We start from the raw sequence: 57,199 nt of genomic DNA on the forward strand, positions 1-57,199 counted from the left end.
GGGAAAAATCCGATCGATCCTGCCACTTTGACGAATACGAACAGCTCCAACACCGGGAACAGCAGAAAGAGCAACAAAAAAGGGCGCATCAAAGTTTCCTCAACGCAAGAAATGCCTTGCAGTAAGCCTTAGATGACGTCGCCCTTTCGTGAATTCAAGCGTCGGCCACCGCATTTTTTGGCCAGACCTCGGCGTGAGCCAGAGAAACCAAGGCCTCGCGCACTTGTATCGGCGTATGACAAGGCGCTTGAAACGGCAGCCAGTACAGCGCCTGACCGATGCGCAGGTGCATGCCTTCGGTGTCGATCCCGGCCAGTTGCGCCGGTACGGTTTTCGGCAGACCGGCGAGGTCGACGTAATGGGCGATGGCCTTGGCGTGGTCACTGTTCATGTGCTCGACCATGCTGATTTCGGCCTTGCCGGCGAACGGGTTGGCCAGGGTCAGGTGATCGACCCAGTGGATCGCGCCAAAACCGCCGATGTAGCGATGGCGCACCGGATTGAGCACCCAGAAATCGAAATCGTGGGCCTTGTGGTAATTCTGCGAATCGGGGAAATAGCGGTAGTAACGCTCGGCGGCGGCTTCGATTGCGGCAGCGTCTTCGAGTTTTTCCGCCTCGGCCAGATAGGTCAGGCGACCAACGGCTTGCACATTGTCAGCCTCGCGCTCGCCCACCAGCAGCGAACATTTCGGATCTTTCTGCAGATTGTGAGTGTGCTGGGCGATGCGGCTGATCAGGATCAGCGGCCGGCCCTGGTCGTCCAGGCAGTAGGGAACCACAGAGCCGAATGGAAAACCGGGCATTGATTTGGAGTGGGTCGACAGCACGCCACGGTATTCCTTGAGAAGCAATTCTCGGGCATTCTTAGCCGCTTCAACGCTCAATTTATGACTCCTTAAATAGAATCCGTCGACAAAACGGACAGGCGCATGGGTTTTGTCCCACTCGCCATCGGGCAGTTCTCATGTGCAACAGGCTGCTGGCCGGTGCAGATCGAGAGGCTACCTGTAAGGACCACTCTGACCTGCTCTCGGGGGCATGCGAATGCAACTCAACGACAAAGTAATCATTATCACTGGCGGTTGCCAAGGCTTGGGCCGCTCGATGGCCGAGTATTTCGCAGGCAAGGGCGCGAAGCTGGCGCTGGTCGACCTGAACCAGGAAAAACTCGATGACGCCGTCGCGGCCTGCAAGGCCAAGGGTGTCGAAGCACGCAGCTACCTGTGCAACGTCGCCAACGAAGAGCAGGTCACGCACATGGTTGCCCAGGTCGCCGAAGATTTCGGCGCGATCCACGGCCTGATCAACAACGCCGGGATCCTGCGCGACGGCCTGCTGCTCAAGGTCAAGGACGGCGAGATGACCAAGATGAGCCTGGCCCAGTGGCAGGCGGTGATCGACGTCAACCTGACCGGCGTGTTCCTCTGCACCCGTGAAGTGGCGGCGAAAATGGTCGAGCTGAAGAACAGCGGCGCGATCATCAACATCTCGTCGATCTCCCGCGCGGGCAACGTCGGCCAGACCAACTACTCCGCCGCCAAGGCCGGTGTGGCGGCAGCGACCGTGACCTGGGCCAAGGAACTGGCGCGCTACGGCATTCGCGTGGCGGGCATTGCACCGGGCTTCATCGAAACCGAGATGACCCTGGGCATGAAACCCGAAGCGCTGGAGAAAATGACCTCGGGCATTCCGCTCAAGCGCATGGGCAAGCCGGAAGAAATCGCCCATTCGGCGGCGTACATCTTCGAGAACGACTACTACACCGGCCGGATTCTGGAGATGGATGGCGGGTTGCGCATCTGACCTCTGTCGCGTAATGAAAAACGCCCCGGTGCACAGGCACCGGGGCGTTTTTGTTTAAACCACAGCCATCAATCGTCGCTGATGGTGATGTTCGGCATCGCCGGCGAAGCCGCTTCCTGCAACACGATCCGCGCGCCGACGTGGCGGGCCAGCTCCTGGTAAACCATGGCGATCTGGCTGTCCGGCTCGGAAATCACCGTTGGCTTGCCGCCATCGGCCTGTTCGCGGATCAGCATCGACAGCGGCAACGAAGCCAGCAGCTCGACGCCGAACTGGGTCGCCAGCTTCTCGCCACCGCCCTCACCGAACAGATGCTCGGCGTGTCCGCAGTTCGAGCAGATGTGCACGGCCATGTTTTCCACCACGCCCAGCACCGGAATGTTGACCTTGCGGAACATCTCCACGCCTTTACGCGCGTCCAGCAGCGCCAGATCCTGCGGTGTCGTGACAATCACAGCACCGGCCACCGGGACTTTCTGCGCCAGGGTCAGCTGGATGTCGCCGGTGCCTGGCGGCATGTCGATCACCAGATAATCCAGGTCGCCCCAAGCGGTTTGCGTCACCAGTTGCAGCAGCGCGCCGGAGACCATCGGCCCGCGCCAGACCATCGGCGTGTTGTCGTCGGTCAGGAACGCCATCGACATCACTTCCACGCCATGGGCCTGCAACGGCACGAACCACTTCTGATCCTTGATCTGCGGTCGGGTGCCCTCGGGAATGCCGAACATGATGCCCTGACTCGGGCCGTAGATATCGGCGTCGAGAATCCCGACCTTCGCACCTTCGCGAGCCAGCGCCAGCGCCAGGTTGGCGGCGGTGGTGGATTTGCCCACACCGCCCTTGCCCGATGCCACGGCGACCACGTTCTTGACGTTGGCCAGCCCTGGGATCTGGGCCTGGGCCTTGTGCGCGGCGATCACGCTGTTGACTTCAACCTTGGCCGACACCACGCCGTCGAGGTTTTCGATGGCCAGTTGCAGCAATTGCGCCCAGCCGCTCTTGAACAGACCGGCGGCATAACCGATTTCCAGTTGCACGCTGACGCGATCGCTGGTGATTTCGATGTTGCGCACGCAACCGGCGCTGACCGGATCCTGGTTCAGGTAAGGGTCGGTGTATTGGCTGAGGACGGCTTCCACCGCTGCGCGAGTGACGGCACTCATGGGCAACTCCGATAACAAGACTGGGAAAAGATGGCGGGTATCCTACCCCTTCTGTCCTCCGGACGGCATGCCCGGCAACGATTTGCAGAGGTGAAATATCTTTCCCGGCGCTTTATAGTGGCCGACCTCCGTTTCATCAAGTAGCGAAGCCCCACATGTCCGAACCACGCAAGATTCTCGTCACCAGCGCCCTGCCCTACGCCAACGGTTCGATCCACCTTGGCCATATGCTGGAATACATCCAGACCGATATGTGGGTGCGCTTCCAGAAGCATCGCGGCAATCAGTGCATTTATGTCTGCGCCGACGACGCCCACGGTTCGGCGATCATGCTGCGCGCGGAAAAGGAAGGCATCACCCCGGAACAACTGATCGCCAACGTCCAGGCCGAACACAGCGCCGACTTTGCCGAGTTCCTGGTGGACTTCGACAACTTCCACTCCACTCACGCCGAAGAAAACCGTGAGCTGTCGAGCCAGATCTACCTGAAGCTGCGTGACGCCGGACACATCGCCCAACGTTCGATCACCCAGTATTTCGACCCGGAAAAGAAAATGTTCCTGGCCGACCGCTTCATCAAGGGCACCTGTCCGAAATGCGGCACCGAAGACCAGTACGGCGACAACTGCGAAAAATGCGGTGCAACCTACGCGCCGACCGACCTGAAGGATCCGAAGTCGGCAATCTCCGGCGCCACCCCGGTGCTCAAGGATTCCCAGCACTTCTTCTTCAAGCTGCCGGACTTCCAGGAAATGCTGCAGGCCTGGACCCGCAGCGGCACCCTGCAAGACGCCGTGGCCAACAAGATCGCCGAATGGCTGGACGCCGGCCTGCAACAGTGGGACATCTCCCGCGATGCACCGTACTTCGGCTTCGAGATCCCGGGCGAGCCAGGCAAGTACTTCTATGTGTGGCTGGACGCGCCGATCGGCTACATGGCCAGCTTCAAGAACCTCTGCAACCGCACGCCGGAGCTGGACTTCGACGCGTTCTGGGGCAAGGATTCCACCGCCGAGCTGTATCACTTCATCGGCAAGGACATCGTCAACTTCCACGCCCTGTTCTGGCCGGCGATGCTCGAAGGCGCGGGTTTCCGCAAGCCGACCGGGATCAACGTGCACGGCTACCTGACCGTCAACGGTCAGAAGATGTCCAAGTCTCGCGGCACCTTCATCAAGGCCCGTACCTACCTGGATCACCTGTCGCCGGAATACCTGCGCTACTACTACGCGGCCAAACTGGGCCGTGGCGTGGACGACCTCGACCTGAACCTCGAAGACTTCGTGCAGAAGGTCAACTCCGACCTGGTCGGCAAAGTGGTCAACATCGCCAGCCGTTGCGCCGGTTTCATCCAGAAGGGCAACGCCGGTCTGCTGGTGGACACCAACGCCGCGCCGGAACTGACCGAAGCGTTCCTGGCTGCTGCGCCGAGCATCGCCGACGCCTATGAGGCCCGCGACTTCGCCCGTGCCATGCGCGAAACCATGGCGTTGGCCGACCGCGCCAATGCCTGGATCGCCGACAAGGCGCCATGGTCGCTGAACAAGCAGGAAGGCAAGCAGGATGAAGTCCAGGCGGTCTGCGCCACGGCGATCAACCTGTTCCGCCAGCTGGTGATCTTCCTCAAACCGGTGTTGCCAGTGCTGGCCGCCGATGCCGAGGCGTTCCTCAACGTCGCCCCGCTGACCTGGAACGACCACACCACCCTGCTGGCCAACCACCAGTTGAACGAATTCAAACCGTTGATGACCCGCATCGACCCGGTAAAAGTGCAAGCCATGACCGACGCCTCGAAAGAAGACCTGACCGCCAGCCAGACCGACACCGGCGCCGCCGCGCCTGTCGGCAACGGCGAACTGGACAAGGATCCGCTGTCGCCGGAAATCGACTTCGACACCTTTGCCGCCGTCGACCTGCGTGTGGCGCTGATCGTCAAGGCCGAACACGTCGAAGGCGCGGACAAGCTGCTGCGTCTGACCCTCGACATCGGTGACGAGCAACGCAACGTGTTCTCCGGGATCAAGAGCGCTTATCCGGATCCGTCCAAGCTCGACGGTCGCCTGACCATGATGATCGCCAACCTCAAGCCACGGAAAATGAAGTTCGGCATCTCCGAAGGCATGGTGATGGCGGCTGGCCCTGGCGGTGAAGAAATCTACCTGCTGAGCCCGGATAGCGGCGCCAAGCCGGGTCAGCGCATCAAGTAAGGTTCTGCCCTGACAGATCCCACAGGCGTGCTCCGTGCGCCTGTGGGATTTTTCATATCTGGCCCGCCCTCCACGGCTGCCGGATAATGCCTAACCTTAAGTGACCCCCCCCGTTGCCACCGGCAGAACCATGACCGAACTCGTGCTTACGCTCTTCAGTGCTGCGCTGATCAACAACTTTGTGTTGCACTGGCCGCTGGGCGTCGATCCGCTGCTGGCCGGCGAACGCCGTCAGGTACATGCGCTGGGGCTGGCAACGTTGTGCCTGATGCTGATTGTCGGCGTGGCGGGTTATGCGATCTGGCATTGGCTACTGGTGCCGTTGCAACTGGAATTCCTGCGGCTGTTTGTATTCCTGCCGCTGAGCGTCCTGCTGATCACGCCGTTGCTGAAGTTGCTGACGCGTTGGCGACCCGATATGCCGTTCGACGGTTTGTGGCCGCTGCTGCTGGGCAATGCCGGTGTGCTGGGGCTGACGCTGATCAACGCGCAAGCGGACAAAGGCCTGTTTCATGCGACAGCGCTGAGCCTTGGCGCCGGTCTGGGTTTCTGGCTGGTGTTGAGCCTGTTCAGCGATTTGCGTGAGCGCACGGCCGACAACGATATTCCCCTGCCCTTTCGTGGCCTGCCGATCCTGTTGATCGGCGCCGGACTGATGGCCGTGGCTTTTCTCGGATTCAGTGGACTGATCAAAACATGAGTCTGATTCAACGCATCGATGCCCTGCTGCCGCAGACCCAATGCGGCAAGTGCGGCCATCCCGGATGCAAACCCTACGCTGAAGGCATTGCCGAAGGCGAGCCGATCAACAAGTGCCCGCCGGGTGGCGACGAAACCATCGCGGCGCTGGCCGAACTGTTGAAAATCCCGGTGCTGGAGCTGGACATCAGTCGCGGTTCGGCGCCGCCGCAAGTGGCCTACATCCGCGAAGCCGAATGCATCGGCTGCACCAAGTGCATTCAGGCCTGCCCGATCGACGCCATAGTCGGCGCAGCGAAGCTGATGCACACCGTCATCATCGACGAATGCACCGGTTGCGATCTGTGCGTGGCGCCCTGCCCGGTCGATTGCATCGAGATGCACCCGCTGCCTTTGGGCACACTGCCGGTGGTAGGCGGTCTGGCCGCCAGCCTTGAAGAACAACAGGCCCGCGCGGCCAAACGCGATCACGCCCGACAACGCTTTGAACGGCGCAATGCTCGCCTGCAACGCGAAGAACAGCAGAAGCAGGCCGAGCGCGAGGCCCGGGCACAGCGCGCGGCACAGGTCGAAGTCGCCGCCACCACGCTCGATCCGGTGCAGGCGGCGCTGGAGCGGGTGCGCGCGCAAAAGGCCGCGACCGCCGATGCTGCGCTGAAAAAAGCCAAGATCGACGTGGCCATGAGCCGGGCGCAATTGAACAAGTCGCTCAAGGCGTTCGGTCATCCGCCGACCTTCGATCAGCAATCGCAATTGATCCTCCTGCAACAGCAGTTCGAGGCGGCCGAACAGGCACTGGCGAAGCTGGAAAACAGCGCGGCACCTGCGCCGGTCGTGGCCGCCCCGGCAAAGGACGCCGATCTGAAGCGGGCGAAAATCCAGTTGGCGATGCGCCGCGCCGAGCTGAAAAAGGCGCAAACCGCAGTAGCCCCGCCAGCCGAGATCGCCTTACTGGAGCAAGCGCTGCGTGACGCCGAACAGGCGTTGCACAACGCCGAAGCGGCCAGCGATCAACCGGCGCCCGAGCTTGTGCGTGTCGAGAAACGTCCGATCGACGACCACCTTCGTAAACTGAAAACCGAACTGGCCTACGCTCGCGCCGATCTGAACAAACTGCAACGGCGCGACGGCACGCCCGCCGATATCCTCGAAAAGGCCCGCGCCCGCCTGCAAGAAGCAGAGCAGCAGGTAAAAGCCCATGTCATCCATTGAAACCGGAGACGAGCGCCTGCAACAGGCAATGAAGCTGGTTTTACTGGCGACATTGCCGGGATGGCTGGCGTTGTTCTGGTTTTACGGTTGGGGCGTGCTGATCAACCTGATCCTGTCCGTTGTCACGGCCTTGGGCGTTGAAGCTGCCGTGACTCATCTGCGTCGGCAACCTCTGCAGGCCACCTTGACCGATGGCAGCGCAGTGGTCAGCGCCACGCTGCTGGCGATCGCGCTGCCGCCCTATTGCCCGTGGTGGCTGACGGTCACGGCGATCGCCTCGGGCCTGCTGCTGGGCAAGCATCTCTACGGTGGCGTGGGCCGAAACCCGTTCAATCCGGCCATGCTCGGCTTCGCGCTGGCCATGGTGATGTTTCCTCAGCCGATGACCCACTGGCCGGGCCATGGCATGGATCTGGCGGCGGCTTTTGGCCAGCTGTTCAATCTGGGCGCGCAACCGGATGCCTGGGTTCAGGCCACCGCGCTGGACAGTCTGCGCATCAATAAAAGCCTGACCATGGACGAACTGTTTGCCGGCAATCCGGCATTCGGGCGCTTTGGCGGGCACGGCGTTGAATGGGTGAACCTGGCGTTCCTCGCCGGTGGACTGTTTTTGTTGCAGCGTCGAGTGTTTGGCTGGCACGCGCCGGTCGGCATGCTCGCCAGCCTGTTCGTGATCAGCCTGCTGTGCTGGAACGGTTCGGGATCCGACTCCCACGGCTCGCCACTGTTTCACCTGCTGAGTGGCGCGACGATGCTGGGGGCATTTTTCATCGTCACTGAACCGGTATCGGGGGCAAAAAGTCCGCTCGCCCGCCTGCTGTTCGGCGTCGGCGTCGGCTTGCTGACTTACGTGATTCGCACCTGGGGCGGTTACCCTGACGGCGTGGCGTTTGCGGTGCTGTTGATGAACCTGTGCGTGCCGGCGCTGGAGCGCTTCGCGATGGCCCGTCAGACGCAGGTGGCGCCATGAACCGCACGAGCAGTCTGATCACACTGGCGTTGATTACTGCGTTGGGCATCGGCGTGACGTGGCTGGTGCAACGAAGCAACGCACCTCAGATCGCCGCCGAAAAGCGTCTGCTTGAAAGTCGCAAGCTGCTGGACGTGCTGCCGCTCGACGCTTACGACAATCTGCCGCTTGAACAACCTCTGACGCTGACCGACGTCAACCTGAGCCACAGTCTGTTGCTGGGCGGTTATCGGGCGAGCAAAAGCGGCCAACCCGTGGCGATCCTGCTGCGCAGTCAGACCCAAGGTTATGCTGGCAATATCGAGTTGCTGATTGCCATCGACGCCAACGGCCGATTGCTCGGTGTCAAAACCCTCGAGCAAAACGAAACGCCTTCGCTGGGTGGGCATATCGGCGACTGGCCAAATGGCTGGCTTCAGACCTTTCGCGGAAAATCGAGCAACCAACCGGCGGATGCCGGGTGGGCCTTGAAGAAGGATCAGGGAAAATTCGATCAGATCGCTGGCGCAACCATTACATCTCGCGCGGCGATCAATGCCATCCACGATGCCCTGCGCTATTTCGATGAGCACCGGACGACCCTGCTCGGGAGCGCGCCATGAATACGTCAGCGACTCTGTCGAACTCGATGATGCTGGTGTTGTTGATCGGTGCCACCGACTCTGTGGCGGGCGCGCTGGCGACTCTGTTGATATTTGCGGTTGTCGTGGGCATTTACGGTTTGTGCATGGCACCGCTGCGCTCGCGCCTGAGCAACGAGAGCCTGTTGCCGGTCAGCCTGGTACTGGCCGCGACCCTGGCCGGCAGCGCCGATATTGTTCTGCAACGCGGTGCGCTGCAGTGGCATCAACTGATCAGTCTTTATGCCGGGCTGATTGGCTTGCAGTGCGTCGTGCTGGAGCACAATGGATTTTTTCGCCGGTCGGTCCGTAATCGACTGAAACTGTACGGCCTGTTTGCCGCACTGATGATTGTGCTCGCGGTGTTGCGTGAACTGATCGGTCAGGGCAGCATCGGCCATCATTTGTCGGAACACTGGCAAGGTTTGATTCTGTTCGGCGACGGCCTGCATTTCGCGACGCTAGCGCCCGGCGCCTTCATATTGCTTGGACTGTTACTGGCCGCCCGTCAGGCCTGGGCTCGCCCCTCCGACCTACCCGAGGAAACGCATCACCCATGAATGCCGCAAAACGTCTGGAGATCTTCCGCAGGCTTCACGAGGACAACCCCGAACCCAAGACCGAACTGGCCTACTCGTCGCCTTTCGAACTGTTGATCGCGGTGATTCTGTCCGCGCAATCGACGGACGTCGGGGTAAACAAGGCGACGGCCAAGCTGTTCCCGGTGGCGAACACGCCGGCGGCCATTCACGCCTTGGGTGTCGAAGGGTTGTCCGAGTACATCAAGACTATCGGCCTCTATAACAGCAAGGCCAAAAACGTGATCGAGACCTGCCGCCTGCTGGTCGAGTTGCACAATGGCGAAGTCCCGCAGACGCGTGAAGAACTGGAAGCCTTGCCCGGCGTTGGCCGCAAGACCGCCAACGTCGTGCTCAACACCGCATTCCGCCAGTTGACCATGGCCGTGGACACCCACATCTTCCGGGTCAGCAACCGCACCGGGATTGCACCGGGTAAAAATGTGGTCGAGGTGGAAAAGAAGCTGATGAAGTTTGTGCCAAAAGAATACCTGCTCGACTCGCACCACTGGCTCATTCTTCACGGGCGTTACGTGTGTCTGGCACGCAAACCCCGTTGTGGCAGCTGTCGGATCGAAGATCTGTGCGACTACAAGCACAAAACTTCTGATGATTGAGCGGCTATTGGTTTTATTGATTTATCGATTGAAAAAATCTTTTTTACCATCTGCTGGAATATCGATATAAGGAGCGCCAAAGGCAGTCTTAGCCTGGAGTTGACCTTATGAGCACCAGCAAAGAGCAATTGGAAGCGGATGACGACTTTATCGCCACGGAGGCCGATGATGCCGAACCTGTGGTTGAAGTCGCCAAGACCAACTTGAGTAAACGCCGAACCATCGACAACCTGCTTGAGGAGCGCCGACTGCAGAAGCAGTTGGCCGATTACGATTTTGATCTCTGACATTTGAAAGCCTCCCGAAACGGAGGCTTTTCTCTTTCTGCACACGCTGATTCCGATCCGCCCATGATCCGTCAGCCACTGAAACCCTCAGACAAGGCCGTTTCGTTGCGCCAGTTCAATCAGATCCACCAACGAGCGCGCATTGAGTTTCAATAACAACCGAGTCTTGTAGGTACTCACGGTCTTGTTGCTGAGGAACATTCCGTCGGCAATCTCCTTGTTGGTCTTGCCGCGCGCCAATTGCTGCAACACCATCATCTCGCGCCCGGACAGGCGATCAACCATGTCCGCCTCGCTGGCATTCCCCAGGCTGGTTCGCACGGTGTGCAACGCCTGGTTCGGAAAATAGCTGTATCCAGACAGTACCGCCTTGATTGCACTCAGCAACTCCGTCAGATCCTGTTGCTTGCAAACATATCCCGCCGCCCCCGACTGCATGCATCGCATGGAGAAGTGTCCCGGTGACTGGGACGTCAGCACGAGCACTTTCAACGGCATTGCACTTGTTGTAAGGCGCGCGATGACTTCCAGTCCATCCAGTTTCGGTATGCCGATATCCAGAATGACGATATCCGGCATCTGGTCACGAGCCAGTTGTAACGCATCTACGCCATTATCGGTTTCTGCAATGACTTCGTAGCCATGACGTTCCATCAGCATACGTACCGCAAGACGAATGACGGGGTGATCATCCACGATCAGCACTTTATTCATGGGCAAGTCCAGTTTCGCTGTTCGAATTTTTAGAACCGGCACAATAACGTAGTCATTTCCTACATGGCATAGAGAAGTTCCTCTACACGGGTAGCGAGAGACGCCTCCTACAGCCAATAAAGACTATTCCTACAGAAATGACTCACCCACACAAAAACATAAACTTTTTTCAGGACGACGAACGCCTGCCACCCTGCTTAAGAGAGCGCCCGCAAATCCAAAAAGGAAAAAAAACACGAGTTATTATCGAGCACAAAAAAACAGCAGATACAACTTATCGGTATCGCAAACACGAGAATTAATATAAACACAAAAAACACACCTCAGACTGACCCAGTCATTTCACACCCACCCAACCCAAGACAACGAGAAAGACTAAAACCATGAGTAAATAACATGCTAAAACTCAACAAGAAGATACCCAACCCGATCAGCGTTATCGCCATCTTTGCATTTATATCAGAGACTTCCGCTGCCGCTTCCCTGCCATTCCTCAATAACAATGAACGGGAAATCTACGTCTGGTTTCTGATCACCTTTCCTTTCTACCTGCTGCTTCTATTTTTCATCACACTCAACTTTAACTATCGCGCACTATATGCACCTTCGGATTTTGATAATGACAAGAATTTCCTGAAGGCTTTCGAGGAAACAACTACCCACCCACCAGAAGTACCCTGCGAACACGTCAATAGCGGGTCATACCCAATAAAACTACCGAAACCGTTGAGCGAGGTGTACATCATTGATGCTCGACAGAAAAACACGACTCTGAAAATAGAGGAGCTACTGGAAAAAATCCCACACCCAAACAAGCATTCGCCCCGATTATTCCTTTTTTTAACTGACGCAGTGTCGGACATTTTACTCAATGAACATGTCGCCAGATCAGCAAAACAGGCGAAAACGCCACAAGGAACAACGTACTTTAGTATTTACAACACCCAGTCATCTAACATTTCCGTATTGGGAAATTTTTAAAAAATAGAACGCGGAGCGCGACATCCATGCAATGCAAGATCTACAGCCGATGAAGACGGGAACGCTGACCGATATCAATCAGGTCGAAAAAGAAACACCAAAAAAAACGGCCTTGTCATTAAGACAAGGCCGTTTTTTCACATCAAGTCCCGATGGACTCAGAACAGCTTGCGGCCCTTGTTGGCAGCAATGCGCATGCGTAGCGCGTTGAGCTTGATGAAGCCCGCCGCGTCGGCCTGGTTGTAGGCGCCGCCGTCTTCTTCGAAGGTCGCGATGTTGGCGTCGAACAGCGAATCGTCGGACTTGCGGCCGGTCACGATCACGTTGCCCTTGTACAGCTTCAGGCGCACTACGCCGTTCACGTTGACCTGGGAGGCGTCGATCATCTGTTGCAGCATCAGACGCTCAGGGCTCCACCAGTAACCGGTGTAGATCAGGCTGGCGTACTTCGGCATCAGCTCGTCTTTGAGGTGAGCGACTTCGCGGTCCAGGGTGATCGATTCGATGGCGCGGTGAGCGCGCAGCATGATGGTGCCGCCCGGGGTTTCGTAGCAGCCACGTGACTTCATGCCGACGTAACGGTTCTCGACGATGTCCAGACGGCCGATGCCGTGCTCGCCACCGATCTTGTTCAGCGTCGCCAGCACGGTGGCCGGGGTCATTTCAACGCCGTCCAGCGCAACGATGTCGCCGTTGCGGTAGGTCAGTTCCAGATATTGCGGGGTGTCGGGAGCCTTCTCCGGAGAGACGGTCCAGCGCCACATGTCTTCTTCGTGCTCGGTCCAGGTGTCTTCCAGCACGCCGCCTTCATAGGAGATGTGCAGCAGGTTGGCGTCCATCGAGTACGGGGATTTCTTCTTGCCATGACGCTCGATCGGGATCGCGTGCTTCTCGGCGTAGTCCATCAGCTTCTCGCGGGACAGCAGGTCCCACTCGCGCCAAGGGGCGATCACTTTCACGCCTGGCTTGAGTGCGTAGGCACCCAGTTCGAAACGGACCTGGTCGTTGCCCTTGCCGGTCGCGCCGTGGGAAATGGCGTCGGCGCCGGTTTCGTTGGCGATTTCGATCAGACGCTTGGCGATCAGCGGACGCGCGATGGAAGTACCCAGCAGGTACTCGCCTTCGTAAACGGTGTTGGCACGGAACATCGGGAACACGAAGTCACGCACGAATTCTTCGCGCAGGTCGTCGATGTAGATTTCTTTGACGCCCATGGCCTGCGCCTTGGCGCGAGCCGGCTCGACTTCTTCGCCCTGACCCAGGTCAGCGGTGAAGGTCACGACTTCACAGTTATAAGTATCCTGCAGCCACTTGAGGATCACCGAAGTGTCCAGGCCGCCGGAATACGCCAGAACGACCTTGTTTACGTCCGCCATGCCATCACTCCACGGGGTTCTACGGAAAGCCGAGGAGTCTACCGCTCAAACGCGATAATTTACAGAGGCGCGACAGCTTAAGACGACAAAGCGACAGAATCTGTCGAGAGGGCGACGATGACCGGCAGGTCAGGAAGTCGCCGCAGTGTTGGCAGGCGTGCTGGCCTGAGGTGCCGGAGCAGTCGTCGGTGCCACCCGCGCCAGGTGTACGTTGACCCGACGGTTCTTGGCCCGGTTGGCGGCATTGGTGTTCGGCACCAGAGGATAACGCTCACCATGGAAACGCACGGTGATCTGCGATTCCTGGATGCCATTGGCCTTGAAGAAGTCGACCACCGCCAGCGCGCGGCGACGCGACAGTTCGCGATTGGTCAGGCGATTGCCGCTGTTGTCCGAGTGGCCGTCGAGTTCGATGTGATTGACCGTCGGATCAGCCTTCATGTACTCGAGCATCACTTGCAGCTTGGCCTTGGCGGCGGCGTCCAGTTCGATGCCTTCGCCGGGGAAGCCGATCTGCGATTGTTTGACCTGATCGAAATTCTGCGGGAGCAGTTTCGCCACGCAGGTCTGATAGTCATTGAACGCCTTGCTGAACTTGACCGGCAACAGGCGCACTTCCGACACCCGACCATCGCCCGATGCCCGGCGTACCACCGGGCTGCGACCGTCCATCAGCCCGCTGATCAGTTGCCCGGCCTGGGACTGAGAACTGTTGAACAGCACGTTGCCGCTGCCCAGTCGAACCGTGCCCAGATTGATGTCGCCACGTCCCGGCTGCCACGGCGCAGCCGCTGCCAGCAGGGTCGCCGAACCGCCGCCGAGCATGGCGTTGTAGGCGTTCAGGCGGAAGGTCGCCTGCTCGCCGGCCTTGCGCACGAATTGCCCCGAGCCGAAGTCGGTGATCGGCTGCGTCAGGCGGCACTCGAACTTGTCGCCCTCGACCGTCCACTCAATGTTCTCCAGACGGGTCTGGTAGGTCAGTGCCATCGCGGGAAGGCTGGCAAACACACTGAGCAAGGCTAAATATCGCTGGCGCACGGGAGGCTCCATTGGCTTCTACAACAAAAAAGACCGAGACATACATCTTTACGGCATACCTATGGGATATCGGACGCTCGTCGCAAAACTTGATAGCGAGTGCCTGCAAGAGTCTTTTCCGGTAGCATTCGCCTCAGTTTGACCCGCCTGGAATCCCCTCATGTCCGACCGCCTGACCCTGCTGCGTCCCGACGACTGGCACATTCATCTTCGCGATGGTGCCGTGTTGACCAATACCGTTGCGGATGTCGCGCGCACCTTTGGTCGCGCCATCATCATGCCCAACCTGGTACCTCCGGTGCGCAACGCCGCTGAAGCCGACGGCTATCGCCAGCGGATTCTCGCTGCCCGCCCGGCCGGCAGTCGTTTCGAGCCGCTGATGGTGCTGTACCTCACCGACCGCACCCAGCCCGAAGAAATCCGTGAGGCCAAGGCCAGCGGTTTCGTGCACGCCGCCAAGCTGTACCCGGCCGGCGCCACCACCAACTCCGATTCCGGGGTCACCAGCATCGACAAGATTTTCCCGGCGCTGGAAGCCATGGCCGAAGTCGGCATGCCGCTGTTGATCCACGGTGAAGTCACCCGTGGCGACGTCGATGTGTTCGACCGCGAAAAAATCTTCATCGACGAGCACATGCGTCGCGTGGTCGAGCGTTTCCCGACGCTGAAAGTGGTGTTCGAACACATCACCACCGGCGACGCCGTGCAGTTCGTCAACGAGGCTTCGGCCAACGTCGGCGCGACCATCACCGCGCATCACCTGCTCTACAACCGCAACCACATGCTGGTGGGCGGGATCCGGCCGCACTTCTACTGCCTGCCGATCCTCAAGCGTAATACCCATCAGGAAGCTCTGCTCGACGCGGCCACCAGTGGCAGCGCGAAGTTCTTCCTGGGTACCGACTCGGCGCCGCACGCCCAGCACGCCAAGGAAGCCGCCTGCGGCTGCGCCGGCTGCTACACCGCGTACGCCGCCATCGAGCTGTATGCCGAAGCCTTCGAACAGCGCAATGCGCTGGACAAGCTCGAAGCCTTCGCCAGCCTCAACGGCCCGCGTTTCTACGGCCTACCGGCGAACACCGATCGCATCACCCTGGTTCGTGACGAATGGACCGCCCCGACCAGCCTGCCTTTCGGCGAGCTGACCGTTATCCCGCTGCGCGCCGGTGAAAAACTGCGCTGGCGCCTGCTGGAGGAACACGCGTGAGTGAAGACCATTTCGACGACGAACTGGACGGTCAAGGTGGCGGCGGTTCGCGCCATCCAATGGCAGCACGTTTTCGCGGCTACCTGCCGGTTGTCGTCGACGTAGAAACCGGTGGTTTCAACTCGGCCACCGACGCTCTGCTGGAGATTGCCGCGACCACCATCGCCATGGATGAAAAGGGTTTCGTCTACCCGGATCACACCTACTTCTTTCGCGTCGAGCCGTTCGAAGGCGCCAACGTTGAAGCGGCGGCGCTGGAGTTCACCGGGATCAAGCTCGATCATCCGTTGCGCATGGCCGTCAGCGAAGAAACAGCGCTGACCGACATCTTCCGTGGCGTGCGCAAGGCCTTGAAGGCCAACGGCTGCAAGCGGGCGATTCTGGTTGGCCACAACAGCAGCTTCGACCTGGGCTTCCTCAACGCCGCCGTCGCGCGGCTGGACATGAAGCGCAACCCGTTCCACCCATTCTCCAGCTTCGACACTGCGACCCTCGCCGGTCTGGCTTACGGTCAAACCGTATTGGCCAAGGCCTGTCAGGCAGCCGACATCGACTTCGATGGCCGTGAAGCGCACTCCGCGCGCTACGACACCGAGAAGACGGCCGAGCTGTTCTGCGGCATCGTCAACCGGTGGAAACAGATGGGCGGTTGGGAAGACTTCGACGACTGATACTCGTCGGGTTTCTTCCATTCATGAAAAAACCGGCCACATGGGCCGGTTTTTTTGTACCTCGACGTTGCGCCTTACAGGGCAGCAGCGTTCTCGGTCAGGTAAGCCGCAACGCCTTCTGGCGAAGCGTTCATGCCTTTGTCGCCTTTTTTCCAGTTGGCAGGGCAGACTTCGCCGTGCTCTTCGTGGAATTGCAGAGCGTCGACCAGACGGATCAGCTCTTCCATGTTACGGCCCAGCGGCAGGTCGTTGACGATCTGCGAGCGGACAACGCCTTTGTCGTCGATCAGGAACGCGCCACGGAAAGCCACGCCGCCTTCGGATTCAACGTCGTAGGCCTTGGCGATGTCGTGCTTCATGTCGGCAGCCATGGTGTATTTCACCTGGCCGATGCCGCCATTGTTGACCGGGGTGTTGCGCCAGGCGTTGTGGGTGAAGTGCGAGTCGATCGACACGGCGATCACTTCTACGTTGCGTGCCTTGAAGTCGGCCATGCGGTTGTCCAGAGCGATCAGCTCGGACGGGCAGACGAAGGTGAAGTCCAGCGGGTAGAAGAACACCAGGCCGTATTTGCCTTTGATGGCCGAGGACAGGGTGAAGCTGTCAACGATCTCGCCATTGCCGAGTACGGCCGGGACGGTGAAGTCAGGGGCTTGTTTGCCTACGAGTACGCTCATTGATATCTCCTGGTGTAGAAACTTGAAGTTCAGGGTTCGGGCCAGCCTGCCACCCTCAGGCGACAGCCCTGTGACACGAACCCCCTTCGCAAGGGCCGACCATCATACACTGCGTTTTTCGACTGTCCTCAAAGGTTTTTCGCGAAATCCCGGCTGGCATCCGGCCATGTACCACCGTTCGTCAGTCACAGGCGTTGGCGATGAAAACCACTGGGAAAGCACTTTGACAATCATTCTCGTTAACATTAAGATCCATCGCAATTGAGTCACAACCAGCGACGGTTCTCACTTATGTATGTTTGCCTCTGCACTGGCGTCACCGACGGACAGATCCGCGAAGCGATCTATGAAGGTTGCTGCAGCTATAAAGAAGTCCGCCAGGCCACCGGCGTAGCCAGCCAATGCGGCAAATGTGCGTGCCTGGCGAAGGAAGTGGTTCGCGAAACCCTGACCAAGCTGCAAACCGCCCAGGCTGCGATCCCCTACCCGGCAGAATTTACCGCCGCATAATTACCCCGATTTCGAAGAACCGGACTTAAGTCCGGTTTTTTTATGCCTGAAAATCAACTGCTTAGCGCCCAGACGCGGAACACAAACATTCTTATTCCGATTAATTTTCATTTATTATTCAATAACTTAGGTTTGACACTTATAAATACCAAGCTCAAACTCTGCCTTATATACCGTTACTTAGGGCAGGACTCCCATCATGAAAGGCGACGTAACAGTCATCCAGCATCTCAACAAGATCCTTGCCAATGAGCTGGTCGCGATCAATCAGTACTTCCTGCATGCACGCATGTATGAAGATTGGGGCCTGAACAAGCTCGGCAAACACGAGTACCACGAATCCATCGACGAGATGAAGCACGCGGACAAGCTGATCAAGCGCATCCTGTTCCTCGAAGGCCTGCCGAACGTGCAGGATCTGGGCAAGCTGCACATCGGCGAGCACACCAAGGAAATGCTGGAGTGCGACCTGCGTATCGAGAAGACCGGCCACGCCGATCTGAAGGCCGCCATCGCCCACTGCGAATCCGTCGGTGACTTCGGCAGCCGCGAACTGCTCGAAGACATCCTCGAATCCGAGGAAGAACACATCGACTGGCTGGAAACCCAACTGGGCCTGATCGATAAAGTCGGTCTTGAGAACTATCTGCAATCGCAGATGGGCGAAGACGAGTAATTAGCCAGCGCTAAACTCGAGACACTAAAAAGCCCCGCCCTCTTTCAAGAGGCGGGGCTTTTTATTGCCCGGATTTCAGACTGGCTGAAACCCGGGCAGAAGCCAATCAGGCTTCGGACTTGGCCGCAGCAGCCTTGGCGGATGCTTCCTTGACCAGAGTCTGCAGCTCACCGTTGGCGAACATTTCAGCCATGATGTCGCTGCCGCCGACCAGTTCACCGCCGACCCACAGTTGCGGGAAAGTCGGCCAGTTGGCGTACTTTGGCAGGTTGGCACGGATTTCCGGGTTCTGCAGGATGTCGACGTAGGCGAACTTCTCGCCACAGCCCATCACAGCCTGCGCAGCTTTCGCGGAGAAGCCACACTGCGGGGCATTCGGCGAGCCTTTCATGTAAAGCAGAATGGTGTTGTTGGCAATCTGCTCTTTAATCGTTTCGATGATATCCATGGAGCACCTCGGCTGAACTTTCCGACTCATGGGTCGGCACGGTGGCGCATTGTAACGGAATCCCGAGCGCGCTGCTCGGTCTCCCCGACAGACATGCTCAAGCCGCCGCCACCGTCACCGGCACGCCATTGAGCGCCGCGTTGCCTGACAGCTCGTCGAGCTGGCATTCATCGGTCAGGTCATTGGCACTGGAGCCCGGCTGACCGCTGGCAATCGCCATCTGCACGCCCGGCCGGGCATGGCCCCATCCATGCGGCAGGCTGACCACGCCCTTCATCATGTCCGCACTGCCCAGCACTTCGACCTCGATCTGCCCGACCCGTGAACTCACGCGCACAAGCTGACCATCACTGAGCCCGCGACTGGCGAGATCGTCCGGGTTCATCAACAGCTGATGACGCGGCTTGCCCTTCACCAGTCGATGGTAATTGTGCATCCACGAATTGTTGCTGCGCACATGACGGCGGCCGATCATCAACAGCTCATCGGCGGCCGGTGCCTGCAAAGCGGCGAAACGCGCGAGGTCAGCGAGGATTTCCGGCGGCGCGGCCTGAACTCGTTGATTGGCGCTCTTCAATCGCGGTGCCAGGTTGGGTTTCAGCGCTCCCAGATCAACGCCGTGAGGATGATCGAACAGCGTCGCCAGCGACAATTTGTGCTCGGATGCATCGCCATACAAACCCATGCGCAACCCCATGTCGATCATCTTCGCCGGCGGCATCGTTGGCTTCAGCTCCTTGCCGGTCATCGCGGCAAAGGCCTTGGCCAGGCCGACGAAAATTTCCCAGTCGTGCAGCGCCCCTTCGGGTTTGGCGAGGATTGCCCGGTTGAACCGGGTGACGTTGCGCACCGCGAACAGGTTGAAGGTGGTGTCGTAGTGATCGTTCTCCAGCGCCGAGGTCGATGGCAGGATCAGGTCGGCATAGCGCGTGGTTTCGTTGATGTACAGATCGACGCTGACCATGAACTCCAGCCCGTCCAGCGCCTGCTCCAGTTGCCGGCCGTTGGGTGTGGACAGGACCGGATTGCCAGCCACGGTAATCAGCGCGCGGATCTGCCCCTCGCCTTCTGTGAGCATTTCTTCGGCCAGCGCCGAGACCGGCAACTCGCCGCCGTACTCAGGACGCCCGGACACGCGGCTCTGCCATTTATTGAAGTGTCCACCCGAAGTCGACGCCACCAGATCCACCGCCGGCTCGGTGCACAAGGCACCGCCGACGCGGTCGAGGTTGCCGGTGACCAGATTGATCAACTGCACGACCCAATGGCACAGCGTGCCGAAGGCTTGAGTGGAAACACCCATCCGACCGTAGCAAACGGCGCTTGGCGCGGCGGCGAAGTCCCGGGCCAACTGGCGGATCTGTTCGGCAGGAACCGCGCACAACGGGCTCATGGCTTCAGCGGTGAACCCCGCCACCGCTGCGCGGACCTCGTCCAGACCGTCCACCGGCAAATGACTGACCGACGTCAGCCCTTCGCTGAACAGCGTGTTGAGCACACCAAACAACAACGCCGCATCGCCACCGGGACGCACGAACAAATGCTGATCGGCCATCGCCGCCGTCTCGCTGCGCCGTGGATCGACCACCACCACTTTGCCGCCTCGGGCCTGGATCGCCTTAAGACGCTTCTCGACATCCGGCACGGTCATGATGCTGCCGTTGGACGCCAGCGGATTACCGCCCAGGATCAGCATGAAATCGGTGTAATCGATATCCGGGATCGGCAGCAGCAGGCCGTGGCCGTACATCAAGTAGCTGGTCAGGTGATGAGGCAGTTGATCGACCGACGTCGCCGAATAGCGGTTGCGGGTTTTCAACAGGCCGAGGAAGTAGTTGCTGTGGGTCATCAACCCATAGTTGTGGACGCTGGGGTTGCCCTGATACACGGCGACCGCGTTCTGCCCATGACGCTCCTGAATCGCCGAGAGTTTTTCGGCGACCAGTTCGAACGCTTCGTCCCACTCGATCGGCAGCCATTCGCTGCCGACCCGGCGCATCGGCTGGCGCAGGCGATCCGGATCGTTCTGGATATCTTGCAGTGCGACGGCCTTGGGGCAGATGTGTCCACGACTGAACGTGTCCAGCGCATCGCCCTTGATCGAGGTGATCTGCACCTGACCGTCGGTTTCGGTGGTTTCGATGGTCAAGCCGCAAATGGCTTCACACAAGTGGCAGGCACGGTGATGGAGAGTCTTGGTCATGGCCAGTCTCTGTCTTGTTCTGGGCAGGCAATCACGCCTGCGGGAACAAAACTATGGCCCGCGACCCGGTGCAGCGCCAGCGACGTTCGTCTTGTGAATCGGCGGCCATCAGGCCCGCCGATAGACGCGTCAGTTCGCCGGAAGCTGGGGCGGTGCGGCCAGCTGGATTTCCTGGATGGTCTCGATCTGCTCGTGGGCGACGTGGACGCCGGTGAGTTCGCCGATCAGTCGCCAATGCTCGTCGAGCCCGGCGCTGATGGTCGCCATGCGGTCGATCATCTGCCGGCTGGCGGCCTTGACCACGTCGTCATCGCTGCGCAGCAGTTCGAAGGACATCGAGGTCATCGAGGCGGTAAGGTGGGTCAATGAGCGTGCCGTGTGGCCCAGCAGTTCCATTAACAGTTTTTCTTTCGATTCCATGCGGAGGCTTCCTGCGTCGCTCGTGATTTATTTATAACCCAGCACTTTGCTTTAGCAAATGTTTCAACCTGCGCATCCGACCAAGCGAACCAGTGGCTCATCGGTCGCAAACCGACCAGGGCTGTGCCATCCCCGCCGCGCCGGATTGCCAAGCCCGGTGGGGCCAGTGTACAAATGCCTCGCTGCCCTCTCGAAAACTGACCGGAAATCACAGTGTTCGCACTGTTCTCACCCCGGCACATTTCTGCAAAACCCGTAGCCTATTGGAAAAACGCGACATTTAGTGTCAATATCGCGCCTTCCCCTATTTCGTCGCCCCCGTGCGGCTTACGCCGCAGGTCTCGCCCGTTGTTCCGATAAACAAGGCTTTGAGCATCTGCGGTTTGTAGCAAAAAGGTAGTCAATGATGAGCGCAAGGCACTTTCTCTCCCTGATGGATTGCACGCCCGAAGAGCTGGTCAGCGTGATCCGTCGAGGCGTTGAGCTCAAGGACCTGCGTAACCGCGGCGTACTGTTCGAGCCTCTGAAAAACCGCGTCCTGGGGATGATCTTCGAGAAATCCTCGACCCGTACCCGGATCTCCTTCGAGGCCGGCATGATCCAGCTCGGTGGCCAGGCGATCTTCCTGTCGCCGCGCGACACCCAGCTGGGCCGTGGCGAGCCGATCGGCGACTGCGCCATCGTCATGTCGAGCATGCTCGACGCAGTGATGATCCGTACCTTTGCCCACAGCACCCTGACCGAATTCGCCGCCAACTCCCGCGTGCCAGTGATCAACGGCCTGTCCGATGACCTGCATCCGTGCCAGTTGCTGGCCGACATGCAGACCTTCCTCGAACACCGCGGCTCGATCCAGGGCAAGACCGTGGCCTGGATCGGCGACGGCAACAACATGTGCAACAGCTATATAGAAGCGGCGATCCAGTTCGACTTCCAGTTGCGCGTGGCCTGCCCGGAAGGCTATGAACCAAACCCTGAGTTCGTGGCCAAGGCCGGTGATCGCGTAACCATCGTCCGCGATCCGAAAGACGCCGTGCGCGGCGCGCATCTGGTGAGCACCGACGTCTGGACCTCCATGGGCCAGGAAGAGGAAACCGCCAAGCGCCTCAAACTGTTCGCGCCGTTTCAGGTCAACCGCGCCCTGCTCGACCTGGCTGCCGATGACGTGCTATTCATGCACTGCCTGCCCGCTCACCGCGGTGAGGAAATCAGCCTCGACCTGCTCGATGATCCGCGCTCCGTCGCCTGGGATCAGGCAGAAAACCGTCTCCACGCACAGAAGGCCCTGCTCGAGTTCCTCGTCGAACCGGCATATCACCACGCATGAGTCATGAATTACTGCTGAACCTGCGCAACCTCGCTTGCGGCTATCAAGATCAACGCGTGGTGCAGAACCTCAATCTGCACCTCAACGCCGGCGACATCGGTTGCCTGCTCGGCTCCTCGGGCTGCGGCAAGACCACCACACTGCGTGCGATTGCCGGTTTCGAACCGGTGCACGAAGGGGAAATTTCTCTCGGCGGTGAGGTCATCTCCAGCGCCGGTTTTACCCTCGCCCCGGAAAAACGCCGGATCGGCATGGTGTTCCAGGACTACGCGCTGTTCCCGCACCTGAGTGTCGCGGACAACATCGCCTTCGGAATCCGCAAGCACCCGAACAAGGAGCGCGTCACCGAAGAGCTGCTGGAACTGGTCAACCTGAAGAACCTCGGCAAGCGCTTCCCCCACGAACTGTCCGGCGGCCAGCAGCAACGTGTCGCCCTCGCCCGCGCCCTGGCGCCGGAGCCGCAACTGTTGCTGCTCGACGAGCCGTTCTCCAACCTCGATGGCGAGTTGCGCCGCAAGCTCAGCCATGAAGTGCGCGACATCCTCAAGGCCCGTGGCACCAGCGCGATTCTGGTGACCCACGATCAGGAAGAAGCCTTCGCCGTCAGCGACCACGTCGGCGTGTTCAAGGAAGGCCGGCTGGAGCAGTGGGACACGCCGTACAACCTCTATCACGAGCCGGCGACGCCGTTTGTGGCCAGCTTCATCGGTCAGGGTTACTTCATTCGCGGCCAATTGGGCAGCCCGGAATCGGTGCAGACCGAACTCGGTGAACTGCGCGGCAATCGCGCCTACACCTGGCCGATCGGTGGTGCGGTGGATGTGCTGCTGCGTCCGGACGACATCGTTTACGCGCCGGACAGTGGATTGAAAGCGCGGATCGTCGGCAAGACCTTCCTCGGCGCCTCGACCCTGTATCGCCTGCAACTGCCGACCGGCGCACAGCTGGAATCGATCTTCCCGAGCCATGCCGACCATCAGGTGGGTGCGGATGTCGGGATTCGGGTGGCGGCGGAACATCTGGTGCTGTTCCAGGCCTCCGGCAGCACGGCAGCGCAGATTCCGGCGCTGGAAAACGGCGTTCGCCGTTACAGCACTGCGCACTGATCTTCACACAAACAACGAGGGAGCCTGATGGCTCCCTTGTTTTTTGGCTTCAGCCCAGCATCAATGTGCCGCTGGCCACCAGCGTCGCATTTCCGCCGATCTTCACCCGCTCGCCTTCCAGCCGACAGAACAGTTCACCACCCCGCGCCGAACGCTGGCATGCAGTGAGGCTGGATTTGCCCAGACGTTTCGACCAGTACGGAATCAGGCTGCAATGTGTCGAGCCGGTGACCGGGTCTTCATTGATGCCGATGGCCGGGGCGAAATAGCGCGAGACAAAATCATGCTGATTGCCCCGGGCGGTGACGATCGCACCCAGCCAAGGCAGCTTGGCGAGGGCGACCATGTCCGGCTGGCAATCAAGCACCGCCTGCTCGGACTCCAGCACCACGAACAGCTCGTTGGAACTCAGAACATCCACCGCCTGAACATTCAGCGCCCGTTCGATCTCCACGGTGACGCCTTTCTCCACCGCTTCGATGGCCGGGAAATCCAGCCACAACCTGCCACCCTCGCGGCTGACGCTCAACGGCCCGGACTTGCAGGTGAAGTCCAGACGCTCGGCGCTTTCCTTATAGATCTCGAACAGTACATAGGCGCTGGCCAGGGTCGCGTGACCACATAGCGGCACCTCGGTGGTCGGCGTGAACCAGCGGATGTGCCACGCCTGCCCTTCGCGCACCAGAAACGCGGTTTCCGCCAGATTGTGCTCGGCGGCGATCTTCTGCATCAGTTCGTCCGCGAGCCACGCGTCGAGCCGATAGACCATTGCCGGATTGCCACTGAACGGTCGATCACTGAACGCGTCGACCTGATGAAACTCGAGCTGCATAACCTTCTCCCTGTGTCAGTCGAACGAGCATGCAGCGCCGGCCGGATCAGCGCCAGTGACAGTGCCGGCCAATTTTCTTCATACAGACTTCAAGGGCGACCGATGTCGGCAAATTTCGCCTGAGTGTGTTCCGCCAATACCGCCGGCGCCAGTTCCACTTCCAGCCCGCGCCGACCGGCGCTGACATAAATGGTCGCAAAAGGTTGGGCCGAGTTATCGATGAAGGTACGCAGGCGTTTTTTCTGCCCCAGCGGGCTGATGCCGCCCAGCAGGTAACCAGTGGAACGCTGCGCGGCGGCCGGGTCGGCCATCTCGACTTTTTTCACGCCGGCGGCATGGGCAAGCCCCTTGAGGTCGAGACTTCCGACGACCGGCACCACCGCCACCAGCAACTCACCCTTCTCACTCGCCGCGAGCAGCGTCTTGAACACCTGCGCCGGATCGAGCCCCAGTTTCTCCGCGGCCTCCAGGCCATACGACGCGGCCTTCGGGTCATGTTCGTAACTGTGCACGCGATGTTCGGCACGAACTTTTTTCAACAAGTCCAACGCAGGGGTCATGGCAGCTCCGGGCTCGGCAGTGGCAAAAAAACCTGCGGCGGATTTTAGGCCATCGCTGTGCAAAAGGCTCTACCACGCGCCACGTTTCCCGGGGTTTGCAGGCCGATAACAATCGTGCGAGACGGGTGACCCGCAGGATCATTCACGTGACTGATAGTTTATTTGTGACTGACGGTTCACTTTCGACCTTTGACAGGTTTGTTTCTTGTCTATATTTTTTCGAATCTGAATAATGTAAGAATTATCGTCATCGCAGCACCCAGCAGTAAACCGGGAACAGGATGGGGATCCTGCCTCGGCGAAAATCGCGCCTTGCCCTGTCGGCAACGCGCCAGACAACAACAAAAACCGAGGTTTTCAATGACAACTGCGTTACAGCAACCTTCGCTCTCGAGCCAATGCCTGGCCGAGTTTCTGGGTACTGCACTCCTGATCTTTTTCGGTACGGGTTGTGTCGCCGCGCTCAAGGTCGCGGGCGCCAGCTTCGGTCTGTGGGAAATCAGCATCATCTGGGGCGTCGGCGTCAGCATGGCGATCTACCTCACCGCCGGCGTTTCCGGCGCGCACCTGAACCCTGCCGTCAGTATTGCCCTGAGCATTTTCGCCGACTTCGAAAAGCGAAAACTGCCGTTCTACATTCTGGCCCAGGTCGCCGGCGCCTTTTGCGGCGCTCTGTTGGTTTACACGCTGTACAGCAACCTGTTCTTCGATTTCGAACAGACTCACCACATGGTTCGTGGCACTGAAGCCAGCCTCGAACTGGCGTCGGTGTTCTCCACCTTCCCGAACCCTGCGCTGTCGACTGCCCAGGCGTTCCTGGTCGAGGTGATCATCACCGCGATCCTGATGGGCGTGATCATGTCCCTGACCGACGACAACAACGGCCTGCCGAAAGGCCCGCTGGCGCCGCTGCTGATCGGTCTGCTGATTGCCGTGATCGGCAGTTCGATGGGCCCGCTGACCGGTTTCGCGATGAACCCGGCCCGGGACTTCGGTCCGAAACTGATGACTTTCTTCGCCGGCTGGGGTGAAATTTCCTTCACCGGCGCACGTGAAATCCCGTACTTCCTGATTCCGATTTTTGCACCGATTGTCGGTGCCTGCCTCGGCGCTGCCGGGTATCGCGGGCTGATTGCCCGTCACCTGACCGGCGCCACACCTGCTACAAAGGATGCAGAACCGGCCATTGACGGCAAACCAAGAACTTCTTGAAACAGTCGGCGCGGGCTCCTGCCCTTTAGAGCCCGCCCCCCCCCCCCCCCCCCCCACGGCCCACTCTCCCTTATTTCGTCCAAGGCAATCGACATGACCGACATTCAGAATAAGAACTACATCATTGCCCTCGATCAGGGTACGACCAGCTCCCGCGCGATCATTTTCGACCGCGACGCGAACGTGGTCTGCACCGCACAACGCGAATTCGCCCAGCATTACCCGCAAGCCGGTTGGGTCGAACACGATCCGATGGAAATCTTCGCCACCCAGAGCGCGGTAATGGTCGAAGCGTTGGCCCAGGCCGGTCTGCATCACGATCAGGTCGCTGCCATCGGCATCACCAACCAGCGTGAAACCACCGTGGTCTGGGACAAGACCACCGGCCGCCCGGTGTACAACGCGATCGTCTGGCAATGCCGCCGCAGCACCGAGATCTGCCAGCAGCTCAAGCGCGACGGTCATGAAGACTACATCCGCGACACCACAGGTCTGGTCACCGACCCGTACTTCTCCGGCACCAAACTGAAGTGGATCCTCGACAACGTCGAAGGCAGCCGCGAGCGCGCGCGCAACGGCGAACTGCTGTTCGGCACTGTCGACAGCTGGCTGATCTGGAAATTTACCGGCGGCAAGGTCCACGTCACCGACTACACCAACGCCTCGCGCACCATGCTCTTCAACATCCACACGCTGGAGTGGGACGCGAAGATGCTGGAGATCCTCGACATCCCGCGCGAGATGCTGCCGGAAGTCAAAGCCTCCTCGGAAATCTACGGTCGCACCAAAAGCGGCATCGCCATCGGCGGTATCGCCGGCGACCAGCAGGCCGCGCTGTTCGGCCAGATGTGCGTCGAGCCGGGCCAGGCGAAAAACACCTACGGCACCGGTTGCTTCCTGCTGATGAACACCGGCGACAAAGCGGTGAAATCCCAGCACGGCATGCTGACCACCATCGCTTGCGGCCCACGCGGCGAAGTGGCTTACGCACTGGAAGGCGCTGTGTTCAACGGCGGTTCGACCGTGCAGTGGCTGCGCGATGAACTGAAAATCGTCAACGACGCCCACGACACCGAATACTTCGCCAATAAAGTGAAGGACAGCAACGGCGTCTATCTGGTGCCAGCCTTCACCGGCCTCGGCGCTCCCTACTGGGACCCGTATGCCCGTGGCGCCCTGTTCGGCCTGACCCGTGGCGTGCGTGTGGATCACATCATCCGCGCCGCACTGGAATCGATCGCCTACCAGACCCGCGACGTCCTCGACGCCATGCAACAGGACTCCGGCGAACGCCTCAAGGCCCTGCGCGTGGATGGCGGCGCAGTAGCGAACAACTTCCTCATGCAGTTCCAGGCCGACATCCTCGGCACCCAGGTCGAGCGTCCGAAAATGCGCGAAACCACGGCGCTGGGCGCCGCTTATCTGGCCGGTCTGGCGTGCGGTTTCTGGGGCAGCCTGGAAGAACTGCGCGGCAAGGCCGTGATCGAGCGCGAGTTCGAACCGAGCCTGGACGAAGCGGCAAAAGAGAAACTGTATAAAGGCTGGAAAAAAGCCGTCAGCCGCACCCGCGACTGGGAACGTGAAGACGCTGAATAAGCCAAGCTGAGTACTCGTAACCTGTTGTAACTGGTAGGGAGCGGATTCCTGCGGCATCATGGGCAAATTTTGCACGGCAGCCCAAAGGAAGCCCCATGAATCTGCCTCCCCGTCAGCAGCAAATCCTCGAACTGGTCCGCGAACGCGGCTATGTGAGCATCGAGGAAATGGCCACGCTGTTCGTTGTTACCCCGCAAACCATCCGCCGCGATATCAATCAACTGGCGGAAGCCAATCTGCTGCGTCGCTACCACGGCGGCGCCGCCTATGATTCCAGCGTCGAAAACACCGCCTACGCGATGCGCGCCGATCAGATGCGCGATGAAAAGCAACGCATCGGCGAAGCCATCGCCGCACAGATTCCCGATCACGCCTCGCTGTTCATCAATATCGGTACGACGACCGAATCGATTGCTCGCGCCCTGCTCAATCACAGCCACCTGAAGATCATCACCAACAACCTGCACGTCGCCTCGATGCTCAGCGCCAAGGATGATTTCGATGTGCTGCTGACTGGCGGCAACGTGCGTCGCGACGGCGGTGTGGTGGGTCAGGCAAGCGTGGACTTCATCAACCAGTTCAAGGTCGACTTTGCGCTGGTGGGCATCAGCGGTATCGACGAAGACGGCAGCCTGCTCGACTTCGATTACCAGGAAGTGCGGGTGTCCCAGGCGATCATCGCCAATGCCCGACAGGTGATTCTGGCGGCGGACTCCAGCAAGTTCGGACGAAACGCGATGATCCGCCTCGGCCCGATCAGTCTGATCGATTGCCTGGTGACCGATCAGCAGCCGGTGCCAGCCCTGGCGCAACTGCTGAGCCAGCACAAGATTCGTCTGGAAGTCGTTTAACCCCCCTCCCGCATATAACTCCCTCCCGGTGAGTTCTCGTTCCCACGCTCTGCGTGGGAATGCCGCCGGGGACGCTCTGCGTCCCATTCAGAAGCCGACGCAGAGCGTCAATGTATGCACTCCCACGCAGAGCGTGGGAACGATCAGTCCGCTCTGCGTGCAACGATCAGTGCTCTAACGCGCATCTTATGTTCGAAAATTTTCTTTTACCCGTCCTTCGATGAGTTTTTTCAATCGAAGTCGACTGGCTGCGCGCGTCTTTATGGGCTACCATTTTCGCAAATGAACATTCATGTTCGATTTCCAAGACAGAAAATCAAAAGAGCCCGAGGCCAGCCGATGTCCACATCTACCTTGCGTACGCCCCCTATCTCCGAGATCTACGACATCGCCGTCATCGGCGGCGGGATCAATGGCGTGGGGATCGCAGCGGATGCCGCCGGTCGCGGTCTTTCGGTGTTCCTTTGCGAAAAGGACGATCTGGCCAGCCACACCTCGTCGGCCAGCAGCAAGCTGATCCACGGAGGCCTGCGCTACCTCGAACATTACGAATTCCGTCTGGTGCGCGAAGCCCTGGCCGAACGCGAAGTGCTGCTGGCCAAGGCCCCGCACATCGTCAAGCCGATGCGTTTCGTGCTGCCGCACCGCCCGCACCTGCGTCCGGCGTGGATGATCCGCGCGGGCCTGTTCCTTTATGACCACCTCGGCAAGCGCGAAAAACTGGCTGGCTCGAAAAGCCTGAAGTTCGGCGCCGACAGCGCACTGAAAAGTGAAATCAGCAAAGGCTTCGAATACTCCGACTGCTGGGTCGACGACGCCCGCCTCGTGGTTCTCAACGCCATGGCTGCCCGTGAAAAAGGCGCGCACATTCACACCCAGACCCGCTGCGTCAGCGCCCGCCGCGCCAAGGGCCTGTGGCACCTGAACCTGGAACGCGCCGACGGCAGCCTGTTTTCGATCACCGCCAAAGCGCTGGTGAACGCCGCCGGTCCGTGGGTCGCCAAGTTCATCCGTGACGACCTGAAGATGGAGTCGCCGTACGGCATCCGTCTGATCCAGGGCAGCCACATCATCGTGCCGAAACTGTACGAAGGCGATCACGCGCACATCCTGCAAAACGAAGATCAGCGCATCGTTTTCACCATTCCGTACCTGAACAACCTGACCCTGATCGGCACCACCGACCGCGAATACACCGGCGATCCGGCCAAAGTGGCGATCACCGACGGCGAAACCGATTACCTGCTGAAAGTGGTTAACGCCCACTTCAAGAAGCAGATCAGCCGTGACGACATCCTGCACACCTACTCGGGCGTACGTCCGCTGTGCAACGACGAGTCCGACAACCCTTCGGCCGTGACCCGCGACTACACCCTGGCGCTGTCCGGCAGCACCGAAGAAGCGCCGCTGCTGTCGGTGTTCGGCGGCAAGCTGACCACCTATCGCAAGCTCGCCGAGTCAGCGATGGCGCAGCTGATGCCGTACTTCACCCAGATGCGCCCGAGCTGGACGGCCACCGCCACCCTGCCCGGCGGCGAGGACATGACCACGCCACAGGCCCTGAGCGCGCTGATCCGCGACAAGTTTGACTTCGTGCCGACCGAAATTGCACGCCGCTGGGCCACCACCTACGGCAGCCGCACCTGGCGCATGCTCGAAGGCGTCGACACCCTGGCCGACATGGGTGAACACATCGGTGGCGGGCTCTACACCCGTGAAGTCGATTACCTGTGCACTGAAGAGTGGGCCACCACGGCGCACGACATCCTGTGGCGTCGCAGCAAACTGGGCCTGTTCACCACGTCGAACGAGCAAGAGCGACTGGCGGCATACCTGAACAAGGTCGAGCAGAACCGCAGCAAGATCGAAGCGGCCTGATCCGTTCGTCGCTGAACAAAAAGCCCCTGAATCGAAAGATTCAGGGGCTTTTTGCATTCAGGCTGAAACAAGGCGCAATGAGGACGTTCGGTTTTCCGAACGCGACCTGACGGTCAATTCGGTTAACCGGATCAGATTCACGGAAAAACACCATCACAAAACTTTAATAACGTTATAAATCAATGAATTAACCTGTACTGACTGGTCTGGCACGACTCATGCTCTACACTCCTTCGACGAATGCCTGTTGCGCCAACACAACAGGAGCCGTCAGGCATTCGAAGTACAAAGGGCCCGCTCAACCGGCTCCATAAAAAAAACAATGTCGAGGAAAATTTGATGCGCATCGTTCCCCATATCCTGGGCGCAGCCATTGCTGCCGCTCTGATCAGCACACCAGTTTTCGCTGCCGAACTCACCGGCACCCTTAAGAAGATCAAAGAGTCCGGCGTCATCACCCTGGGCCACCGTGACGCTTCCATTCCTTTCTCCTACATCGCTGACGCTTCCGGCAAGCCGGTCGGCTACTCCCACGATATCCAGCTGGCCATCGTCGAAGCGATCAAGAAAGACCTGGACCTGCCAAACCTGCAGGTCAAATACAACCTCGTGACTTCGCAAACCCGTATCCCGCTGGTGCAGAACGGCACCGTGGACGTCGAGTGCGGCTCCACCACCAACAACGTCGAGCGTCAGCAACAGGTTGATTTCTCCGTCGGCATCTTCGAAATCGGTACCCGTCTGCTGTCCAAGGCTGACTCCAAGTACAAGGATTTCGACGATCTGAAAGGCAAGAACGTCGTGACCACCGCCGGCACCACTTCCGAGCGCATCCTCAAGGCGATGAACGCCGACAAGCAGATGGGCATGAACGTGATCTCCGCCAAGGACCACGGTGAATCCTTCCAGATGCTGGAATCGGGTCGTGCCGTTGCGTTCATGATGGACGACGCCCTGCTGGCCGGCGAAGCCGCCAAGGCCAAGAAAGCCTCCGACTGGGCTGTAACCGGCACGCCACAGTCGTACGAAATCTATGGCTGCATGATGCGCAAGGGCGATGCGCCGTTCAAAAAGGCTGTCGACGACGCCATCAAGGCGACCTACGCCTCGGGCGAGATCAACAAGATCTACGAAAAATGGTTCATGCAGCCGATTCCGCCAAAAGGCCTGAACCTGAACTTCCCGATGAGCGACGAGCTCAAGGCCCTGATCGCCAATCCGACCGACAAAGCGGCTGACGACAAGAAATCCTGATTTCTGACTAACCTTATCCCCTGAGGAGGCGCCTGCCTTTTCAGGGGATGGTCACTCCCTGCTGGCATTTTCTGGAAACACTCGAACCGGTGGCTGTCGAGCCGATCGCGTGTGCCTGATTTTCACAATCAGGGCGGGAACGGAGCTTCCCCAGGCGGGCACTTGTACATCGATCGAATCGAGGGGAGACCCTAATGAATTACAACTGGGACTGGGGCGTGTTCTTCAAGTCCACCGGCGTGGGCAGCGAGACCTATCTCGACTGGTTCATTTCCGGTCTGGGCTGGACCATCGCCATCGCCATCGTGGCCTGGATCATCGCCCTGATACTCGGCTCGCTGCTGGGCATCATGCGCACCGTGCCGAACCGCATCGTGTCGGGCATCGCGACCTGCTACGTCGAACTGTTCCGTAACGTGCCGCTGCTGGTTCAGCTGTTCATCTGGTACTTCCTGGTGCCCGATCTGCTGCCGCCGGATCTGCAGGAGTGGTACAAGCAGGACCTGAACCCGACCACTTCGGCCTACCTGAGCGTTGTCGTCTGCCTGGGCCTGTTCACCGCCGCCCGTGTCTGCGAGCAGGTTCGCACCGGTATCCAGGCGCTGCCACGCGGCCAGGAATCCGCTGCCCGCGCCATGGGTTTCAAGCTGCCGCAGATCTACTGGAACGTGCTGCTGCCTCAGGCCTACCGGATCATCATTCCGCCGCTCACCTCGGAATTCCTGAACGTGTTCAAGAACTCCTCCGTGGCGTCCCTGATCGGTCTGATGGAGCTGCTGGCGCAAACCAAACAGACCGCCGAATTCTCGGCCAACCTGTTTGAAGCGTTCACCCTGGCGACCCTGATCTATTTCACCCTCAACATGAGCCTGATGCTGCTGATGCGCATGGTCGAGAAGAAAGTCGCCGTGCCCGGCCTGATCTCCGTGGGGGGCAAATAATGGAATTCGATTTCAGTGGCATCGTTCCGGCCATTCCCGGCCTGTGGAACGGCATGCTGATGACCCTCAAGCTGATGGCGCTGGGCGTGGTCGGCGGGATCATCCTCGGCACCATCCTCGCGCTGATGCGCCTGTCCCACAGCAAACTGCTGTCGAGCATCGCCGGCGCGTACGTCAACTATTTCCGTTCGATCCCGCTGCTGCTGGTGATCACCTGGTTCTACCTGGCAGTGCCGTTCGTGCTGCGCTGGATCACCGGCGAAGACACCCCGATCGGCGCGTTCACCTCGTGCATCGTGGCGTTCATGATGTTCGAAGCGGCGTACTTCTGCGAAATCGTCCGGGCCGGCGTGCAGTCGATCCCGAAAGGCCAGATGGGCGCGGCGCAGGCACTGGGCATGACCTACGGCCAGATGATGCGCCTGATCATCCTGCCCCAGGCGTTCCGCAAGATGACCCCGCTGCTGCTGCAGCAGAGCATCATCCTGTTCCAGGACACCTCGCTGGTCTACACCGTGGGCCTGGTGGACTTCCTCAACGCCTCGCGCGCCAGTGGCGACATCATTGGCCGCTCGAATGAGTTCCTGATCTTCGCAGGTCTCGTGTACTTCACCATCAGCTTTGCCGCCTCGGTGCTGGTCAAGCGTCTGCAAAAAAGGTTCGCCGTATGATCTCTATCAAGAACATCAACAAGTGGTATGGGGACTTCCAGGTGCTGACCGATTGCAGCACCGAGGTCAAAAAGGGTGAAGTGATCGTGGTCTGCGGTCCGTCCGGTTCGGGCAAGTCGACCCTGATCAAGTGCGTCAACGCACTGGAGCCGTTCCAGAAAGGTGACATCGTGGTCGACGGCACGTCGATTGCCGATCCGAAGACCAACCTGCCGAAACTGCGCTCGCGCGTCGGCATGGTGTTCCAGCATTTCGAACTGTTCCCGCACCTGACCATCACCGAGAACCTGACCATCGCGCAGATCAAGGTGCTGGGCCGCAGCAAGGAAGAGGCGACCAAGAAAGGCCTGCAACTGCTCGAGCGCGTCGGCCTGTCGGCTCATGCCCACAAACATCCGGGCCAGTTGTCCGGCGGTCAGCAACAGCGTGTGGCGATCGCCCGTGCGCTGGCGATGGACCCGATCGTCATGCTGTTCGACGAACCGACCTCGGCGCTCGACCCGGAAATGGTCAACGAAGTGCTCGACGTGATGGTGCAGCTGGCCCACGAAGGCATGACCATGATGTGCGTGACCCATGAAATGGGCTTCGCCCGTAAAGTGGCCGACCGCGTGATCTTCATGGACGCCGGCAAGATCATCGAAGACTGCAAGAAAGAAGAGTTCTTTGGCGACATCAGCCAACGCTCCGAACGCGCGCAGCATTTCCTCGAGAAAATCCTGCAGCACTAAAAACGGCTGCATTCCCCGACATCCTCTGTCGGGGAATGCAGGTGGTTGACCCAAGGCATCTGTGATGAAATGCGACCCCACTCTCTATCGCGCCACGCCGCCATCACTTGCCGTGAAACCCCGTCTGATCCGCCACCTGTTCCTGCCGCCGCTGGTCATCGCCCTGATGATCGGACTGGGTTACATCGGCTTCTGGACCAGCGAACATTTCGGCATCCGCAGCCTCGGCGAAAACGGCCAGCGCCAGCTGGAACTGCACGCCCGCGCGGTCGAAAGCGAGATCAGCAAATACACCTACCTGCCCAGCCTGCTGGAACTCGAATCGAGCGTTTCGCAGTTGCTGGACGACCCGACCCCGGAACACCGGCAAACGGTCAACGATTACCTTGAAGGCCTGAACCGACGCAGTCGCAGTCGGGCCATCTATGTCATGGACACCACAGGCCGCGTCATGGCCACCAGCAACTGGCGCGACGTCGACAGTTATCTCGGTGAAGACCTGTCGTTCCGCGCCTACTTCCAGAATGCCATCCGCGGCCAGCCCGGACGTTTCTACGGGATCGGCAGCACCAACGGCGAACCCGGTTATTACCTGGCCCACGGCCTCGAAGAACACGGCAAGATCATCGGCGTCGCGGTGGTCAAGGTGCGCCTGGAAGCCTTGGAAGAACGCTGGCAACGGGCGCGCCTCGAAGCCTTCGTCAGCGATGAAAACGGCATCATCATTCTCTCCAGCGATCCGGCCCGGCGCCTGAAATCGGTCATTCCGCTGAGCGACGAGACCAAGGAAAAACTCGCCCGCAGCCTGCAGTACTACTGGTTTCCGCTGAACGAACTGCAACCGCTGGCCCGCGAAACCCTGTCCGAAGGTGTGGAGAAACTCACCTTCCCGGCCAACAGCGAAGTGCCGAGCCAACAGGATGGCGATGAGGAAAACATCAGCTATCTGGCGCAAACCCGACCGCTGAGCGATACCCCGTGGAATTTCACCCTGCTCACGCCGTTGCAGGATCTGCGGCGCGAGGCGATCAATCAGGGGATTCTGGTGGCCGTGGCATTTGCCTTGGTCGCGTTCCTGCTGATCGCCTGGAACGAACGGCGCAAGGTCATCGCCACCCGCCTCGCCGCCCGTGAAGCCCTGCAGGAAGCGAACAATCAGCTGGAGCGTCGGATTACCGAACGCACCGCCGACCTGCGCGCCAGCAACGACCGGCTCAAGAGCCAGATCCGCGAACGGCGTCAGGCCGAGGAGACTTTGCGCCGTGCCCAGGACGAACTGGTGCAAGCCGGCAAACTCGCGGCGATCGGCCAGATGTCCACCAGCATCGCCCACGAACTGAACCAGCCGCTGGCGGCGATGCGCACACTGTCGGGCAACACCATCCGCTTCCTTGAACGCGGCCAGCTCGATGTCGCCAGCACCAACCTCAAGACCATCAACGACCTGATCGACCGCATGGGCCGGATCACCGCCAGCCTGCGCTCCTTCGCCCGGCGCGGTGACGACAAGGGTCGCGCCAGCCTTGGCAAAGCGGTGGATGCCGCGCTGCAAGTGCTCGGCGCCCGCGTCGAAAGTGCCTCCCTGCAACTGCATCGCCAGTTCGACGACGTGCAGGTGCAGATCGACCAGACGCGCCTGGAACAGATTCTGGTCAACCTGATCGGCAACGCCCTCGACGCCATGCAGGCGCAACCGCTGCCGGAGCTGTGGCTGGAAGGCGAAGAATTCAACGGCAAATATCGCCTGCGGGTGCGCGACAACGGTCACGGCATCGACGCCGAAGCCCGCAAGCATCTGTTCGAACCGTTCTTCACCACCAAGCCCGGCGAACAGGGTCTCGGCCTCGGCCTGACCCTGTCGGCCAGTCTGGCGGCCGCCACCGGCGGGCATCTGGGTGTCGAACACCCGGCCAGCGGTGGTACCACTTTCGTCCTCAGTTTACCGTTGGTAAGCCCTACTCCTGCCGAGCCAATATGAACAACGACCTCAGTGTATTGATCGTCGAAGACGACCCCCATGTCCTGCTCGGCTGCCAGCAGGCGCTGACGCTGGAAGACATTCCCTGCATCGGCGTGGGCAGTGCCGAAGAAGCGCTGGAGCAGGTCGGTGACAACTTCGCCGGGATCGTCATCAGCGACATTCGCCTGCCGGGCATCGACGGCCTGGAACTGCTGACCCGGCTCAAGCAGCGCGACCGCAGCCTGCCGGTGGTGTTGATCACCGGCCACGGCGACATCTCCATGGCCGTCGGCGCGATGCAGAAAGGCGCCTACGACTTCATGGAGAAACCGTTCTCCCCAGAACGACTGGTGGACGTGGCCCGCCGAGCCCTCGAACAACGCAGCCTGAATCGCGAAGTCTCGTCCCTGCGCCGGCAACTGGCCGAACGCGATTCCCTTGAAGGTCGGATCATCGGCCGTTCGCCAGCCATGCAGAACCTGCGCGAGCTGATCGCCAACGTCGCCGACACCTCGGCTAATGTGCTGATCGAAGGCGAAACCGGTACCGGCAAGGAACTGGTCGCCCGTTGCCTGCATGATTTCAGCCGCCGTCACAGCAAACAGTTCGTTGCGCTGAACTGCGGCGGGCTGCCGGAAAACCTGTTTGAAAGCGAAATCTTCGGTCACGAGGCCAACGCCTTCACCGGCGCCGGCAAGCGGCGGATCGGCAAGATCGAACACGCCGACGGCGGCACGCTGTTCCTCGATGAAGTGGAAAGCATGCCGCTGCCGTTGCAGATCAAACTGCTGCGGGTGTTGCAGGAGCGCACTCTCGAACGCCTCGGCTCGAACCAGAGCGTGGCGGTGGATTGCCGGGTGATCGCAGCCACCAAGTCCGACCTCGACGAATCGAGCAAGGCCGGGGAATTTCGCAGTGACCTGTACTACCGCCTCAACGTGGTAACGCTGGAACTGCCGCCCCTGCGCGAACGCCGCGAAGACATCCTGCAACTGTTCGAACACTTCACCCAGCAATCGGCCCTGCGTTTCGACCGCGCACTGCCGGAGCTGGACAACCAGACGTTGTCGAGCCTGATGAGCCACGACTGGCCGGGCAATGTGCGCGAACTGCGTAACGTCGCCGAGCGTTTTGCCCTCGGCCTGCCAGCGTTCAAGAAAACCGGCGCGGGTAGCGCAGGCCAGGGCCTGGCGTTCGCCGAAGCGGTGGAAGCGTTCGAACGCAACCTGCTCAGCGACGCCCTGCAACGCAGCGGCGGCAACCTGACCCAGGCCAGCCTGGAACTGGGCATGGCCAAGACCACGTTGTTCGACAAAGTGAAAAAATACGGCCTGAGCCATTAAGCGAGAACGACGTGGATCTGATTTTCAAGGCAATGCTCGGCGCGGCAGTGGTGGTGATCCTCGCCATGCTGGCCAAGACCAAAAACTACTACATCGCAGGGCTGGTGCCGCTGTTCCCGACCTTCGCCCTGATCGCCCACTACATTGTCGGCAAGGGCCGTTCGATCGACGACCTGAAGACCACCATCGTTTTCGGCATGTGGTCGATCATTCCGTACTTCGTCTATCTGGCGACCTTGTACGTGATGGTCGACCGCATGCGCCTAGAGGCTTCGCTGGCGGTCGCGGCGGTGGCGTGGCTGATGGCGGCGACGGTGCTGGTGTCGGTGTGGGTGCGGCTTCACGCCTGAATCAGACGTAGGTATCGGTGCACCGCTCGTCTGAAAATCACGATGACCTGTTAGATCTGACAGTAGACGGACCTCATCGGTAGCTGCTCAATCTCCCTATACGCAGGGGACTGCAGCGCTACCTTACTTGAGGCAAAAACATGGTCAGCCTATCGAGCAACACTAACGCTTCGACTCAGCAACTTGTCTTTTCAACGGATCACGACCCCTTGCGCATAATGGCGGATGTCCCGCCGTTCATTCCGGGGGCGAAAGCGCTGGCAAATAACGTCTACGGCGTGAATCGAAACATGGTGAATAGCGATCGACGGGGACTATTGGGTTACTTTTTCCCGTACTCGGACATGGACAGTCTGGACTTCATACAGTTACTCATCGGGACACCTCCCAGACCTGTCGGCGCCCCCATTTCGGTAGGATCAAACGTCGACAAACCGGTACCGTTTTACCTGCCGTCTGATCTTCTGAATCAGTTGTTTTCCTCCCCCATCCCCATGCCTGATGCGTTGCCGTTGGTGTTCAAAGTCACACGTCCGAGCGGAAATACAAATACCTCTCCGCCCCTGTCTCTGCTGTTCAAACCCTTCGGTCCCGGTGAAGAAGATACACGGCCCGACAAGCCCAACAACCAGGGACTGGCACGGCCAATTCCCTCGGAGACGGTAATTGACAAACCCGTGCTGGACAATGGCATGACCGTCACTGTGCCGCAGTACCGGTATCAGGCAATCGGCGACACGGTTTATCTGATGGTTGGCCCGCTTGGCCTGAGCGTAACGGTCACCGCTTTGGGGGAGGTATTTTTTGACTTGCTTCCCGAATTCCTGGCCAGGCTGCCCAACACCGACAAGGTGGCGCTCAGTTATGAACTCGAAGACCGGGTGCACAACGCCAGTGGATGGTCAAGCGCAGTCATGCTGTCCCTGAAGCCTACCGCTGTGCTTCTCCCGCCCCCCCAGGTAGATGAAACGGATGCTGCAAACAATCTCGACTACAGCAGCCTAGCCGGCGCTGCGGCAACAGTTCTTTTGACGGACCAATTCAGCATTGGCGATAACGTACTACTCACCATTGTCCTGTTTACTTCCCGGGGTGACCGGGTCGAACATGTGATCGAAAGGACGATGGAGGCCAACAGCCGGCTTTTGCAAATACCGTTGCCAAACGAGCTCATTCGAAACGTCATCAAAGGTCTGTTTACGCTCAGCTACACGAAAAAACGCGGCACGATCACTCAGAGCTCCAAGTCCGCTACCGTTACCGTCAGCGCAAGCAAATCCGAAAACCCCGCCGCTGCCCCGACCATTACCGAACAGAAAGGAGACGAACTATCTGCGGACACCACGCTGGCGCATGTCGTGATCCCCAAATACTGGCCTTTGGCCAACGATGCAAAGATGACAATGTTCTGGCAGATAACCGGATCAGACGGGGTGGTGAACATGTATATGTTCAGACAATTCATTGTCGATGCAACCCAGGAGGTTGTCTTCACAGTGCCAGCCGACTACATCAAACGGTTCGCAAGCAAGCGATTGATCGTTGCCTACGAAATCGAAAATCCGGGAACGCCCTCAGTGCAGTCCGAGCTGTTGCTGCTTCAGATCGGTGCCTTACAAACGCAGACGCCTACAATTACCGCAACAATCAACACTCAGACAAACCAGCCTGTACTCAATGGGGGTACCACGACGGCAGTCAGTGTGACCGTGAGCGGCAGCTCGTCGGAAGACGAAAATTTGCAGATTCTGAACGGAAGCACACCGCTCGGTAATACGACAGCAAGATCGACCGGCAAATGGGACTTCACCTTTGTAGTCGCTGCACCAAATACTTATCAAATAACGGCCAAAGCGCTGTCCGGGACCAACCCACTCTCGAACACGTGGACGTTCAAAGTTGTCGCGCCTTTGAGCCTGGGCCAGAATCACTCACAGAATGCACAAGGCTGTTACAACTTCCGGGGAGTCAATCCACAATCACCACTGGCGCAAGGCATTTACCATCGATCCGCCACAGGAGGCACCCCACCATTCCGGTACTACTCTTCAAATCCGTCGGTTGCCTGGATAGATATAAACACCGGAACAGTACACGCGACGGGCAACGGGACGGCATCAATCACGGTTCATGACAGCGCAGGTCGCACTGCGTCTTACACCATCACTTTTTACAATGTTCAACGACTCGAATTCGGTTACACCACCTGGACCCTACCGGACCAACCCAACCTGGCAAACTACGGATTGACGCTAGGGGAGCTGGAAGTCGTCAGGAGAACGTACCGCGGCCCGGCGGGTACCGCGACCCAAAGAATGGGCCTGCCAAACGAACTGTATTGGTCAAAAGAAAATATTCTTTACAACCCCGATGGTTCCTGGAGTCCGAACGCTTGGGCGATGTGGCTTTCCAGTATGGGTTCTGACTTGGGCATCTCAGCTTACGGAGAACGACGAGCCTGGCTTTATAAGATCGCAGGATGATTGGCAAGACGACAAACGCGCGGATCGGAGAAGCCTTGGCGACTGACACCCCCGAGGCTTCGCCCTACTCTCCCTACAACAAATTCCCTTCCGCCACCGGCTCGATCTGCGCCCAGTGCGACGTGTCTTCGCGGTGCTCGCGCAGATACGGCAACACCGCCGCCAGCAACGGCTCCTTGAACGCTTCCTGAAAACGGTGCGCCAGCCCCGGAATCAGCCGCAGCTGACTACCACGAATGTGTGCCGCCAGATGTACGCCGTGCATCACTGGCAACAAAGGATCCGCCGTGCCATGCACTACCAGCGTCGGGACGCGTAGTTGATTGAGCAACGCCACCCGGCTCGGTTCGGCGAGGATCGCCATGATCTGGCGCTTCACGCCTTCGGGATTGAACGCTCGGTCATAGGACAGCGCCGCTTGATGCAGCAACGCCTCTCGATCATCGCTGACTGAAGGACTGCCCAGCGCCGCCAGCAGATCGGCCTGTTGCTCAAGCGCGATCTGGCGATTGGGCGCGCCACGTCGTGCCAGCAACTGCACCAACGCCGCGCTCGGCGCCGGCAACCCTTCGGCGCCGGAGCTGGTCATGATCAGCGTCAGGCTCTCGACCCGTTGCGGCGCCATGGCCGCCATGTGCTGGGCGATCATCCCGCCCATGCTCGCGCCAAGTACGTGGAATTGCTCGACGTGCAACGCATCCATCAGGCCCAGCGCATCATCGGCCATGTCGGTCAGGCTGTAAGGCGCCGCCACCGGCAGGCCGAGCTTGTAGCGCAGTACCTCAAAAGTCAGGTTGGCTTCCACCGGCGTCTGGCGCCAGGTCGACAGACCGACATCGCGGTTGTCATAACGGATCACCCGAAAGCCTTGCTGACACAGCGCAACCACCACTTCATCCGGCCAGTGGATCAACTGCCCACCCAGGCCCATCACCAGCAACAGCGCCGGATCCGACGCACGACCGATGCTCTGGTAGGCCAGGCTCACCTGCTCCAGATCGACCCGTTCGGTCGGTACATTGACGTCGCAACGCGACGCCGCATTGGACGCCGGAACGAAAAAAACCGCGGCCAACAACGCCGCGATTGCAAAAAATCCCTTGAACATGAAAAACACCGAAACGCAGAACCCCAGTAGAGCGCGAGTCTGATGAAGTTTGTTCAAGCGCGCTGCCACAGTTCGATGACAGTTTGATGAAGAGTGCCGAGCGGTCGACACTCTTCATCCGGTGCTGCCGTTACGCCAACTGACTGCGCAACTGCCGCGCCGCTGCCACCATGTTCACCAGCGCCGCTTCGGTCTCGGGCCATGCGCGGGTCTTCAGGCCGCAGTCCGGGTTGACCCACAGGCGCTGCGCCGGGATGCGCTTCACGGCCTTGCTCATCAGTTTCACCATCTCGGCAGTGTCCGGCACCCGCGGCGAGTGGATGTCGTAAACACCCGGGCCGATGTCGTTCGGGTAGTCGAACGCTTCGAAGGCTTCGAGCAATTCCATGTCCGAGCGCGAGGTTTCGATGGTGATGACGTCGGCGTCCATGTCGGCGATCGCCTTGATCACGTCATTGAATTCGCTGTAGCACATGTGGGTGTGGATCTGGGTTTCATCCTTCACGCCCGAGGCTGTCAGACGGAACGCTTCCACCGCCCAGTCGAGGTATTCCTGCCATTGTTCACGGCGCAGCGGCAGGCCTTCACGGAACGCGGCTTCGTCGATCTGCACGATCTTGATTCCGGCGTTTTCCAGATCCACCACTTCGTCCCGCAGGGCCAGCGCCAGTTGTTGCGCCTGGACTTTGCGCGACACATCTTCACGGGGGAACGACCACATCAGCATGGTCACGGGACCGGTCAGCATGCCTTTCATCACCTTGTCCGTCAGGCTCTGGGCGTAGGTGATCCAGTCAACGGTCATGGCGTTCGGACGGCTGAGGTCGCCATAAATCACCGCCGGTTTCACGCAACGGGACCCGTAGCTCTGGACCCAGCCGAAGCGGGTAAACAGGTAACCGTCGAGCTGCTCGGCGAAGTACTCGACCATGTCGTTGCGCTCGGCTTCACCGTGCACCAATACATCAAGGCCCAGACGTTCCTGCACCTGTACCGCGTTGCGGATTTCGCTGCGCATGGCGTCGTGGTAATCGTTGGCCGACAGCTTGCCCTGCTTGAACGCCTGACGGGCCAGACGAATCGAGCCGGTCTGCGGGAACGAACCGATGGTGGTGGTCGGGAACGTCGGCAATTTCAGACGTGCCTGCTGTGCGGCGATGCGCTTGGCGAACGGCGAATGACGCTGGCTGTCGCTGGCATTGATCGCCTCGATCCGCGTCTGCACGGCGGCCTTGTGAATACGCGGTGAACGGGCGCGACTTTCTTGAATCGCGCGGCTTTCGGCCAGTGCGCTTTGCACTTTCGGCGCTTGCGGGTCGTTCAGCGCATCACGCAAAACCGAGATTTCGCTGCACTTCTGCACGGCGAATGCCAGCCAGCTTTTCAGTTCCGGATCGAGCTTGTCTTCACGCTCGACATCCACCGGGCTGTGCAGTAGTGAGCAGGAACTGCTGACCCACAGGTTGTCGCCAAAGCGCTCCTGCGCCGGTTGCAGTTGCGCCAGCGCCTGCTCCAGTTCGCAGCGCCAGACGTTGCGTCCGTTGACCAGACCGACCGAAAGAATCTTGTAGGTCGGCAGGCGATCGAGCACCTGACCCAGTTGATCCGGTGCACGCACGGCGTCGATATGCAGACCTTGCACCGGCAGGCCGACGGCCAGACCGAGGTTGTCTTGCAGACCGCTGAAATAGGTCGCCACCAGTTTCTTCAGCGGCGAGTACTGAAGGATGTGATAGGCGCGTTCGAAGGCGCTTTTCCAGGCTTGCGGCAGGTCGAGGGTGAGGATCGGCTCATCGATCTGCACCCACTCCACGCCCTGTGCGGCGAGGCGACCGAGGATTTCGTTGTACACCGGCAACAGGCGCTCAAGCAGATCAAGCTTGTCGAAGTCGTTGCCTTTCGCCTTGCCCAGCCACAGGTAAGTCAGCGGGCCGATGATCACCGGTTTGACGTTGTGACCGAGGGCTTTGGCTTCTTCGACTTCATCGAACAACTGCTCCCAGCTCAGCTTGAATTGCTGGTCTGCGCTGAATTCCGGGACCAGGTAGTGGTAGTTGGTATCGAACCACTTGGTCAGCTCTTGCGCGTACTGAGTCTTGCCGTGCTCGCCGCCACAGCAGGACGACGTGGCGCCACGGGCCATGGCGAACAGGGTGTCGAGGGTCGGCAGGCCGCGCTCGTCACGCACACCGTCGAAGCGCTCGGGGATCACACCGAAGGTCAGCGAGTGGGTCAGCACCTGGTCGTACCAGGCGAAGTCGCCGACCGGCAGCAGGTCGATGCCGGCATCCTTCTGCAGTTGCCAGTGTCTGGCACGCAGCTCGCGGCCGACCTGATTCAAAGCGGCCTGATCGAGATCGCCTTTCCAACAGGCTTCGAGGGCTTTTTTCAGTTCACGGTCGGCGCCGATGCGCGGGAAACCCAGGGTGTGTGCCACGGCCATGTCGAGTGTTCTCCATTGCGTAAAAGATGGCGCCATTGTCGACAGCCAGGGCAACATGAGACAAACTCAACCTTTTCGTGTTGATCACAAATTTTCCTCATGGAGCCTGCGGTGCTTGAGATCCGTCACCTGAAAACCCTGCATGCCCTGCGCGAAGCCGACAGCCTGGTCGATGCAGCCGACCGCCTGCACCTGACCCAGTCGGCGCTGTCCCACCAGTTCAAGGAACTGGAAGAGCGCATGGGCATGCCATTGTTCGTGCGCAAGACCAAACCGGTGCGCTTCACCAGCGCCGGCCTGCGCCTGCTGCAACTGGCCGACGCGACCCTGCCGCTGCTGCGCGCCGCCGAGCGTGATATCGGGCGTCTGGCCGGGGGCACCGCCGGGCGTCTGCACATGGCGATCGAATGCCACAGCTGCTTCCAGTGGCTGATGCCGACCATCGACCAGTTCCGCGATGCGTGGCCGGAAGTCGAACTCGACCTCGCTTCGGGTTTCTCGTTTGCCCCGCTGCCGGCTCTGGCCCGGGGTGATCTGGATCTGGTGGTGACGTCCGACCCGCTGGAAATCGCCGGCATCACCTACGTGCCGCTGTTCACCTACGAAGCCATGCTCGCGGTCGCCAATCAGCACGCGCTGGCAAGCAAACCGTACATCGTTCCCGAAGACCTGCTGACCGAAACCCTGATCACCTACCCGGTGGAACGGGATCGGCTGGACATCTTCACCCGCTTCCTCGAACCGGCCGACATCGAACCGGCGCAGGTGCGTACCTCAGAGCTGACGGTGATGATGATGCAACTGGTGGCCAGCGGTCGTGGCGTGTGCGGCATGCCGCACTGGGCGCTGCATGAATACAGCTCGCGCGGTTACGTGAAGGGCAAGCGGCTGGGTGAGAAAGGTCTGTTCGCGACGCTGTACGCGGCGATCCGCGCCGACATGCTGGACGCGCCGTACATGCGCGATTTCCTGCTGACGGCCAAGGACACCTCGTTCTCGACCCTGGATGGGGTCAGCGCGGTTCGTTGAGGCTGGCGGTCGGCACAGAAGGCGGGCACCACATGTGGATCTTGTCGAAGTAGTCCTCGCCGACCCGCACCGCCATCGGCTCGAGGCCGAACTGGATGAAGCCGCAGCGCTGGTACAGCTGGAACGCCGCGTCATTGCCGGCGGTGACGGTCAATTGAATGACTTTCAGCGCAGGATGCTGCTGTGCTTCACCCAGCACCGCTTCCATCAATTTCAGCCCCAGCCCGCGCTGACGAAAGTCGGCCGACACATACATGCCGAAGACCGTTGCCTTGTGCCGGGCCTTTTCCCGAGGCTCGAACGCCAGGCCGACGATGCCCGCCAGCCGGCCGTCTTCGAACGCGCCGAACACCGCGTCGAGCTTGCTGGTCAGGCGTGATTCCCACCAGCTCAGCGGCATCACTGCGCGCTCGCGCACGCTGGAGGTGAACGCCTGCGGATGCCGGTCATAGGCTTCCAGCATCAATTCGCGATAGGCCAGCGCATGACTGGCGTCCAGCCGTTCGATCCACATGTCAGGCTGCCTTGCGCTGTTCAAGCATCAGCCGCACGGCCAGGCCGCCCAGCACGAAGCCCATGAAATAACGCTGCGCCGCCAGCCAGGTCGGGTTGTTGACGAACCACGACGCGATGCCCGCCGCGAACAGCGCGATCAGCAGGTTGACGCAGAAACTGACGCTGATCTGGGTCAGGCCGAGGATGATGCTCTGGGTGAACACCGAGCCGTGCTCTGGCGAAATGAACTGCGGAAATACCGAGAGGTAGAACACCGCGATTTTCGGGTTCAGCGCGCTGGTGAGAAAGCCCATGGTGATCAGTTTGCGCGACGAATCCGCCGGCAGTTGCTGCGCCTCGAATGGCGAACGGGCGCCGGGTTTCACCGCCTGCCAGGCCAGCCACAGCAGGTACAGCGCACCGGCCCACTTCAACACTTCATAGGCCATCGGCACCGCGAGAAACACCGCAGTCAAACCGGCAGCCGCCGCGAACAGATGCACAAAGAAACCCGCCACCACGCCGAGCAGCGAAGTCACCCCGGCACGGCGTCCCTGACAGATCGAACGCGAGATCAGGTAGATCATGTTCGGCCCCGGCGTCAGTACCATCAGCAGTGCAGCGGCGGCAAAAATCAGCAGGTCTTGAAGCGGGATCATGACGAAGTCCTTTACACGAATGATCAGGCGATCGCGGTCAGCGAGGCTCGATAAAACGGCAGGATCAGGTCACGTGTCAATGGGGCGAGAATTACATTGCCGTCGGTGGCCGGGTCGATCCAGATCACCTCTTCGATCTCGGCAGCCGGCAACACTTGAGCATCGATGGTCAACTGAAAGATCTCGGCCTGCACGACGAATCCCGGCTCGTTGGCGGCGGGCGCCGAGAACTGGCCGAGAAAGCTCGCCTGCGCCGGATCGATCACCAGTCCCAGTTCTTCTTCCAGCTCACGGGCCAATGCATGCACCGGCAGTTCATGAGGTTCGATCTTGCCGCCCGGTTGCATGAACGCCGTAGTGCCGCGCTTGCGCACCAGCAGGGTCTGGCCGTCGGGGTTGAGCAGCAATGCGGCAGCAATGCGAATGATGGAATTATTTGTGGTCGACATGAACGGAAAGCCTTTGACTCAAAAAACGGCAAGCATCACACGCCCGCCGTTCATGAGCAAAGACTCGGCCGGAACCTCAGGCCGCTTCCTGGAAATCCATCTCCGGCGGCTGCCGGCGGAAACCACCCGTGAGCACCGCCAGGTACACCACGCCAATCGCCAGCCAGCTCAGGCCCAGATACACCGCCAGGTGATCGAGGCTGACCATCAGCCACAAGTCCGCCGCCAGGCCGATGAACGGAAAGATCAGGAACAGGATCAACTCGCGCAGGCCTTTTTTCTCGCCGCCGATCCAATAGTGAAAAATCACCGACAGGTTGACCAGGCTGAACGCCAGGAACGCGCCGAAGTTGATGAACGAGGTCGAGGTGGTCACGTCGAGTTTCAGCGCCAGCAAGGCCACCACCGCACACAGCAGGATGCTGTTGACCGGGGTGCCGAAGCGCTCGTGCAAGGTGCCGAAGAATGACTTGGGCAGAACACCGTCACGGCCCATCGCAAACAGCAGCCGCGAACCGCTGGCCTGCGCCGACAGGCCCGAGGCGAACTGGCCGACGATCAGGCCGATCAGGAAGATCGACACGAACAGATCACCGCCGATGTTGCGTGCAATTTCGTAGGCCGCCGAGTCGACGCTGTCGAACTGGAACGACGGATGGGCGATCTGCACGAAGTACGAGACGCCGACGAAAATCAGCCCGCCTATCAGGGTAATCAGCATGATCGCCCGAGGGATGGTGCGACGTGGATCGCGGGTTTCTTCGGTGAGCGTGCTGACCGCATCGAAACCAAGGAACGAGTAACAGGCGATGGCGGCGCCGCTCATGATCAGCGGCATCTGCATGTCGCCGTTGAAGAACGGTTTGATCGACCACAGCGGCGTGCTGGCATCGCCGCCAACGTAATGCACGCACAACGCGACGAAGGCGATCAGCACCAGGAACTGCACCAGCATCAGCAAGGCGTTGATGCCGTTGGCCAGTTTCAGGCCGATGATGTTGATCGCGCTGGTGATGCCGATGAATGCCAGTACCCAGACCCACTGCGGGATCGACGGGAACGCCGAAGCCAGATACGCGGCGCCGATCAGCCAGATCGCCATCGGCAGAAACAGATAATCGAGCAGCACCGCCCAACCGGCGATGAAGCCGAGTTTCGGGCTGATGGCCTTGCGCACGTAGCTGTAGGCCGAGCCGGCCACCGGGAACGCGGCGGCCATTCGGCCATAACTCATGGCGGTGAAGAACATCGCCACCAGCGCCGCCAGATACGCGGCGGGCACCATGCCGGCGGTGGACTGGGCGAGGATGCCGAACGTGCCGAGAACAATGATCGGCGTCATGTAGGCGATGCCGAACAGCACCACCGACCCTAGTGAAAGGGTGCGTTGCAAACGAGCCATGGGCGACTTACTCCGGATTTTATTGGATTTATGGCAGAGGCCGAGTTCGGCGAAGGTTTTGGGTGTTGCTTGTTTTTTTGTTCGAATGGAGATCCTTACCCCCTCACCCCAGCCCTCTCCCCCAAGGGGGCGAGGGGAAAGGGAGCAGATCTCCATGCTTTTCAGATCCTGAGTTCGACTCGATCCCTCAGGTCGATGTACTTCGAGTGAACACCTCGGTCAGTCCCCTCTCCCTCCGGGAGAGGGTTAGGGTGAGGGCTGGGGTTCAACGGTGTGGAATAAGCAACTCCCGAACACCACCATCCCGCTCCACCACCTCCCCCGGCAACCTCAACCGCTGATCATCCAGATACCGATAGTCCTTGCGCGCCAGCTCCAACTGGCCGAAATCCAGCTCAACGCTGAACCGTCCTTCCTCACGCCCGGCCTCGAACAGCACCGTGCCCAGCGGGTCCACCAGCGCACTGCCGCCGGCAAACATCAACCCGTCATCCCCGGCTTCCACACGGTTGACCATCAGCGCAAACGCCTGGTTTTCCTGAGCCCGGGCCATGATCGCGGTACGGTGGGTCGGACCGTATGGGTCCATGTTGCCGTTGGTCACGATCAGCAATTCGGCGCCCAGTTGCGCCAGGGCCCGGGCCGATTCCGGGAATTCGATGTCGTAGCAGATCAGCAGACCGACCCGCACGCCGTTCCACAGGCACGTGGCGTAACGGTCACCGGCCTCGAACACACCGCGATCCGAGGCCCAGAGGTGGGTCTTGCGGTATTTCAGGGCGATGCCTTCGGGGGTAATCAGCAGCGTGGTGTTGTAGAAGCGGCCGTTGTCGTTCTCGGCCATGCCGATCACCACGGCGAGGTTGCGTTCACGGGCGGCGACCTGCACGGCGCTGACGGTCGGGCCGTCCAGCGGTTCGGCGATCTGCGCCACGGTGTCGGCGGTCGGGAAGCCCATCAGGTGGGTCTCGGGGAACACGATCAATTGCGTGTCGACGGCGCAGGCCGCAATCGCCGCGAGGGCGCGTTCGAGGTTGTACGCCGTGTCTTTGTCACGGCCCGCCAGCTGGGCGAGTTCGACTTTCATGGGGAGTCCTTGTTATGAGCGCCGGGCGCCGAAAGATTGCCCGGCGGCTGTCTGTGGGCCAGTATGCTTCGCATTCGACCGGCCAGGGAATTACGCGGCCGGGGTAACCCGATAGGGGTAGAGGCATGACTCTTTCGTTTGACGACATCACCTGGCACCGCGCCGTCGGGCAGTTGATCGACGCCCTCGACAAGCCGAACTTCTGGGCGCAACTGGTGCGCCTGCTTGACCAGTACGTGCCGTTCGATAGCTGGGTGGCGCTGCTGTTCAGCGCCGACCGCCACCCGCAGGTGTTCGCCGAATGCCCCGGCGCCGACGGCAGTCCCGACCAGCTGTTTCAGGATTATCTGCGCGGTCTTTATCTGCTCGACCCGTTCTACATCGCCTGCCGTGAGCAGTCGCGCACCGGTTTGTATCGCCTGTCGGAGGTCGCGCCGGAGCACTTCGAACTGACCGAGTATTACCAGCGATACTTTCGTCTGAATGTGGTGGCCGACGAAATCCAGTTCAATTGCCAACTCGAAGGCGACCGCACGTTGTGCCTGTCGCTGGGCAGCCAGCAACGCTTCACCGGCGAGCAGATTGCCCTGCTGTCGCTGATCCAGCCGTGGGTGCTCGGCCTGTTGCGCCAGCGCCTGCCCTATGAAATCAACGAAACCGTGGCATTGGCCCCGGCGCCTGCGCAACCGGACTGGCGGGTACAGCTCGAAGCATCGGTGCAGCAACTCAAGGGCGCGCAACTGACCGCCCGGGAACTGGACGTCGGGCGCCTGATGCTCAGCGGTTGCTCCAGTAAAGAAATCGCCCGTAAGCTGGAAATCTCTGTTGAAACCGTGAAAGTCCATAAGAAACACATGTACAGCAAGCTGGGGATCAAATCCCAGTCGGAGCTGTTTTCGATCTTTCTGCAGGCGCAGAACGCCTGACTGCCGCAAAAAACCGTCCGAACCAAGGAAACCGTATGAGCCTGTCACTCCTGAGCCGCTACGCCTTCTTTGCCGTCTGCGTGATTTTCACCCTCGCCAGCCTGCCCTTTCTCGAACACGACTGGCTGTGGCCGATCACCGCCGTTACCGGCGTATTGAGCCTGATCGGTCTGTTCGACCTGATGCAGAGCCCGCACGCGGTGCGCCGCAATTATCCGATCCTCGGCAACATCCGTTATCTGGTCGAAGGCATCCGCCCGGAGATCCGCCAGTACCTGCTCGAATCCGACAGCGACGCCCTGCCCTTCTCCCGCGCCCAGCGTTCGCTGGTGTACTCGCGAGCGAAGAATGAAACCGCCGACAAACCGTTCGGCACCCTGATCGACGTCTATCAATCCGGTTTCGAATTCATCGGCCACTCGATGCGCCCGGCGCCGTTGAGCGACCCGAGCAGTTTCCGCGTCACCGTCGGCGGCCCGCAGTGCACCCAGCCGTACTCGGCGTCGGTGTTCAACATCTCGGCCATGAGCTTTGGCTCGCTCAGCGCCAACGCGATCCGCGCGCTGAACCAGGGTGCCAAACTCGGCAATTTCGCCCACGACACCGGCGAAGGCAGCATCAGCCCCTATCACCGCGAACACGGCGGCGACCTGACCTGGGAACTGGGTAGCGGCTACTTCGGCTGCCGCACCAGCGACGGCCGCTTCGACCCGGAACGCTTCGCCGCCCAGGCGCAGACTCCGCAAGTGCGGATGATCGAAATCAAGATGAGCCAGGGCGCCAAACCCGGCCACGGCGGGATTCTGCCCAAGCACAAGGTCACCCAGGAAATCGCCGACACCCGCGGCATCCTGATGGGCGAAGACTGCATCTCGCCGTCGCGCCACAGCGCGTTCTCCACGCCGATCGAGATGATGCATTTCATCCAGCAGCTGCGTGAACTGTCCGGCGGCAAACCGGTGGGCTTCAAGTTCTGCCTCGGCCATCCGTGGGAGTTCATGGGCATCGCCAAGGCCATGCTGGAAACCGGCATCCTGCCGGACTTCATCGTGGTCGACGGCAAAGAAGGCGGCACCGGCGCCGCGCCGGTGGAGTTCACCGACCACATCGGCGTGCCGATGCGCGAAGGCCTGCTGTTCGTGCACAACACCCTGGTCGGCCTGAACCTGCGGGACAAGATCAAGCTCGGCGCCAGCGGCAAGATCGTCAGTGCGTTCGACATCGCCAGCGTGCTGGCCATCGGCGCCGACTGGGCCAACTCCGCGCGCGGCTTCATGTTCGCCATCGGCTGCATCCAGTCGCAAAGCTGCCACACCAACAAATGCCCGACCGGCGTCGCCACCCAGGACACCCTGCGCCAGCGCGCGCTGGTGGTGCCGGACAAGGCCCAGCGGGTCTATAACTTCCACCGCAATACGCTCAAGGCCTTGGCGGAAATGCTCGCCGCCGCCGGACTCGATCATCCGTCGCAACTGTCGGCCAAGCATCTGGTGCGGCGCATGTCGGCGACCGAAATCAAACTGTTCTCGCAGTTGCACGTGTTCCTGAAACCAGGGGAATTGCTCACCGGGGAAGTGAACGGCGAGTTCTATTCGCGGATGTGGCAGATGGCGCGGGCGGACAGTTTCGAACCGCAGGAAATCGCGGCGGCCTAGACTCTGAACGGTCACCATTGCAGCAAGCGGCCATGGGACGGTTCCTTCATCACGATGAAGCCGTAGTCGCCAATCAGGTAGAGGCGGTAATAGAGGCTGTCCACCAAAGGTGGATAGCCCATCAGACCGACGTGGGTCGCGTTGCGCCGTTCGCGCTCGGCGACCACGTTGGTGATGCCGGCCGAGGGCAGGTTTTCGGCGAGCATGAAGTAGTCGATGTTCAGCAGGTAGTGCAGCACCGGCAACTGTTTGAACGTACCCACCGCCCCCGCCAGCCAGCGGTCGGAGTACGTCACCGAGATATAAATCCGTTTGGCTTCGCGCAGTTCGCGATGGGACGAGATGTCGTGGCTCAGGCTATAGAGCGCATTGCTGGCGAAGGCTTTCTCCATCGTCAGCGCCCGGCCATAAGCGAAGGACAACGACAGCATGGCCAGAAGCGGAATCGCCAACACCAAAGGCAACCGTTGATGCAGCGGCATCAACCCCAGCCAGGCCAGATAGAACAGCAACATCAGCAGCACACCGAATCCCATCAGGGTGCGCGCGCCTTCGTTGAAGTCGCGAAACAGCAGCGTCATGCCCGGCACCAGCAGCACAATCAACGGCAACGCCAGCAGACAGCTGAAGCTCAAGAGCAAACCCTTGGCGCGGGACATGTTGCGCTCGCGAATCTGCCGCCCCAACTGCACGGCGCCGAACACGGCGCACAGCACCAGCACAATAAAAATCGCCGTGTAGCCGCCGTGAAACAGCAGCGCAACTTTCTCTATCACCCGACCGATATTGATGCCGATCTGCAGCAACGGATCAGCGCTCGCATTCAGCAACTGCGTGCGCCCGTGGTCCGTGAACGGATAGGCCGTGACGCTGTAGATCGACACCGCCAGCAGCAGCTGCGCCAGCCTCCAGCCTGACTGGCACCAGAGCGCTGACCACGGCATTCGCCCGTGAACATTCCTGAGCAATTCAAGGCAACACAGCCCGAGAAACACATTGAGGCTGATCTGATACAACCCGATCGCCAGCGCCAGCAACGCCGACGGCACCAGCCATCGCTGAATGCGCGAAGCGCCGCAAAACGTGATCGCGTAAATCACCGCGACCAGACTCAGGGCCATGCCGGCCCCGTCGTATTGATAGGACAGGTTCTGCAACAGAAACGGGTTGTACCAGAGCGGCAACGGCACCAGACAACAGGCCAGCGTCGGTTCGGGAAAATAGTGGAAGGTCAGCCGGGTCAAAGCGAACGACATCGCTACGGCGGCAAGCAACAGCGGCAGAGGAAAAATATTCGGCGCAGCGTCGGTGAAGGTCAGCGCCTGATACAACCAGTCCATGAACAACCGCCCCTGCCCGGCCCAAGCGTTGCCGGCGGCCAGCGTGCGCCAGTTATCGTCGATGTAGGGGAAGTCGGCAAGAATCAGCGGCAGGATGTACAGCAGCGTGGCGAGCAGGAAGAACAGCACGACCTGACGGCGGCCGAGTTCTCGTACGAGAAAATCGCTCATCCTCATACCTGCGCCTCTGTTCACGGCTGCGCTGGAAACAACGTAGCTAAACCTTCGAACATGACTCTGGATCAGAAGTCGTTTTTTGCGCTGATTTCAGACCAGCGGCATCAACCTCGCACCGACGAAAAAGCCCCGGACTTTCGACCGGGGCTTTCGAGTTTCAGCAACAACGAATTACGAAGCCGAACGCACCGCGCCCTGGGACGCATCGCTTGGTTGCAGCTTGAACACGTAGAACAAAACGGTCAGCAGCACCAGGAACGCCGGGCCTACATAAAGTGCCACGCGAGTGTCCGGGAAGTACGCCATCAGACCGACTACCAGCACCAGGAACGCCAGCGCAAGATACGAGCTGATCGGGAACAGCCACATCTTGTACTTCAGGCCGGCCCGTTCAGTGGCGCTCAGGCCTTTGCGGAATTTCAGCTGGGCCAGCAGGATCATCACCCAGGTCCAGATCGCGCCGAAGGTGGCAATCGAGGTCACCCAGACGAAGACTTTTTCAGGCACCAGATAGTTGAGCAGCACGCCCAGCAGCAGCGCGAAGATCGACAGCAGCAATGCGCGACGCGGTACACCGTTGCTCGAGGTGCGAGCGAAACCGGCCGGCGCCTGGCCGTTCTGCGCCAGGCTGTAGAGCATGCGTCCGGTGCTGAAGATGCCGCCATTGCACGACGACAGCGCTGCGGTAATCACCACGAAGTTGATGATGCCGGCGGCGGTCTTGATGCCCAGACGTTCAAAGGTCATCACGAACGGACTGCCCTGGGTGCCGATTTCATTCCACGGGTAGATCGACAGGATCACGAACAGCGCGCCGACGTAGAACAGCAGGATCCGCCAGAACACCGAGCCGATCGCATTCGGGATGGTCTTCTGCGGGTTCTTCGCTTCACCGGCGGTCAGGCCGATCATTTCCACGCCGAGGTAGGCGAACATCACCATCTGCAGCGACATCAACACGCCCGTCACGCCGTTGGGCATGAAGCCGCCGTGGGCCCACAGGTTGGAAATCCCCAGCGCCACGCCGTCGTTGCCGAAACCGAAAGCAATGATGCCGATGCCGCCAAGCACCATGGCAATGATGGTGACGATCTTGATCAGGGCGAACCAGAACTCGAATTCACCGAAGGCCTTCACCGCGATCAGGTTGATCGAGCCCATGCTGACCAGCGCCGCCAGCGCCCAGATCCAGCGCGGGACATCGGGGAACCAGATGCCCATGTACACCGCCACCGCGGTGATTTCGGCGACGCAGGTCACCAGCCACAGGAACCAGTAGTTCCAGCCGGTCAGAAAGCCCGCCAGCGGGCCGAGGTAATCCTGTGCGTAACGGCTGAAGGAGCCGGCGACCGGGTTGTGTACGGCCATTTCGCCGAGGGCGCGCATGATCACCAGGATCGCCAGACCGCCGATGATGTAAGACAGCATGATCGCCGGGCCGGCCATTTCGATGGCCTTGGCCGAACCGAGAAACAGACCGACACCGATGCAGGCGCCGAGCGCCATCAGGCGAATATGCCGTTCACCGAGTTCGCGTTTGAGCGGACCGCCTTGAGCGGTTTCGCCATGGGGCGGGTGATTGCCGACTGGCATGGGGGACTTCCTCGTCTTGTTATTGGATGTGACCACCGAGTGTTCAAGCGTCGGCCGATAAGCCTGCGCCTGGGTAAATACCGGCCCTGCTTCGTGGGCAGAACCGTCCCGCAGAAGCAACCTGCGGGATCAGCGGGGCGTGCAGTATAAAAAGCTTGCGACAGGTTTTTTCACTCTATAAGGCATCTGATTCAGACGTAAACCTCGTCAATTCACAGGTTTACGAGACAAACCATCCTGCATTTCGAGGATTATTCACCGCGCAAATGGGCGCCGAGTATTGCACAGCAATGGTGCAACGTCATGCCGCAACCGGGTTTGAAGATTTGTTCAGATGAAGCCGGCCACCGTTCTTCACAATTTTTTCACCGACGCCAACCACCGACTAAGCTTCAGTCAAGTCCGATCAATCTGCGTGAATGGATCAATCGACTATGGGCGCTTTGTGGCAAACCGATTCGAGTGAAAAAGTGGTTCCGACTGAACGTGTGGATGAAGCGCCTGTACCTGAAAAACCCCGTCGTAACCGGCATGGGTGGAAGGCTTTCTGGCTCCTGTTGGTGATCATTGCGATTGTCGTGGGCCTGGCTGCGATGAAGGAAATGCGCACCTCGCGTTTTCAGTCCCGGGAGGTCAGCCAGTACGCCGCCAAACTCAAGTACGAATTGCAACCGGGGCCCAGCGAAGCGATCCGCTATCCGGGCAACGGGCCATTCGACCTGCGTCTGGGCTACAGCTCGCTGGACGAATTCCTGCCGCGGCTGATCAAGCGCAACTACGTCATCACCGAGCAGACGCGCTTCTCCCCGGCCCTGCTCAACTACACCGACAAGGGCCTGTTCGTGCCCTACTCCGAAAAGATCCAGGCCGGGCTGTCGATCACCGATTGCCGCGCCGCGCCGCTGTATCAGTACAACTATCCGCAGCAGCTGTACGCAAGCTTCGACTCGATCCCGCCGGTGGTGGTCAACAGCCTGCTGTTCATCGAAAACCGCTTCCTGCTCGACCCCAGGCAACCGCTGGCCAACCCGGCGGTGGACTGGCCGCGCTTCGGCATGGCCGCGTGGTCGCAGGTTGCCAAGTTGCTGCACTTGCCAGGGCAGTCGGCCGGCGGCAGTACCCTGGCCACCCAGCTTGAGAAATACCGCCATTCACCCGATGGCCTGACGGTGTCCGGTGCGGAGAAGATCCGCCAGATGATTTCCGCCAGCGTGCGCGCCTATCAGGGCGGCCCGGACACCTTGCCGGCGCGACAGAACATCATTCGCGATTACCTGAACAGCGTGCCGCTGTCGGCAGTGCCGGGGCATGGCGAAGTGCACGGCATGGCCGAGGGTCTGCGGGTCTGGTATGGCGCCGATTTCAACGAGGCCAACCGCAAACTATCCAGCTCAGCGACCGATCCGCAGTCCATGGCGGACAAAGGTCTGGCCCTGCGCGAAATGCTCTCGCTGATGATCGCCCAGCGCCGTCCTTCGCATTACCTGACCAAGGGCCGTGAAGAACTGGTCGAACTGACCAACAGCCACTTGCGCCTGCTCAAGCAGAACGGCGTGATCGACGCGGCCCTGGCCGATGCCGCGCTGGCCAGCACCATCAGCTATCGCGATTGGCAGACCCAGCCGACGATCCAGCCGATCGAAACCAACAAGGGCATCAGTGTCGCCCGCAGCCGGTTGGCATCGATGCTCAACCGTCCGCTGTACGACCTCGACCGTCTTGATCTGTCTGCTACCAGCACCTTGCAAGGCGAGCTGCAAACTCAGGCTACCGCCTACCTGAAAAAACTCGCCGACCCGGCCTACGCCACCGAAGTCGGCCTGATGGGCGAACGCCTGCTGACGCCCACCAGCACCACCCAGGTGCGTTACAGCTTCACCCTGTTCGAACTGACCCCGGACGGTTCACGTGTGCGGGTGCAGACCGACAGCACCGACCAGCCGTTCGACATCAACGAAGGCAGCAAACTGGAACTGGGCTCCACGGCCAAGATGCGAGTGCTGACCACCTACCTGCAAATCATCGCGGAGCTGCATGACAAATACGGCGCCATGACCGTGCCGGAACTGAAGAAAGTCGAGGTGCCGGATCAGGATCGCCTGAGCCAGTGGGTGATCGATTACCTGATCCAGAACAAGGATCACGACCTGTCGAAAATGCTCGGTGCCGCCCTCGACCGCAAATATTCGGCCAGCCCCGGCGAGGCGTTTTTCACCGGTGGCGGCTTGCATGTGTTCCATAACTTTCGCAAGGAAGACAACGGCCGCCTGCCGACCCTGCGCGATGCCCTGCGTGAGTCGATCAACCTGCCGTTCATTCGCCTGATGCGCGATCTGGTGCGCTACACCACCTACTCCGGTCCCAACAACAGCGCCGAGCTGCTCAAGGACGATCGCGACCCGCGCCGTCAGGAATACCTCGCCTCGTTCGCCGACCGCGAAGGTACTTCGTTCCTGCTCAAGTTCTGGAAGAAGTACCGCAACAAGGACACCCAGGCCCGGCTCGACACCTTCCTCGACAGCATGCGCCCGACGCCGATCCGCATGGCCGCCGTGCACCGTTACCTGCTGCCCAACGCCAGCCAGGAAGACTTCAACACCTTTGTGCGCTCGCACCTCAAGGGCGTGAAGATCACCGAAAAACTCACCGACGAACGCCTGGA

Annotated in this window: 53 protein-coding genes (2 of these 53 cut by a window edge); 32 read left to right on the top strand and 21 right to left on the bottom strand. The window is 60.1% G+C overall.

Annotated elements, in window-relative coordinates; genetic code table 11:
- Window positions 1–89: the start of an FxsA family protein gene (locus AC07XZ_RS09265; RefSeq protein ID WP_007953217.1), read on the bottom strand. It extends 388 nt beyond the left edge of the window; the window shows 89 of its 477 coding nt (coding positions 1–89); its start codon is at window positions 87–89; the stop codon falls past the left edge of the window.
- Window positions 90–154: 65 nt separating this feature from the next.
- Window positions 155–886 carry a HugZ family pyridoxamine 5'-phosphate oxidase gene (locus AC07XZ_RS09270; RefSeq protein WP_102687211.1) on the bottom strand — a complete coding sequence of 244 codons (732 nt, stop codon included), beginning with the start codon at window positions 884–886 and terminating at the stop codon, window positions 155–157.
- 160 nt (window positions 887–1,046) lie between these two features.
- On the opposite strand from AC07XZ_RS09270, the gene AC07XZ_RS09275 reads away from it, so the two are divergent.
- The gene (locus tag AC07XZ_RS09275; RefSeq protein WP_011335726.1) at window positions 1,047–1,805 is read left to right on the top strand and encodes an SDR family oxidoreductase; all 759 of its coding nucleotides are present in this window, start codon (window positions 1,047–1,049) and stop codon (window positions 1,803–1,805) included.
- A gap of 68 nt (window positions 1,806–1,873) precedes the next feature.
- Here AC07XZ_RS09275 and apbC read toward each other — a convergent pair whose 3' ends face one another.
- Window positions 1,874–2,968, bottom strand: a complete 1,095-nt coding sequence (gene apbC / locus AC07XZ_RS09280; RefSeq protein WP_102687210.1) for an iron-sulfur cluster carrier protein ApbC — start codon at window positions 2,966–2,968, stop codon at window positions 1,874–1,876.
- A 155-nt stretch (window positions 2,969–3,123) separates the two neighbouring features.
- Between apbC and metG the strand changes: the two genes are divergently transcribed.
- The 8 genes from metG to AC07XZ_RS09320 all read left to right on the top strand — a co-directional run bounded on the left by metG (window position 3,124) and on the right by AC07XZ_RS09320 (window position 10,158).
- Window positions 3,124–5,175: a methionine--tRNA ligase gene (gene metG / locus AC07XZ_RS09285; RefSeq protein WP_102687209.1), complete on the top strand. Its 2,052-nt coding sequence runs from the start codon at window positions 3,124–3,126 to the stop codon at window positions 5,173–5,175.
- 130 nt (window positions 5,176–5,305) lie between these two features.
- Window positions 5,306–5,875, top strand: coding sequence for an electron transport complex protein RnfA (locus AC07XZ_RS09290; RefSeq protein ID WP_102687208.1), 570 nt, complete (start codon window positions 5,306–5,308; stop codon window positions 5,873–5,875).
- Window positions 5,872–7,086 (top strand): electron transport complex subunit RsxB, encoded by a 1,215-nt coding sequence (rsxB, locus tag AC07XZ_RS09295; RefSeq protein ID WP_102687207.1) that lies wholly within the window; start codon window positions 5,872–5,874, stop codon window positions 7,084–7,086. Before AC07XZ_RS09290 ends, rsxB begins: the two co-directional genes overlap by 4 nt.
- Window positions 7,073–8,056 (top strand): RnfABCDGE type electron transport complex subunit D, encoded by a 984-nt coding sequence (locus tag AC07XZ_RS09300; protein ID WP_102687206.1) that lies wholly within the window; start codon window positions 7,073–7,075, stop codon window positions 8,054–8,056. The genes rsxB and AC07XZ_RS09300 overlap by 14 nt, the downstream gene beginning before the upstream one ends.
- Window positions 8,053–8,658: an RnfABCDGE type electron transport complex subunit G gene (locus AC07XZ_RS09305; RefSeq protein WP_102687205.1), complete on the top strand. Its 606-nt coding sequence runs from the start codon at window positions 8,053–8,055 to the stop codon at window positions 8,656–8,658. The genes AC07XZ_RS09300 and AC07XZ_RS09305 overlap by 4 nt, the downstream gene beginning before the upstream one ends.
- Window positions 8,655–9,236 carry an Rnf-Nqr domain containing protein gene (locus tag AC07XZ_RS09310; protein WP_102687204.1) on the top strand — a complete coding sequence of 194 codons (582 nt, stop codon included), beginning with the start codon at window positions 8,655–8,657 and terminating at the stop codon, window positions 9,234–9,236. The genes AC07XZ_RS09305 and AC07XZ_RS09310 overlap by 4 nt, the downstream gene beginning before the upstream one ends.
- Window positions 9,233–9,871 (top strand): endonuclease III, encoded by a 639-nt coding sequence (nth, locus tag AC07XZ_RS09315; RefSeq protein ID WP_007953205.1) that lies wholly within the window; start codon window positions 9,233–9,235, stop codon window positions 9,869–9,871. The genes AC07XZ_RS09310 and nth overlap by 4 nt, the downstream gene beginning before the upstream one ends.
- A 107-nt stretch (window positions 9,872–9,978) precedes the next feature.
- A complete protein-coding gene (locus tag AC07XZ_RS09320; protein ID WP_007953204.1) occupies window positions 9,979–10,158 on the top strand; it encodes a PA3496 family putative envelope integrity protein in 180 nt (59 codons plus the stop codon).
- A gap of 87 nt (window positions 10,159–10,245) precedes the next feature.
- On the opposite strand, the gene AC07XZ_RS09325 is transcribed toward AC07XZ_RS09320, so the two are convergent.
- Window positions 10,246–10,872 (bottom strand): response regulator transcription factor, encoded by a 627-nt coding sequence (locus AC07XZ_RS09325; RefSeq protein WP_007953203.1) that lies wholly within the window; start codon window positions 10,870–10,872, stop codon window positions 10,246–10,248.
- Window positions 10,873–11,268: 396 nt separating this feature from the next.
- Here AC07XZ_RS09325 and AC07XZ_RS09330 point away from each other — a divergent pair, with 396 nt between their 5' ends.
- Window positions 11,269–11,853 carry a hypothetical protein gene (locus AC07XZ_RS09330; protein ID WP_102687203.1) on the top strand — a complete coding sequence of 195 codons (585 nt, stop codon included), beginning with the start codon at window positions 11,269–11,271 and terminating at the stop codon, window positions 11,851–11,853.
- A gap of 158 nt (window positions 11,854–12,011) precedes the next feature.
- On the opposite strand, the gene AC07XZ_RS09335 is transcribed toward AC07XZ_RS09330, so the two are convergent.
- Window positions 12,012–13,229, bottom strand: coding sequence for an argininosuccinate synthase (locus tag AC07XZ_RS09335; RefSeq protein WP_007953201.1), 1,218 nt, complete (start codon window positions 13,227–13,229; stop codon window positions 12,012–12,014).
- 129 nt (window positions 13,230–13,358) lie between these two features.
- Complete coding sequence (locus AC07XZ_RS09340; RefSeq protein WP_007953200.1) at window positions 13,359–14,267, bottom strand: flagellar protein MotY; 909 nt, start codon at window positions 14,265–14,267, stop codon at window positions 13,359–13,361.
- A gap of 160 nt (window positions 14,268–14,427) precedes the next feature.
- Here AC07XZ_RS09340 and pyrC point away from each other — a divergent pair, with 160 nt between their 5' ends.
- Window positions 14,428–15,474: a dihydroorotase gene (gene pyrC / locus AC07XZ_RS09345; RefSeq protein ID WP_039765844.1), complete on the top strand. Its 1,047-nt coding sequence runs from the start codon at window positions 14,428–14,430 to the stop codon at window positions 15,472–15,474.
- Window positions 15,471–16,145 (top strand): ribonuclease T, encoded by a 675-nt coding sequence (gene rnt / locus AC07XZ_RS09350; RefSeq protein WP_007953196.1) that lies wholly within the window; start codon window positions 15,471–15,473, stop codon window positions 16,143–16,145. Before pyrC ends, rnt begins: the two co-directional genes overlap by 4 nt.
- A 74-nt stretch (window positions 16,146–16,219) precedes the next feature.
- Here the strand turns inward: rnt and AC07XZ_RS09355 are convergent, their stop codons facing one another.
- Window positions 16,220–16,822: a peroxiredoxin gene (locus AC07XZ_RS09355; protein ID WP_007953195.1), complete on the bottom strand. Its 603-nt coding sequence runs from the start codon at window positions 16,820–16,822 to the stop codon at window positions 16,220–16,222.
- A gap of 291 nt (window positions 16,823–17,113) precedes the next feature.
- Here AC07XZ_RS09355 and AC07XZ_RS09360 point away from each other — a divergent pair, with 291 nt between their 5' ends.
- Both AC07XZ_RS09360 and bfr read left to right on the top strand, forming a co-directional pair.
- Window positions 17,114–17,332: a bacterioferritin-associated ferredoxin gene (locus tag AC07XZ_RS09360; RefSeq protein ID WP_007953193.1), complete on the top strand. Its 219-nt coding sequence runs from the start codon at window positions 17,114–17,116 to the stop codon at window positions 17,330–17,332.
- 199 nt (window positions 17,333–17,531) lie between these two features.
- A complete protein-coding gene (gene bfr, locus AC07XZ_RS09365; RefSeq protein ID WP_011335740.1) occupies window positions 17,532–18,008 on the top strand; it encodes a bacterioferritin in 477 nt (158 codons plus the stop codon).
- 106 nt (window positions 18,009–18,114) lie between these two features.
- On the opposite strand, the gene grxD is transcribed toward bfr, so the two are convergent.
- From grxD to plzR, 3 genes are all read right to left on the bottom strand, one after another.
- Window positions 18,115–18,456 (bottom strand): Grx4 family monothiol glutaredoxin, encoded by a 342-nt coding sequence (grxD, locus tag AC07XZ_RS09370; RefSeq protein ID WP_003227729.1) that lies wholly within the window; start codon window positions 18,454–18,456, stop codon window positions 18,115–18,117.
- A gap of 97 nt (window positions 18,457–18,553) precedes the next feature.
- A complete protein-coding gene (locus AC07XZ_RS09375; RefSeq protein ID WP_102687202.1) occupies window positions 18,554–20,659 on the bottom strand; it encodes a molybdopterin oxidoreductase family protein in 2,106 nt (701 codons plus the stop codon).
- Between the two features lie 129 nt (window positions 20,660–20,788).
- Window positions 20,789–21,079, bottom strand: coding sequence for a PlzR type 4 pili assembly inhibitor (gene plzR / locus AC07XZ_RS09380; RefSeq protein WP_007953190.1), 291 nt, complete (start codon window positions 21,077–21,079; stop codon window positions 20,789–20,791).
- Between the two features lie 406 nt (window positions 21,080–21,485).
- On the opposite strand from plzR, the gene argF reads away from it, so the two are divergent.
- The gene (gene argF / locus AC07XZ_RS09385; protein ID WP_039765834.1) at window positions 21,486–22,406 is read left to right on the top strand and encodes an ornithine carbamoyltransferase; all 921 of its coding nucleotides are present in this window, start codon (window positions 21,486–21,488) and stop codon (window positions 22,404–22,406) included.
- On the top strand, window positions 22,403–23,512 hold the full coding sequence (locus AC07XZ_RS09390) for an ABC transporter ATP-binding protein (RefSeq protein WP_102687201.1): 1,110 nt from the start codon (window positions 22,403–22,405) through the stop codon (window positions 23,510–23,512). The genes argF and AC07XZ_RS09390 overlap by 4 nt, the downstream gene beginning before the upstream one ends.
- 49 nt (window positions 23,513–23,561) lie before the next feature.
- Here the strand turns inward: AC07XZ_RS09390 and AC07XZ_RS09395 are convergent, their stop codons facing one another.
- Both AC07XZ_RS09395 and ybaK read right to left on the bottom strand, forming a co-directional pair.
- Window positions 23,562–24,344, bottom strand: a complete 783-nt coding sequence (locus tag AC07XZ_RS09395) for a PhzF family phenazine biosynthesis protein (protein WP_102687200.1) — start codon at window positions 24,342–24,344, stop codon at window positions 23,562–23,564.
- A gap of 89 nt (window positions 24,345–24,433) precedes the next feature.
- Entirely contained in the window at window positions 24,434–24,904 is a 471-nt protein-coding gene (gene ybaK, locus AC07XZ_RS09400) for a Cys-tRNA(Pro) deacylase (RefSeq protein ID WP_007953184.1), read from the bottom strand.
- 360 nt (window positions 24,905–25,264) lie between these two features.
- On the opposite strand from ybaK, the gene AC07XZ_RS09405 reads away from it, so the two are divergent.
- The 12 genes from AC07XZ_RS09405 (at window position 25,265) to AC07XZ_RS09460 (ending at window position 40,174) form a co-directional block, all read left to right on the top strand.
- Entirely contained in the window at window positions 25,265–26,116 is an 852-nt protein-coding gene (locus tag AC07XZ_RS09405; protein ID WP_007953183.1) for an MIP/aquaporin family protein, read from the top strand.
- A gap of 93 nt (window positions 26,117–26,209) precedes the next feature.
- On the top strand, window positions 26,210–27,712 hold the full coding sequence (glpK, locus tag AC07XZ_RS09410; protein ID WP_039765827.1) for a glycerol kinase GlpK: 1,503 nt from the start codon (window positions 26,210–26,212) through the stop codon (window positions 27,710–27,712).
- Window positions 27,713–27,807: 95 nt separating this feature from the next.
- Entirely contained in the window at window positions 27,808–28,563 is a 756-nt protein-coding gene (locus tag AC07XZ_RS09415) for a DeoR/GlpR family transcriptional regulator (RefSeq protein WP_007953179.1), read from the top strand.
- A gap of 339 nt (window positions 28,564–28,902) precedes the next feature.
- Window positions 28,903–30,441, top strand: coding sequence for a glycerol-3-phosphate dehydrogenase (gene glpD / locus AC07XZ_RS09420; RefSeq protein ID WP_085745277.1), 1,539 nt, complete (start codon window positions 28,903–28,905; stop codon window positions 30,439–30,441).
- Window positions 30,442–30,780: 339 nt separating this feature from the next.
- Entirely contained in the window at window positions 30,781–31,695 is a 915-nt protein-coding gene (locus AC07XZ_RS09425; RefSeq protein ID WP_039765825.1) for a glutamate/aspartate ABC transporter substrate-binding protein, read from the top strand.
- Window positions 31,696–31,889: 194 nt separating this feature from the next.
- A complete protein-coding gene (locus AC07XZ_RS09430) occupies window positions 31,890–32,636 on the top strand; it encodes an amino acid ABC transporter permease (RefSeq protein WP_085745278.1) in 747 nt (248 codons plus the stop codon).
- A complete protein-coding gene (locus tag AC07XZ_RS09435) occupies window positions 32,636–33,307 on the top strand; it encodes an amino acid ABC transporter permease (RefSeq protein ID WP_007953172.1) in 672 nt (223 codons plus the stop codon). Before AC07XZ_RS09430 ends, AC07XZ_RS09435 begins: the two co-directional genes overlap by 1 nt.
- Window positions 33,304–34,038, top strand: coding sequence for an amino acid ABC transporter ATP-binding protein (locus AC07XZ_RS09440; RefSeq protein ID WP_007953170.1), 735 nt, complete (start codon window positions 33,304–33,306; stop codon window positions 34,036–34,038). The genes AC07XZ_RS09435 and AC07XZ_RS09440 overlap by 4 nt, the downstream gene beginning before the upstream one ends.
- A 64-nt stretch (window positions 34,039–34,102) precedes the next feature.
- Complete coding sequence (gene aauS / locus AC07XZ_RS09445; protein ID WP_102687199.1) at window positions 34,103–36,016, top strand: two-component sensor histidine kinase AauS; 1,914 nt, start codon at window positions 34,103–34,105, stop codon at window positions 36,014–36,016.
- Window positions 36,013–37,341 (top strand): two-component response regulator AauR, encoded by a 1,329-nt coding sequence (gene aauR, locus AC07XZ_RS09450; RefSeq protein WP_039765821.1) that lies wholly within the window; start codon window positions 36,013–36,015, stop codon window positions 37,339–37,341. The genes aauS and aauR overlap by 4 nt, the downstream gene beginning before the upstream one ends.
- A 20-nt stretch (window positions 37,342–37,361) precedes the next feature.
- On the top strand, window positions 37,362–37,691 hold the full coding sequence (locus tag AC07XZ_RS09455; protein ID WP_162831789.1) for a GlpM family protein: 330 nt from the start codon (window positions 37,362–37,364) through the stop codon (window positions 37,689–37,691).
- A 140-nt stretch (window positions 37,692–37,831) separates the two neighbouring features.
- Complete coding sequence (locus AC07XZ_RS09460) at window positions 37,832–40,174, top strand: immunoglobulin-like domain-containing protein (RefSeq protein ID WP_102687198.1); 2,343 nt, start codon at window positions 37,832–37,834, stop codon at window positions 40,172–40,174.
- 73 nt (window positions 40,175–40,247) lie between these two features.
- Here AC07XZ_RS09460 and AC07XZ_RS09465 read toward each other — a convergent pair whose 3' ends face one another.
- Window positions 40,248–41,282 carry an alpha/beta fold hydrolase gene (locus AC07XZ_RS09465; RefSeq protein WP_102687197.1) on the bottom strand — a complete coding sequence of 345 codons (1,035 nt, stop codon included), beginning with the start codon at window positions 41,280–41,282 and terminating at the stop codon, window positions 40,248–40,250.
- 130 nt (window positions 41,283–41,412) lie between these two features.
- Window positions 41,413–43,725 (bottom strand): 5-methyltetrahydropteroyltriglutamate--homocysteine S-methyltransferase, encoded by a 2,313-nt coding sequence (metE, locus tag AC07XZ_RS09470; protein ID WP_102687196.1) that lies wholly within the window; start codon window positions 43,723–43,725, stop codon window positions 41,413–41,415.
- A 111-nt stretch (window positions 43,726–43,836) separates the two neighbouring features.
- On the opposite strand from metE, the gene metR reads away from it, so the two are divergent.
- The gene (gene metR / locus AC07XZ_RS09475; RefSeq protein WP_007953158.1) at window positions 43,837–44,754 is read left to right on the top strand and encodes a transcriptional regulator MetR; all 918 of its coding nucleotides are present in this window, start codon (window positions 43,837–43,839) and stop codon (window positions 44,752–44,754) included.
- Here metR and AC07XZ_RS09480 read toward each other — a convergent pair.
- From AC07XZ_RS09480 to AC07XZ_RS09500, 5 genes are all read right to left on the bottom strand, one after another.
- Window positions 44,738–45,268: a GNAT family N-acetyltransferase gene (locus AC07XZ_RS09480; protein ID WP_085745283.1), complete on the bottom strand. Its 531-nt coding sequence runs from the start codon at window positions 45,266–45,268 to the stop codon at window positions 44,738–44,740. The two genes, metR and AC07XZ_RS09480, sit on opposite strands and share 17 nt — an antisense overlap.
- Window position 45,269: 1 nt before the next feature.
- Window positions 45,270–45,908 carry a LysE family translocator gene (locus AC07XZ_RS09485; RefSeq protein ID WP_102687195.1) on the bottom strand — a complete coding sequence of 213 codons (639 nt, stop codon included), beginning with the start codon at window positions 45,906–45,908 and terminating at the stop codon, window positions 45,270–45,272.
- Window positions 45,909–45,931: 23 nt separating this feature from the next.
- Entirely contained in the window at window positions 45,932–46,357 is a 426-nt protein-coding gene (locus AC07XZ_RS09490; protein WP_085745285.1) for an NUDIX hydrolase, read from the bottom strand.
- A gap of 76 nt (window positions 46,358–46,433) precedes the next feature.
- A complete protein-coding gene (locus AC07XZ_RS09495) occupies window positions 46,434–47,759 on the bottom strand; it encodes an APC family permease (RefSeq protein WP_102687194.1) in 1,326 nt (441 codons plus the stop codon).
- 265 nt (window positions 47,760–48,024) lie between these two features.
- Entirely contained in the window at window positions 48,025–48,846 is an 822-nt protein-coding gene (locus AC07XZ_RS09500) for a carbon-nitrogen hydrolase family protein (protein ID WP_102687193.1), read from the bottom strand.
- Window positions 48,847–48,971: 125 nt separating this feature from the next.
- Here AC07XZ_RS09500 and AC07XZ_RS09505 point away from each other — a divergent pair, with 125 nt between their 5' ends.
- The gene (locus AC07XZ_RS09505; RefSeq protein WP_011335770.1) at window positions 48,972–49,772 is read left to right on the top strand and encodes a helix-turn-helix transcriptional regulator; all 801 of its coding nucleotides are present in this window, start codon (window positions 48,972–48,974) and stop codon (window positions 49,770–49,772) included.
- A 35-nt stretch (window positions 49,773–49,807) separates the two neighbouring features.
- On the top strand, window positions 49,808–51,427 hold the full coding sequence (locus tag AC07XZ_RS09510) for an FMN-binding glutamate synthase family protein (protein WP_064383868.1): 1,620 nt from the start codon (window positions 49,808–49,810) through the stop codon (window positions 51,425–51,427).
- An 11-nt stretch (window positions 51,428–51,438) separates the two neighbouring features.
- Here the strand turns inward: AC07XZ_RS09510 and AC07XZ_RS09515 are convergent, their stop codons facing one another.
- Together AC07XZ_RS09515 and AC07XZ_RS09520 are read right to left on the bottom strand one after the other, a co-directional pair.
- Window positions 51,439–52,944 (bottom strand): glucosyltransferase domain-containing protein, encoded by a 1,506-nt coding sequence (locus tag AC07XZ_RS09515; RefSeq protein WP_102687192.1) that lies wholly within the window; start codon window positions 52,942–52,944, stop codon window positions 51,439–51,441.
- Window positions 52,945–53,115: 171 nt separating this feature from the next.
- A complete protein-coding gene (locus tag AC07XZ_RS09520; protein ID WP_102687191.1) occupies window positions 53,116–54,537 on the bottom strand; it encodes an amino acid permease in 1,422 nt (473 codons plus the stop codon).
- A 434-nt stretch (window positions 54,538–54,971) separates the two neighbouring features.
- On the opposite strand from AC07XZ_RS09520, the gene AC07XZ_RS09525 reads away from it, so the two are divergent.
- A protein-coding gene (locus tag AC07XZ_RS09525) for a transglycosylase domain-containing protein (protein WP_085745290.1) crosses the window boundary here: on the top strand, window positions 54,972–57,199 show its 5' portion. The gene runs 898 nt beyond the window's last position; the window shows 2,228 of its 3,126 coding nt (coding positions 1–2,228); it begins with the start codon at window positions 54,972–54,974; its stop codon lies beyond the right edge, outside the window.

The organism is Pseudomonas sp. GW458-11-26-14-LB4 (assembly GCF_059423925.1).

Excerpts from the sequence above, each read along its gene's own strand:
- aauS (WP_102687199.1), top strand. The coding sequence starts at position 34,103 with ATGAAATGCGACCCCACTCTCTATCGCGCCACGCCGCCATCACTTGCC.
- nth (WP_007953205.1), top strand. The coding sequence starts at position 9,233 with ATGAATGCCGCAAAACGTCTGGAGATCTTCCGCAGGCTTCACGAGGAC.
- AC07XZ_RS09515 (WP_102687192.1), bottom strand. The coding sequence starts at position 52,944 with ATGAGGATGAGCGATTTTCTCGTACGAGAACTCGGCCGCCGTCAGGTC.
- AC07XZ_RS09425 (WP_039765825.1), top strand. The coding sequence starts at position 30,781 with ATGCGCATCGTTCCCCATATCCTGGGCGCAGCCATTGCTGCCGCTCTG.
- ybaK (WP_007953184.1), bottom strand. The coding sequence starts at position 24,904 with ATGACCCCTGCGTTGGACTTGTTGAAAAAAGTTCGTGCCGAACATCGC.
- AC07XZ_RS09390 (WP_102687201.1), top strand. The coding sequence starts at position 22,403 with ATGAGTCATGAATTACTGCTGAACCTGCGCAACCTCGCTTGCGGCTAT.
- AC07XZ_RS09510 (WP_064383868.1), top strand. The coding sequence starts at position 49,808 with ATGAGCCTGTCACTCCTGAGCCGCTACGCCTTCTTTGCCGTCTGCGTG.
- AC07XZ_RS09435 (WP_007953172.1), top strand. The coding sequence starts at position 32,636 with ATGGAATTCGATTTCAGTGGCATCGTTCCGGCCATTCCCGGCCTGTGG.
- AC07XZ_RS09335 (WP_007953201.1), bottom strand. The coding sequence starts at position 13,229 with ATGGCGGACGTAAACAAGGTCGTTCTGGCGTATTCCGGCGGCCTGGAC.
- AC07XZ_RS09505 (WP_011335770.1), top strand. The coding sequence starts at position 48,972 with ATGACTCTTTCGTTTGACGACATCACCTGGCACCGCGCCGTCGGGCAG.
- AC07XZ_RS09490 (WP_085745285.1), bottom strand. The coding sequence starts at position 46,357 with ATGTCGACCACAAATAATTCCATCATTCGCATTGCTGCCGCATTGCTG.
- argF (WP_039765834.1), top strand. The coding sequence starts at position 21,486 with ATGAGCGCAAGGCACTTTCTCTCCCTGATGGATTGCACGCCCGAAGAG.
- AC07XZ_RS09485 (WP_102687195.1), bottom strand. The coding sequence starts at position 45,908 with ATGATCCCGCTTCAAGACCTGCTGATTTTTGCCGCCGCTGCACTGCTG.
- AC07XZ_RS09415 (WP_007953179.1), top strand. The coding sequence starts at position 27,808 with ATGAATCTGCCTCCCCGTCAGCAGCAAATCCTCGAACTGGTCCGCGAA.
- AC07XZ_RS09430 (WP_085745278.1), top strand. The coding sequence starts at position 31,890 with ATGAATTACAACTGGGACTGGGGCGTGTTCTTCAAGTCCACCGGCGTG.
- aauR (WP_039765821.1), top strand. The coding sequence starts at position 36,013 with ATGAACAACGACCTCAGTGTATTGATCGTCGAAGACGACCCCCATGTC.
- AC07XZ_RS09405 (WP_007953183.1), top strand. The coding sequence starts at position 25,265 with ATGACAACTGCGTTACAGCAACCTTCGCTCTCGAGCCAATGCCTGGCC.
- AC07XZ_RS09325 (WP_007953203.1), bottom strand. The coding sequence starts at position 10,872 with ATGAATAAAGTGCTGATCGTGGATGATCACCCCGTCATTCGTCTTGCG.
- AC07XZ_RS09500 (WP_102687193.1), bottom strand. The coding sequence starts at position 48,846 with ATGAAAGTCGAACTCGCCCAGCTGGCGGGCCGTGACAAAGACACGGCG.
- AC07XZ_RS09480 (WP_085745283.1), bottom strand. The coding sequence starts at position 45,268 with ATGTGGATCGAACGGCTGGACGCCAGTCATGCGCTGGCCTATCGCGAA.
- pyrC (WP_039765844.1), top strand. The coding sequence starts at position 14,428 with ATGTCCGACCGCCTGACCCTGCTGCGTCCCGACGACTGGCACATTCAT.
- glpK (WP_039765827.1), top strand. The coding sequence starts at position 26,210 with ATGACCGACATTCAGAATAAGAACTACATCATTGCCCTCGATCAGGGT.
- metG (WP_102687209.1), top strand. The coding sequence starts at position 3,124 with ATGTCCGAACCACGCAAGATTCTCGTCACCAGCGCCCTGCCCTACGCC.
- rsxB (WP_102687207.1), top strand. The coding sequence starts at position 5,872 with ATGAGTCTGATTCAACGCATCGATGCCCTGCTGCCGCAGACCCAATGC.
- metE (WP_102687196.1), bottom strand. The coding sequence starts at position 43,725 with ATGGCCGTGGCACACACCCTGGGTTTCCCGCGCATCGGCGCCGACCGT.
- grxD (WP_003227729.1), bottom strand. The coding sequence starts at position 18,456 with ATGGATATCATCGAAACGATTAAAGAGCAGATTGCCAACAACACCATT.
- AC07XZ_RS09395 (WP_102687200.1), bottom strand. The coding sequence starts at position 24,344 with ATGCAGCTCGAGTTTCATCAGGTCGACGCGTTCAGTGATCGACCGTTC.
- apbC (WP_102687210.1), bottom strand. The coding sequence starts at position 2,968 with ATGAGTGCCGTCACTCGCGCAGCGGTGGAAGCCGTCCTCAGCCAATAC.
- glpD (WP_085745277.1), top strand. The coding sequence starts at position 28,903 with ATGTCCACATCTACCTTGCGTACGCCCCCTATCTCCGAGATCTACGAC.
- AC07XZ_RS09495 (WP_102687194.1), bottom strand. The coding sequence starts at position 47,759 with ATGGCTCGTTTGCAACGCACCCTTTCACTAGGGTCGGTGGTGCTGTTC.
- AC07XZ_RS09520 (WP_102687191.1), bottom strand. The coding sequence starts at position 54,537 with ATGCCAGTCGGCAATCACCCGCCCCATGGCGAAACCGCTCAAGGCGGT.
- AC07XZ_RS09330 (WP_102687203.1), top strand. The coding sequence starts at position 11,269 with ATGCTAAAACTCAACAAGAAGATACCCAACCCGATCAGCGTTATCGCC.
- AC07XZ_RS09375 (WP_102687202.1), bottom strand. The coding sequence starts at position 20,659 with ATGACCAAGACTCTCCATCACCGTGCCTGCCACTTGTGTGAAGCCATT.
- AC07XZ_RS09305 (WP_102687205.1), top strand. The coding sequence starts at position 8,053 with ATGAACCGCACGAGCAGTCTGATCACACTGGCGTTGATTACTGCGTTG.
- AC07XZ_RS09310 (WP_102687204.1), top strand. The coding sequence starts at position 8,655 with ATGAATACGTCAGCGACTCTGTCGAACTCGATGATGCTGGTGTTGTTG.
- AC07XZ_RS09460 (WP_102687198.1), top strand. The coding sequence starts at position 37,832 with ATGGTCAGCCTATCGAGCAACACTAACGCTTCGACTCAGCAACTTGTC.
- AC07XZ_RS09275 (WP_011335726.1), top strand. The coding sequence starts at position 1,047 with ATGCAACTCAACGACAAAGTAATCATTATCACTGGCGGTTGCCAAGGC.
- AC07XZ_RS09360 (WP_007953193.1), top strand. The coding sequence starts at position 17,114 with ATGTATGTTTGCCTCTGCACTGGCGTCACCGACGGACAGATCCGCGAA.
- AC07XZ_RS09355 (WP_007953195.1), bottom strand. The coding sequence starts at position 16,822 with ATGAGCGTACTCGTAGGCAAACAAGCCCCTGACTTCACCGTCCCGGCC.
- AC07XZ_RS09290 (WP_102687208.1), top strand. The coding sequence starts at position 5,306 with ATGACCGAACTCGTGCTTACGCTCTTCAGTGCTGCGCTGATCAACAAC.
- AC07XZ_RS09300 (WP_102687206.1), top strand. The coding sequence starts at position 7,073 with ATGTCATCCATTGAAACCGGAGACGAGCGCCTGCAACAGGCAATGAAG.
- AC07XZ_RS09465 (WP_102687197.1), bottom strand. The coding sequence starts at position 41,282 with ATGTTCAAGGGATTTTTTGCAATCGCGGCGTTGTTGGCCGCGGTTTTT.
- bfr (WP_011335740.1), top strand. The coding sequence starts at position 17,532 with ATGAAAGGCGACGTAACAGTCATCCAGCATCTCAACAAGATCCTTGCC.
- AC07XZ_RS09320 (WP_007953204.1), top strand. The coding sequence starts at position 9,979 with ATGAGCACCAGCAAAGAGCAATTGGAAGCGGATGACGACTTTATCGCC.
- AC07XZ_RS09440 (WP_007953170.1), top strand. The coding sequence starts at position 33,304 with ATGATCTCTATCAAGAACATCAACAAGTGGTATGGGGACTTCCAGGTG.
- plzR (WP_007953190.1), bottom strand. The coding sequence starts at position 21,079 with ATGGAATCGAAAGAAAAACTGTTAATGGAACTGCTGGGCCACACGGCA.